This window comes from Pseudoalteromonas holothuriae (assembly GCF_945859825.1).
GTDB classification, from domain to species: domain Bacteria; phylum Pseudomonadota; class Gammaproteobacteria; order Enterobacterales; family Alteromonadaceae; genus Pseudoalteromonas; species Pseudoalteromonas holothuriae.
Map to the genome: position 1 here is coordinate 115,344 of NZ_CAMAPC010000004.1, position 57,671 is coordinate 173,014.

Annotated in this window: 50 protein-coding genes (2 of these 50 cut by a window edge); 26 read left to right on the forward strand and 24 right to left on the reverse strand. The window is 41.2% G+C overall.

The window, feature by feature from the left end; genetic code table 11:
• On the forward strand, positions 1-878 hold the 3' portion of the coding sequence (locus tag OCI93_RS06895; protein WP_261626101.1) for an ABC transporter permease. It extends 454 nt beyond the left edge of the window; the window shows 878 of its 1,332 coding nt (coding positions 455-1,332); the start codon falls outside the window, past its left edge; its stop codon occupies positions 876-878.
• 12 nt (positions 879-890) lie between these two features.
• Positions 891-1,370 (forward strand): DUF3299 domain-containing protein, encoded by a 480-nt coding sequence (locus OCI93_RS06900; protein WP_261593162.1) that lies wholly within the window; start codon positions 891-893, stop codon positions 1,368-1,370.
• A 259-nt stretch (positions 1,371-1,629) separates the two neighbouring features.
• Here OCI93_RS06900 and OCI93_RS06905 read toward each other — a convergent pair whose 3' ends face one another.
• The 3 genes from OCI93_RS06905 to OCI93_RS06915 form a co-directional block, all read right to left on the reverse strand.
• Complete coding sequence (locus OCI93_RS06905) at positions 1,630-4,227, reverse strand: M14 family zinc carboxypeptidase (protein ID WP_261626102.1); 2,598 nt, start codon at positions 4,225-4,227, stop codon at positions 1,630-1,632.
• 107 nt (positions 4,228-4,334) lie between these two features.
• Entirely contained in the window at positions 4,335-5,717 is a 1,383-nt protein-coding gene (locus OCI93_RS06910) for an ATP-grasp domain-containing protein (RefSeq protein WP_261626103.1), read from the reverse strand.
• 4 nt (positions 5,718-5,721) lie between these two features.
• Complete coding sequence (locus OCI93_RS06915) at positions 5,722-6,657, reverse strand: ATP-grasp domain-containing protein (RefSeq protein ID WP_261626104.1); 936 nt, start codon at positions 6,655-6,657, stop codon at positions 5,722-5,724.
• A 178-nt stretch (positions 6,658-6,835) separates the two neighbouring features.
• Between OCI93_RS06915 and OCI93_RS06920 the strand changes: the two genes are divergently transcribed.
• Entirely contained in the window at positions 6,836-7,984 is a 1,149-nt protein-coding gene (locus OCI93_RS06920; RefSeq protein WP_261593166.1) for a M20 family metallopeptidase, read from the forward strand.
• Positions 7,985-7,988: 4 nt separating this feature from the next.
• On the opposite strand, the gene mutM is transcribed toward OCI93_RS06920, so the two are convergent.
• A complete protein-coding gene (gene mutM, locus OCI93_RS06925; protein WP_261593168.1) occupies positions 7,989-8,798 on the reverse strand; it encodes a bifunctional DNA-formamidopyrimidine glycosylase/DNA-(apurinic or apyrimidinic site) lyase in 810 nt (269 codons plus the stop codon).
• Between the two features lie 23 nt (positions 8,799-8,821).
• Positions 8,822-9,301 carry a hypothetical protein gene (locus OCI93_RS06930; RefSeq protein WP_261593169.1) on the reverse strand — a complete coding sequence of 160 codons (480 nt, stop codon included), beginning with the start codon at positions 9,299-9,301 and terminating at the stop codon, positions 8,822-8,824.
• Between the two features lie 186 nt (positions 9,302-9,487).
• Between OCI93_RS06930 and OCI93_RS06935 the strand changes: the two genes are divergently transcribed.
• The 3 genes from OCI93_RS06935 (at position 9,488) to OCI93_RS06945 (ending at position 12,165) form a co-directional block, all read left to right on the forward strand.
• Complete coding sequence (locus tag OCI93_RS06935; protein ID WP_261593170.1) at positions 9,488-10,408, forward strand: manganese-dependent inorganic pyrophosphatase; 921 nt, start codon at positions 9,488-9,490, stop codon at positions 10,406-10,408.
• A 212-nt stretch (positions 10,409-10,620) separates the two neighbouring features.
• Entirely contained in the window at positions 10,621-11,346 is a 726-nt protein-coding gene (locus OCI93_RS06940; protein ID WP_261626105.1) for a helix-turn-helix domain-containing protein, read from the forward strand.
• Between the two features lie 120 nt (positions 11,347-11,466).
• Entirely contained in the window at positions 11,467-12,165 is a 699-nt protein-coding gene (locus tag OCI93_RS06945) for a transglutaminase-like domain-containing protein (RefSeq protein ID WP_261626106.1), read from the forward strand.
• Positions 12,166-12,270: 105 nt separating this feature from the next.
• Here the strand turns inward: OCI93_RS06945 and OCI93_RS06950 are convergent, their stop codons facing one another.
• On the reverse strand, positions 12,271-14,100 hold the full coding sequence (locus tag OCI93_RS06950) for an alpha/beta hydrolase (RefSeq protein WP_261626107.1): 1,830 nt from the start codon (positions 14,098-14,100) through the stop codon (positions 12,271-12,273).
• Between the two features lie 124 nt (positions 14,101-14,224).
• On the opposite strand from OCI93_RS06950, the gene OCI93_RS06955 reads away from it, so the two are divergent.
• Positions 14,225-16,228: a winged helix-turn-helix domain-containing protein gene (locus tag OCI93_RS06955; protein ID WP_261626108.1), complete on the forward strand. Its 2,004-nt coding sequence runs from the start codon at positions 14,225-14,227 to the stop codon at positions 16,226-16,228.
• Between the two features lie 69 nt (positions 16,229-16,297).
• On the opposite strand, the gene OCI93_RS06960 is transcribed toward OCI93_RS06955, so the two are convergent.
• The 4 genes from OCI93_RS06960 to radC all read right to left on the reverse strand — a co-directional run bounded on the left by OCI93_RS06960 (position 16,298) and on the right by radC (position 20,503).
• Positions 16,298-18,628 (reverse strand): immunoglobulin-like domain-containing protein, encoded by a 2,331-nt coding sequence (locus OCI93_RS06960; RefSeq protein ID WP_261626109.1) that lies wholly within the window; start codon positions 18,626-18,628, stop codon positions 16,298-16,300.
• A 210-nt stretch (positions 18,629-18,838) separates the two neighbouring features.
• Positions 18,839-18,994 (reverse strand): 50S ribosomal protein L33, encoded by a 156-nt coding sequence (gene rpmG, locus OCI93_RS06965; protein ID WP_152087164.1) that lies wholly within the window; start codon positions 18,992-18,994, stop codon positions 18,839-18,841.
• Positions 18,995-19,006: 12 nt separating this feature from the next.
• On the reverse strand, positions 19,007-19,243 hold the full coding sequence (gene rpmB, locus OCI93_RS06970; protein WP_261593176.1) for a 50S ribosomal protein L28: 237 nt from the start codon (positions 19,241-19,243) through the stop codon (positions 19,007-19,009).
• A gap of 585 nt (positions 19,244-19,828) precedes the next feature.
• Positions 19,829-20,503, reverse strand: coding sequence for a RadC family protein (gene radC, locus OCI93_RS06975; RefSeq protein WP_261593178.1), 675 nt, complete (start codon positions 20,501-20,503; stop codon positions 19,829-19,831).
• A 138-nt stretch (positions 20,504-20,641) separates the two neighbouring features.
• On the opposite strand from radC, the gene coaBC reads away from it, so the two are divergent.
• The 8 genes from coaBC to OCI93_RS07015 all read left to right on the forward strand — a co-directional run bounded on the left by coaBC (position 20,642) and on the right by OCI93_RS07015 (position 31,672).
• A complete protein-coding gene (coaBC, locus tag OCI93_RS06980; RefSeq protein ID WP_261626110.1) occupies positions 20,642-21,838 on the forward strand; it encodes a bifunctional phosphopantothenoylcysteine decarboxylase/phosphopantothenate--cysteine ligase CoaBC in 1,197 nt (398 codons plus the stop codon).
• Between the two features lie 129 nt (positions 21,839-21,967).
• A complete protein-coding gene (gene slmA / locus OCI93_RS06985; RefSeq protein ID WP_261593181.1) occupies positions 21,968-22,558 on the forward strand; it encodes a nucleoid occlusion factor SlmA in 591 nt (196 codons plus the stop codon).
• A gap of 145 nt (positions 22,559-22,703) precedes the next feature.
• Entirely contained in the window at positions 22,704-25,463 is a 2,760-nt protein-coding gene (locus OCI93_RS06990; RefSeq protein ID WP_261626111.1) for a S9 family peptidase, read from the forward strand.
• 326 nt (positions 25,464-25,789) lie between these two features.
• Complete coding sequence (gene gmk / locus OCI93_RS06995) at positions 25,790-26,413, forward strand: guanylate kinase (protein ID WP_261626112.1); 624 nt, start codon at positions 25,790-25,792, stop codon at positions 26,411-26,413.
• A gap of 90 nt (positions 26,414-26,503) precedes the next feature.
• Positions 26,504-26,779, forward strand: a complete 276-nt coding sequence (gene rpoZ, locus OCI93_RS07000) for a DNA-directed RNA polymerase subunit omega (RefSeq protein WP_152087169.1) — start codon at positions 26,504-26,506, stop codon at positions 26,777-26,779.
• Between the two features lie 343 nt (positions 26,780-27,122).
• Positions 27,123-29,225, forward strand: coding sequence for a bifunctional GTP diphosphokinase/guanosine-3',5'-bis pyrophosphate 3'-pyrophosphohydrolase (gene spoT, locus OCI93_RS07005; RefSeq protein WP_261593184.1), 2,103 nt, complete (start codon positions 27,123-27,125; stop codon positions 29,223-29,225).
• An 8-nt stretch (positions 29,226-29,233) separates the two neighbouring features.
• Positions 29,234-29,626 (forward strand): RidA family protein, encoded by a 393-nt coding sequence (locus OCI93_RS07010; RefSeq protein ID WP_261593185.1) that lies wholly within the window; start codon positions 29,234-29,236, stop codon positions 29,624-29,626.
• A gap of 432 nt (positions 29,627-30,058) precedes the next feature.
• Positions 30,059-31,672 (forward strand): DUF342 domain-containing protein, encoded by a 1,614-nt coding sequence (locus OCI93_RS07015; protein WP_261626113.1) that lies wholly within the window; start codon positions 30,059-30,061, stop codon positions 31,670-31,672.
• Positions 31,673-32,488: 816 nt separating this feature from the next.
• Here OCI93_RS07015 and asnA read toward each other — a convergent pair.
• Positions 32,489-33,487, reverse strand: a complete 999-nt coding sequence (gene asnA / locus OCI93_RS07020) for an aspartate--ammonia ligase (protein WP_261626114.1) — start codon at positions 33,485-33,487, stop codon at positions 32,489-32,491.
• A gap of 184 nt (positions 33,488-33,671) precedes the next feature.
• Here asnA and asnC point away from each other — a divergent pair, with 184 nt between their 5' ends.
• The 3 genes from asnC to recG are packed head-to-tail and all read left to right on the forward strand — an operon-like array spanning position 33,672 to position 36,979.
• Positions 33,672-34,130 carry a transcriptional regulator AsnC gene (gene asnC, locus OCI93_RS07025; protein ID WP_261593188.1) on the forward strand — a complete coding sequence of 153 codons (459 nt, stop codon included), beginning with the start codon at positions 33,672-33,674 and terminating at the stop codon, positions 34,128-34,130.
• Positions 34,131-34,179: 49 nt separating this feature from the next.
• Positions 34,180-34,878 (forward strand): tRNA (guanosine(18)-2'-O)-methyltransferase TrmH, encoded by a 699-nt coding sequence (trmH, locus tag OCI93_RS07030; protein WP_261593239.1) that lies wholly within the window; start codon positions 34,180-34,182, stop codon positions 34,876-34,878.
• 13 nt (positions 34,879-34,891) lie between these two features.
• Complete coding sequence (gene recG / locus OCI93_RS07035; protein WP_261593189.1) at positions 34,892-36,979, forward strand: ATP-dependent DNA helicase RecG; 2,088 nt, start codon at positions 34,892-34,894, stop codon at positions 36,977-36,979.
• Positions 36,980-37,034: 55 nt separating this feature from the next.
• Here the strand turns inward: recG and galE are convergent, their stop codons facing one another.
• Both galE and OCI93_RS07045 read right to left on the reverse strand, forming a co-directional pair.
• A complete protein-coding gene (gene galE, locus OCI93_RS07040) occupies positions 37,035-38,051 on the reverse strand; it encodes a UDP-glucose 4-epimerase GalE (protein ID WP_261593190.1) in 1,017 nt (338 codons plus the stop codon).
• Positions 38,052-38,117: 66 nt separating this feature from the next.
• Positions 38,118-38,981: a TolB-like translocation protein gene (locus OCI93_RS07045; RefSeq protein ID WP_261626115.1), complete on the reverse strand. Its 864-nt coding sequence runs from the start codon at positions 38,979-38,981 to the stop codon at positions 38,118-38,120.
• A 132-nt stretch (positions 38,982-39,113) separates the two neighbouring features.
• Here OCI93_RS07045 and OCI93_RS07050 point away from each other — a divergent pair, with 132 nt between their 5' ends.
• The 3 genes from OCI93_RS07050 (at position 39,114) to yjjG (ending at position 41,312) form a co-directional block, all read left to right on the forward strand.
• Positions 39,114-40,013, forward strand: coding sequence for a phosphoribulokinase (locus OCI93_RS07050; protein ID WP_261593192.1), 900 nt, complete (start codon positions 39,114-39,116; stop codon positions 40,011-40,013).
• Between the two features lie 65 nt (positions 40,014-40,078).
• The gene (gene yjjX, locus OCI93_RS07055; RefSeq protein ID WP_410007619.1) at positions 40,079-40,642 is read left to right on the forward strand and encodes an inosine/xanthosine triphosphatase; all 564 of its coding nucleotides are present in this window, start codon (positions 40,079-40,081) and stop codon (positions 40,640-40,642) included.
• On the forward strand, positions 40,632-41,312 hold the full coding sequence (gene yjjG / locus OCI93_RS07060) for a pyrimidine 5'-nucleotidase (RefSeq protein WP_261626116.1): 681 nt from the start codon (positions 40,632-40,634) through the stop codon (positions 41,310-41,312). The genes yjjX and yjjG overlap by 11 nt, the downstream gene beginning before the upstream one ends.
• A gap of 256 nt (positions 41,313-41,568) precedes the next feature.
• On the opposite strand, the gene OCI93_RS07065 is transcribed toward yjjG, so the two are convergent.
• The 6 genes from OCI93_RS07065 to OCI93_RS07090 form a co-directional block, all read right to left on the reverse strand.
• Complete coding sequence (locus tag OCI93_RS07065; RefSeq protein ID WP_261593194.1) at positions 41,569-41,805, reverse strand: hypothetical protein; 237 nt, start codon at positions 41,803-41,805, stop codon at positions 41,569-41,571.
• Between the two features lie 304 nt (positions 41,806-42,109).
• Positions 42,110-42,376: a hypothetical protein gene (locus tag OCI93_RS07070; protein WP_261593195.1), complete on the reverse strand. Its 267-nt coding sequence runs from the start codon at positions 42,374-42,376 to the stop codon at positions 42,110-42,112.
• 453 nt (positions 42,377-42,829) lie between these two features.
• Positions 42,830-43,570: a 23S rRNA (guanosine(2251)-2'-O)-methyltransferase RlmB gene (rlmB, locus tag OCI93_RS07075; protein WP_261593196.1), complete on the reverse strand. Its 741-nt coding sequence runs from the start codon at positions 43,568-43,570 to the stop codon at positions 42,830-42,832.
• A 5-nt stretch (positions 43,571-43,575) separates the two neighbouring features.
• On the reverse strand, positions 43,576-46,062 hold the full coding sequence (rnr, locus tag OCI93_RS07080) for a ribonuclease R (protein ID WP_261593197.1): 2,487 nt from the start codon (positions 46,060-46,062) through the stop codon (positions 43,576-43,578).
• Between the two features lie 95 nt (positions 46,063-46,157).
• Positions 46,158-46,757 (reverse strand): response regulator transcription factor, encoded by a 600-nt coding sequence (locus OCI93_RS07085; protein WP_261626117.1) that lies wholly within the window; start codon positions 46,755-46,757, stop codon positions 46,158-46,160.
• Positions 46,738-47,856 (reverse strand): sensor histidine kinase, encoded by a 1,119-nt coding sequence (locus tag OCI93_RS07090; RefSeq protein WP_261626118.1) that lies wholly within the window; start codon positions 47,854-47,856, stop codon positions 46,738-46,740. Before OCI93_RS07090 ends, OCI93_RS07085 begins: the two co-directional genes overlap by 20 nt.
• A gap of 114 nt (positions 47,857-47,970) precedes the next feature.
• Between OCI93_RS07090 and OCI93_RS07095 the strand changes: the two genes are divergently transcribed.
• From OCI93_RS07095 to OCI93_RS07105, 3 genes are all read left to right on the forward strand, one after another.
• Positions 47,971-48,867: a DMT family transporter gene (locus tag OCI93_RS07095; protein WP_261626119.1), complete on the forward strand. Its 897-nt coding sequence runs from the start codon at positions 47,971-47,973 to the stop codon at positions 48,865-48,867.
• Positions 48,833-49,528, forward strand: a complete 696-nt coding sequence (locus OCI93_RS07100; RefSeq protein ID WP_261593201.1) for a glycerophosphodiester phosphodiesterase — start codon at positions 48,833-48,835, stop codon at positions 49,526-49,528. Before OCI93_RS07095 ends, OCI93_RS07100 begins: the two co-directional genes overlap by 35 nt.
• Before the next feature lie 114 nt (positions 49,529-49,642).
• Entirely contained in the window at positions 49,643-50,860 is a 1,218-nt protein-coding gene (locus tag OCI93_RS07105) for a methyl-accepting chemotaxis protein (protein WP_261593241.1), read from the forward strand.
• 18 nt (positions 50,861-50,878) lie between these two features.
• On the opposite strand, the gene epmA is transcribed toward OCI93_RS07105, so the two are convergent.
• Together epmA and efp are read right to left on the reverse strand one after the other, a co-directional pair.
• Positions 50,879-51,853: an elongation factor P--(R)-beta-lysine ligase gene (gene epmA, locus OCI93_RS07110; RefSeq protein WP_261593202.1), complete on the reverse strand. Its 975-nt coding sequence runs from the start codon at positions 51,851-51,853 to the stop codon at positions 50,879-50,881.
• A 98-nt stretch (positions 51,854-51,951) separates the two neighbouring features.
• Positions 51,952-52,518, reverse strand: coding sequence for an elongation factor P (gene efp, locus OCI93_RS07115; protein WP_261593203.1), 567 nt, complete (start codon positions 52,516-52,518; stop codon positions 51,952-51,954).
• A gap of 41 nt (positions 52,519-52,559) precedes the next feature.
• On the opposite strand from efp, the gene epmB reads away from it, so the two are divergent.
• Entirely contained in the window at positions 52,560-53,573 is a 1,014-nt protein-coding gene (gene epmB / locus OCI93_RS07120; protein ID WP_261593205.1) for an EF-P beta-lysylation protein EpmB, read from the forward strand.
• A gap of 13 nt (positions 53,574-53,586) precedes the next feature.
• Here the strand turns inward: epmB and OCI93_RS07125 are convergent, their stop codons facing one another.
• Positions 53,587-53,796, reverse strand: a complete 210-nt coding sequence (locus OCI93_RS07125; RefSeq protein WP_152087188.1) for a hypothetical protein — start codon at positions 53,794-53,796, stop codon at positions 53,587-53,589.
• Between the two features lie 71 nt (positions 53,797-53,867).
• Between OCI93_RS07125 and OCI93_RS07130 the strand changes: the two genes are divergently transcribed.
• Positions 53,868-54,161: a prephenate dehydrogenase gene (locus OCI93_RS07130; RefSeq protein ID WP_261593206.1), complete on the forward strand. Its 294-nt coding sequence runs from the start codon at positions 53,868-53,870 to the stop codon at positions 54,159-54,161.
• Between the two features lie 49 nt (positions 54,162-54,210).
• On the opposite strand, the gene OCI93_RS07135 is transcribed toward OCI93_RS07130, so the two are convergent.
• Together OCI93_RS07135 and OCI93_RS07140 are read right to left on the reverse strand one after the other, a co-directional pair.
• On the reverse strand, positions 54,211-54,696 hold the full coding sequence (locus tag OCI93_RS07135) for a DUF3016 domain-containing protein (RefSeq protein WP_261593207.1): 486 nt from the start codon (positions 54,694-54,696) through the stop codon (positions 54,211-54,213).
• A 108-nt stretch (positions 54,697-54,804) separates the two neighbouring features.
• Positions 54,805-57,671 carry the 3' portion of an efflux RND transporter permease subunit gene (locus tag OCI93_RS07140; RefSeq protein ID WP_261593208.1) on the reverse strand. 214 nt of this gene lie beyond the right edge of the window, so the window shows 2,867 of its 3,081 coding nt (coding positions 215-3,081); the start codon falls outside the window, past its right edge; it ends in the stop codon at positions 54,805-54,807.

A 57,671-nucleotide genomic window follows, 5' to 3' on the forward strand; every position in this document is an offset into this window, starting at 1 on the left:
CAAAAAAAATGCACTATCACCTTGGTCAAAAAATTGTAATTTCTCATGGTATGGGTAATACAAGCTTCCACCATCATGACGATAACCCGATGACCATTGTAGGTATCTTAGCACCCACTGGCACACCTGTAGATAAAACTGTACATATACCTTTAATTGCCATTGACGCGATGCATGCAAACTCAAGGGCACCGCGTTCTATTAGCGCCAAGCCTGTTGCCAAAAATCCACAACACGACCATGACCATGACCATGACCATGACCATGACCATGACCATCAGCACGTTAATATCCAAAGCAGTCCTTCAGATTTAATTGGTGAACCACAACAAATTACAGCGTTTTTAATGGGTTTTGAATCCCCCCTGTACACTCTTCAAGTAAGACGAAACATAAACCAATATCAACAAGAGCCTTTACTTGCCATTATGCCTACTGTCACCTTAAAAGAGCTTTGGAATATGTTGGATATTGTCGAGAAAATATTACTGCTGTTTTCAATGGTGGTTGTGGTTATTAGCCTGTTAGGCATGCTGACAACATTATTAGCAACACTAAACCAACGTCGCAGAGAACTGGCTATTTTACGCTCTGTAGGTGCAAGACCATGGCATATTTTTAGTTTAATGAGCTTTGAAGCCATCATTATCACATTATTTGGTTGTTTACTTGGCACCATTGCATTTTACAGCATGTTATTTATTGTTGAACCAATGTTGCAAAGCCAATTTGGTATCAGCATTAGCGTTGGTGCCTTATCCCACTATGAACTGACCTTGTTAGGCGTTATCATGACCGCTGGCACCTTAATGGGTCTCATTCCAGCAGCTCGTGCCTACTTTTATTCGTTGGCCGATGGCATGAGTATTAAAATATAAGAGAGTAGTTATATGCGATTTATTACCCTGTTCCTGATATGTATGCTAAGCGGCACGGTACATAGTGCGCCCCCCAAAGAGATTTTTTGGGAAGACCTAATTCCAAAAGGCCATGTGCAAATTGATACCCAAGATGCTGCGTCACATGACGGAGCAGATCAAAACTGGGTGCAACCTAGCTTAGATGCGCCAGTAGTAAAAAGTTTAGATGGTAAATCGGTGAGCTTACCCGGCTTTGTTGTGCCACTTGAAGGCGATAACCAATTAATCAGAGAATTTTTATTAGTTCCTTATTTTGGCGCCTGTATTCATGTACCGCCGCCGCCGCCAAACCAAATTGTACATGTTAAAATTAAAGGTGGTGTACCTATTGATAGCTTATATGACGCCATTACAGTAACAGGTGTGATCAAAGTAGAAACTTGGCAAGGTGAGCTGGCACAAACGGGCTACACCATGCAAGCAGTGGGCGTTGCCCCATTCGAGCTTTAGTACCTTAAACTAAAGAGTATGCACTATATTTGCATACTCTTGTTCCTCTGCTAATCTACTATTTTTCACCTAAACGGCCAATAAAAACTAACCCATGCTAAAATAAAAATTAAGCTTAAAAAAGCTATTTAGGTGTTGCAAAAACGGACAAAAGAATACACTCTGTTAACAGTTTAGAGGTTTCTTTACATTTTGAATCTGAACTTTACAGAACATTCTCCACACTATTAAGGCCGCATGTGCGGCCTTAATTTTGTCTTCATTCGAGCGACTTGCGCCTTCCTGGATAATGAACAACCACTGGCTCAGAGTAATTAGGTACGTGATCATAGCTAAATACTGCGTAGTACTTATCTATGTCTGCATTACCAAAATTATCTAACGTGTATTGATCAGGGCCACCATATAGTTTAACACCATCAAATGGAGAACGCGGCGGATGAAAGCGGTTTCTGACCACAAAGCTGCCAACAAGATCAGAGCTATCTGGATTGAGCCAAGTCAGCTTAACAACACCATTTTCCACTTGAGTTTGGAAATGTGTCGGTGCAGGTAATGCTTCAACACGCCGTTCAATATACTCTACATGCAATTTCGCAGGCTGTGTATCATTACTATTTCGCCAATTAACCAGCACATCTTGTGCTTGTGATTCTGCCGTAGCGCGAATAATAAAATATAAAGGCGTTTGTGCTCGATGTAACCGAGCAAGTTCTTTTAAACTGTAACTATCAAAAATAAAGTTATGTGCTGTGCGTTCCTTCAATTGTTCGTTACTCACTTCATAACCAATATATTCAATTTTCTGCCTTTGCTTCACATGCTTAAAATCGACATCTTTGAGCTCTACTAGTTCCACGGTAAAGCGCACATCCTTAGCTGACACCAAGCTATTTATACTATATAAAGTTAAACAAGCCTGAGTAAATACCGTTTTATCTGGTTCTAAGCATTCATTAAGCTCAAACGCCAATTGTCCGTATACGATTTCCCCCTCTGCATCAAATCCTGAGGCTAGCTTATCCGCCACCACTTTATCTTGATATATGGTGTTACAGCTACTAGCGTTCACCGAGGTTGATAGCTCTGGTAATTGGTAAATAAGCTCTAAATTAGGCCTGTAGTGTAATCCACCACCGAATGAACCATATCCAATGTCAAACTGCATAACTTGCGAGTCATTACCAACAGGTAAACTTTGCGGTCCTTGAATACGCAGTAACAATGTTTGTTGCGCTATTAAGGTTTCTAGCAAAGTGCGTTCAACCCCATTAAATGACCAGCGAAGCCAAATGCCTTGCGTCATTTTATCTGACTCAATCGTTTGCCCTAAAGTGTGCAATGGCTTAGCTTCTTGGATTTGAGCAAAGTCATAAATATCGTCCACTAAAGTGGCATCTAAAATTGAAATTGACCACTCACCATATTTTTCAATTTTTGCTGCAACGCGATTCATGGGGTACAAAAACAGTTGCGCGGTTGCAATATGCGAGCCTTCAGGAATAGTACTTAAATCAAAAGCAACCACGCCAACACTCACACCACGATTTTTATCAACGCCAATAAACATGGAGTTATAACCAAAGTGCTCTTTATTTTTATGTAAATAATTCTGTGATAAATAACCAACCTGCTCGCGGGCAGGAAAAAGCGTTCGACCGCATTGATTATCTGCTAGGGTTGTTTTTAAACGCAGCTCAGGACTAAATGGAGATTTTATTTTAGTCACCTTATCTACCGCACGAATGTTATAAAAGTAAAAGTGACCACTTTTTAACTGAGTGTCTAAAAACGACAATGACTTAGTGATAGCGACTAAATTATCCTCAGTGCATGGGCTTTTGTTATGCTCACTTCGATACACTTCAAAATAAATATCATCACGCTCTTCAAATTGCCACTCTAGCTCAACACTGTCGTGGCCCACCTCTTTAATTGTAAACTCTGCTACTCGAGATGGAGCCAAAGGCGAATAGTTAATCGCTTCGCTTAGGGCGTGTGCAACCGCAGGGATATTTTCTGCAACACTTTGCGCCATATTTTTCATGTAATCAGGAATATTACGCGTACCCACCTCAACCACGGCGGCAATAATACCTCTGCGATAATAGTACTCTCGACCACTGCCGTTAATAAGTTGCGCAGGAGGCTTACCGCGATGAATACCGTACTGGCGGCCAGTAACCTTACGAATCTCATTGTTCATATTGGCACATAGTACATTCAAGTCAGTGCCTTCAATTTCTACTTCATGATTGAACTTATGGGCGGGGAAAAATACATTACCTTGTGAGTGGTAATCAAGCGCGATGCGAATATTTTCATGGCTTTCAACAAAGTCACGAATTGCCGCTGTTTCTGGCTCGGAAAAAGCGTGAGGCCCACCATATGTATTAGTATGCGTGTTTTGATTACGCATAAATTTGGCATCAAAGTTTCTGTTTAAATCAACACCAAAGGTGCCATCGCCATTGTTACGTCGATTTTTACGCCAAAACGAAAAGTGATTTCGAGAGTACTCAAAACCATCAGGGTTCAAACACGGCACCATGTACAAGGTATTACGCGTTAGCGCTGTTTGTAGTTTGGGATTAAAGCGGTAATTGTCTATCACATATTGAATAAATTTAATTGCTAATTCATTACCTATCCACTCTCTTGCGTGAATAGAGCCAGTATATAGCAGCGCAGGTTTATCATCTGCGTAAGTCACATCTAACGATACGGTAACCAACATAATAGGGCGACCTTCCCATGTTTCACCTATGCTTTTTAGGCGAATTAAATGCGGGTGTTCGCTCATGCTTTGTTGCAAAAAATCAATGGTATCTTGATACGATGCATATTGGATTTTCATAGTATTCCCATACGGCTCATGTTTACTCACTCCCTCAAAAAACACTGCTACATAAAGTAACAGTGCATACTAAGACAGTAACAACTAAGGCGTTTACAAAACCTAGCTTAATGACAGGGCTTTGCAACTTGCTGCCAGTGATTAACAATTTTTTCTAACTTTTTGTCTTTGAGATTTTTTACTACGCACAATTGCTCAGGTTTCGTATTGAGTGCTTCAACCACACCAATAGCACCAAAAGTGGCCATGATCTCCTCAACCATTTTACTGCCAACGCCTTTTACCTGAGACAAAATCTCGCGAATTTGCGCTTCATCAAACTGTACATCCTGATAGCTATTTAACTCTGTGCTCACTTCATCATTACTCGGTATCAAACTCTGCGCTTTAGCAGGTACAACGATTCCATGTAATTTAAAGTTATCTTGAAAATTCCACATCTCACTGGGCCACTCTTCGTCTGGGCGATATGTGGTATCTAAAATTGGATAATTATATTCATCTAACCTAGAGAATTGCTCACCACAATCTTGACTCGGTTTATATCGAGAAAAGCCAATATGACGCATAGTTCTTAGTAAACGAGTATCAATTTTGCCTAGCTCTTCCCAGTTATAAAGCGGAATATTCGGTTTTGCAAAACGTCCATCACTGAGTAACCACATCAAATACTGCCCAATCCAATCGCGAATATATGGAAATGCAGCAAAGGCCGTCGCACATTCTAAAATACGGAGCTTGCCATCTTTGCCCAGTGCTATATCACAAGCCCAATATTCTGCATTTGCCGCTTTAGAGGCGCGCGCAGCTAACTCCAAAACACCTTTGGGTACATCCTGATAATCCATGCTGCCGCCTTGGCTGGTATTGGTGAGCCACTCACCTTCTGGAGGACGTCGCCAAAATGCACATACGGGTTTATGACCTATCAACATCACTCGAATATCCGCTTCCATTGGTACAAAATCTTGTACATACGCAGGGTAATAACGCTTTTGTGACAATAAGCTGGCAGCCTCTTCATAACTATCTACTTTATGAACAAAATAACCGCCATAGTTCGATGGGCCATAAGATCGCTTTATAATTTTAGGGTATTGCGTATTTGCTAAATATTGCTTAGCTTTTTCCGGAATATAAAAAATCTCAGTGTGTGGCGTAGGTAAATTATATTTACGACAAAAGTGAGTAACATTCTCTTTAGACTTATTTGAAAATTGACTGTCTAAAGAAGGCAAAAAGCGCACATTGGGCAAAGCTTTGGCAATTTCACGAAACGCTTCGTACGCTGTCGCTGGTATATTACCTATCAATACATCAATATTTTTACGTTTTACCTCTGCAATAAAACGCGCTTTATCATTGCCCCAATGGTAAGTGACCTGCTCAATTTTATCTGGCCATCCTTTGAAGTTCGATTTGTCAAAAAAGCGCAGCACATAGTCTAAGTATAAAAGTCCAATTTTTGGTAAAGAGTCTTTTTTTGTCATTGCCTTAGGCCACCTTTATTGAATGAAGTGCTTGCTTTTTTTGTACCGTTTTATCAATGAGATCGACCATGGCATCGAGTTTTACCTGATTAAAATTGATACCCAATTGCTCTTGCTCTGGTGTGGCAAACGCAGGGATAGTATTGACCTCCAAAACCACAAACTGCTTGTGCTGCCTGTCATAAATTAAATCCACCCCTGCGATTTCTAATCCCAGTACTTTTGTCGCTTTAATTGCTAAATCAATGGCTTCTTGATCCGGTTCACGTACAAATACAGAGCCGCCACTGGTAATATTAGTTTTCCAATCATCTTTTGGCGCTTTACGGCCATAACAGCCTACACACTGTCCATCCACTACGTCGATGCGATAATCCGTATTGTCATAATCAATGAAGCGCTCCACGTAGAAATAGCGTAAATCAGTACGGCTTAAAAATGGCAGCAACATGTCTAGCGCATGTTCACCATCTATTTTTACAACACCCACCCCACCCCACCCATCGGTTGGCTTGTAAACCAGCTTGCCACCAAAATCACGTATCGCTGCTTTTAAACCTGCAATATCGTTTTTATGACATAATCGGTAATCCGCAGTAGCAATACCATGGCTATTGAGCAAATGGGAGGTACGAAATTTATCTTCAGCTAACGAAAATGCATGGAAATTATTTAGTGTAGGTATCGACTCACTAAGTGCCTGATATAAATACAGCTGATACTGAGTCTGCTGGCCTGCGTTGTAACTTAAAAAAGCATCAAGATGCTCCATTACAATACCATTACACAATATTTGCCCGTCTTGCGCTCGAGCATCTCGAAGGTTTAATCCTGTAGTGGTCTCAATGCCACGTTCAGCCAACGCGTGCACGAGCTTTTGCTCAATGGCTTTACCGCCACCGTTTTCGTACATCCAAATGCCAACATGAGGTGCTGTCACTGTATTCTCCTTGGTCCTAAAAAAGTAGGGGGTGCAACTACATTACCGTCTATTGTAAAAGGATCTGTGTGACATATTTTTGACCAAATCAAGCGGACAAAATTTGTTCATAAAAGCTTCACTGAATTGCAACCCAGCCCCGCCACGATGAGCGCCAATACAACCAAGGGAAACAGTGATGGCTAAATTAAATTTTGACGAATTAGCAGCGCTAATCGAGTGCAATTCTCACAGTAAAAATAAACAAGGTGTTGACCAACATGGCGAGCAGATGATTGAACTACTCGCACCTCTTGGGTTTTCATTAACACGCTATCAAAGAGAGCATATTGGCGATCATTTACTATTTCATACGCCAACCCAAGCTGGTAAAAAAATACTCTTGCTTGGTCATTTAGACACCGTTTTTCCTGCGCAAACGTTCACTGACTTTCATCAAGATGAGCAATGGGTGTACGGGCCTGGAGTGTGTGATATGAAAGGCGGCAACTTTGTTGCATTGAATGCACTTCGCCAATTACGCACACAATTTGGCCCAATACATAATATCGACCTTTTATTGGTCAGTGATGAAGAAATTGGCAGTGACGATAGTAAACACTTAACTGCAGATTTAGCTAAAAATTATGATGCGTGTTTAGTATTTGAGGCTGCGGGTAAAAACCATGAAGTGGTAATTGGCCGAAAAGGCATTGCCACCTTTGAAATAGCAATAACAGGAAAAGCTGCTCACGCTGGCAACCATTATAGTGAAGGTATTGATGCAAACTTTGCCTTGGCTAATATGTTATTGGAAATGACCAGCTTGACTAACTTGCAAAAAGGAAGCACGGTTAATGTTGGCAAAATTCAAGGTGGCATTGGTGCAAATACCATTTCACCTCACTCAAGTATGATAGTCGAAGCTCGATTCTCTTGCGTTAAAGAGCAGGAACGCTTGTTACAAGGGGTTGAGAATATTTGTTTTGCTATAGAAATTACGGGCGTTGATATTACTATTAACGGCGGGTTACAGCGAGGCGTGATGGCACCTAGTCCACAGCAACAAGCTTTACTTGATGACATCACCCATATACTTGGCAGCCAGCTCCCTGTTGAACAACGCGGTGGCGTCTCGGATGCTAACGTGGCGGCCTCTGTGGGTACGCCCACACTAGATGGTTTCGGTCCATTCGGTGATGGGGATCATACTCGCCACGAAAGAGCCCTCAAATCGAGCTTTGAACTACGCGTTGAGCAAGTATCTAAAATCCTAACAGCATGGTGCTTTAACAACCTCGATAGTGAGCAAACCTCTAAACTAGAAAGTAGTGCGCTTGCTCAGTAGTACACTATTTTTGACACTGTGCGCAGTACACCGTACTGCGCTGTCCTAAGCGAATTTCTTTCAGTAACTCATCACACTTCACACAAGGCTCTCCCTTACGACCATATACCAATAATTGCTGTGCAAAATATCCCGGTTTACCATCACTTTGCGCAAAGTCTTTTAAGGTTGTTCCCCCTTGCTCGATGGCTGCTGCAAGCGTATCTTTAATAATGGGTGTGAGAGCTTGATAACGTTTAAGTGATACTTTTCCAGCTTCGCGCTTAGGATGAATACCCGCTTTGAATAATGATTCATTAGCATAAATATTACCCACTCCAACCACCACGTGGTTATCCATAATAAATTGCTTAATTGGTACTTTTTTATTGCGAGAGCGCTCAAATAAAAGCTGCGCGGTAAATTCATCCGTTAATGGCTCAGGGCCAAGCTTGTTAAACAGCGCATGACTTTGTTTAGGCTCTTGCCATAAACATGCCCCAAAACGCCGAGCATCATTTAAGCGCAGCGCCTTACCATTGCCAAAATGTATTTCTACATGGTCGTGCTTTTTCAACAGTTCTGATTGCGGCACAATACGCAAATGCCCCGACATTCCCAAATGTAAAATAACGCTGCCTTTATCAGTATCGAGTAATAGGTATTTAGCTCGCCGCCTGACTGAGCGGATCACCATACCTTCAATACTGCGCACTTCATCAGGTATTGGCCAACGCAAACTAGCATGGTGAATGAGCACCTTAGTAACAACTTGTTGCTCTATGTGGGGAGTAATGCCTAAACGGCTTACTTCAACTTCGGGTAATTCGGGCATACTTCACTCAAAAATAGATTAATTTAAGGGTTAATCAATGACACAGGAGCAAACAGCTTTTTTGCCATCACTGTCGGTAGCTCAAGCCAATACTGTTGCTGCTTATCAAATAAGTAATATTGCTGATTGTCAAAATATAATTGGTAACTAAGCGGTAACTCTGTAGACGCCAACCAAAAACGCGCGACAGTGATAGCTTTATCACTACTTAGCGACACAGAGGCTACATCAAGCTCGGTGCTTTGCCAAAGCCCAACAAGCGCTTTTAGCTGTTCTGCATCTGCTTGCCATGGCCCATCAATACGCCAAGATGTACCAATACGTTCAATTTTATAACCTGGAAATGCTAAAGTCAGCACAAAGCTGTGCTCTGGCAACAAACGTTGTGGACCCACCACCTCATCATCAGGGTTTAACTTATGGTGTATACCGTTTAGGAAAAAAATCATCAATAACATGGAAAAAATAACCACATTATTCCAAGCCTTGCGCGTTAAGCCCATTACACACTCCTAATTCTAGTATTATGAGTGTAACGGAAAATCTCTTACAGCAGAATATGCGTTAAATTTTGCTACAAATATTTTTTCTCAGCAATCTAACACTTATGCATTAAAACTATGCAATTAATGTTTTAATCATCATTTTCTTTGTTAAAATAGCCAGCAAAATTTAAGGAGTTCCGTCTAATGGCAATGTACGTAGTGGGTCACAAGATCCCAGATTCAGATTCTATTTGTGGTGCAATTGCAATTGCATACCTAAAAAACAAAATTGGTGAAGCGGCTATCCCAACTCGTTTAGGCGAAGTATCGCCAGAGACCCAGTTTATTCTAGACCGTTTTGGTTTTGAAGCGCCAGAGCTTAAAATGAGCTATGCAGGCGAAGAAGTTTATATTGTTGATCACACTGAAAAAACTCAGGCACCTGATGACATTGACCAAGCAACCGTTGTGGGTGTGGTTGATCACCACAAACTTGGTGATTTAACAACCTCTACCCCGCTAGAGTGTTGGATCCGTCCAGTTGGCTGTAGCAACACCATCGTAAAAATGATGTATGACTTTTATCAGGTAGAAATTCCAAAAGACATTGCAGGCTTAATGCTGTGTGCAATTTTAAGTGATACCGTTATCTTTAAATCTCCAACTTGTACAACGGCTGATATTAAATGTGTTGAAGCACTTGCTGAAATTGCAGGCGTTGAAGACTACAAAGAGCTTGGCATGGACATGTTCAAGGTGAAATCAGCGGTTGAAGATACACCGGCTCGTGACCTCGTTATGCGTGATTTTAAAGACTTTAACATGAACGGTAAACTAGTGGGTATAGGTCAGCTAGAAGTGATTGATTTATCAGTCTTTGATGACATAAAAACCGACCTTGAAGCTGATATTGCCAAACTAAAAGAAGAAGGCGGTCGCCATTCTGTATTGTTATTGCTTACAGATATTATGCAAGAAGGCTCACAAATGCTGATTGCCTCTGATGACGAAGGCATTATAGAAACCGCTTACGGTATTAAGCCTGAGCAAAGTCGCGTATGGCTTGATGGCGTGCTAAGCCGTAAAAAGCAAGTTGTACCGCCACTACAAAACGCGTTTGCTTAATATATTAAAATAAAAAGCCGAAGCACATGCTAAATGCACTCGTTTCAAGTAATGAGATCCTCAAACACGTTCACAATGACGAGTAGGTTCATGAGGCTAATCTGGAAGACGGCACTGCCCAACTGACGTTTGCAGTCTTCCTGACGAAGGTCAGGATCTCTTACACGATTTGCATTAAAGCACATGCTTTGGTTTTTTGTTATGCTCAATGCATGAAAAAGCTATTTATTGAACCCGGTATTTTTGCTATCCAAACCCAAGTGCTGGATACGCAAATGCACCAGCATACACTTATTCAACTAACCATCCCTGTCGAGCGCGCTACCCTCACATTAGAAAACCAGCAAACCACTCATAATCTCATTAGCCTATTAAAAGCAAGTGCTCCACACCAGCTTAGTATGCAACAAGGCTGGGTGATACTAATAGAGCCGAGCAGCCAATTAGGCCTTCAGGCAAATGCCATACTCAATAATAATAATTATAAAACGTGGCCACCAGCTGACATTTCAAACATAGCTAACCTCAGTGAGTTACTCAAAACTGTCGGACTTCATTACCAGCCACTCACAAGTGAAGAAAACCATCATTTAGACCCTCGTATTGCCGCTTTGCTTGCAAAGCTTAATCAGTGCTTTAATCAAGCGTGTATCAAACCCGAACATTGGCTAGCCAAAGATATTGCTCACTCGCTAAACGTATCCGAAAGCCGTTTCTTGCACTTATTTAAAGAAAATATGCAGCTACCATGGCGCCCATATTTACTCTGGCGGCGCTTAATTTGTGCAATACAAGCCATCAATAAAGGGCATAACGCAACACAGGCAGCATATATTGCTGGTTTTTCCGACAGCGCCCACCTTAGCCGCACGTTTAAAAAGCAGTTTGGGATTACTTTACGGGATGCGTTAGTGGCGGTGCCAAAAAATAATATATAACCTCAAGTTTAGATAAGCGAATTTGCCTAATATTCAACGTTACTTTGGTAATAGCCAGTTTATTCAATTTATTCCTTCAGCGCATTGGCATACTCCAAATAACAGCGAAGGAGTATAACCATGAAAGAATATCTATCCCCAACCCCATTATTAAACTTTACACACCCCGCAATACAGAAATTACTTAAAACACAGCAATGGCAGCACCTCAATACCTTTGATGCGTTCAAAAGCATCTACGACTTTGTAAAAGATGAGGTTAAGTTTGGCTACAGTAGCGACGACACACTCAGTGCTTCACACGTGTTAAAAGTGGGGTATGGGCAATGCAATACCAAAGGCACTTTACTTATGGCCTTACTAAGAGCCGTTAATATCCCCTGCCGTTTACAAGGATTTACCATCAGCAATAATCTCAAAGCGGGGGTCATACCAAATTGGCTATTGTGGTTTGCCCCTAAAGTAATCATTCATAGCTGGGTGGAGGTTTATATTAATGAACAATGGCTAGAACTAGAGGGCTATATTATTGATAAAAATTACTTAACTGCAATTCAAACTCGTTTTAAAAACCACACTGGACCTTTTGTTGGCTACGGTATTGCGACACCTTGTTTACAAATTCCAGATAACGAATTTAACGGTGGTAATACTTATATTCAACGAGATAGCATTATAAAATCGCTTGGATATTTTAACGACCCTGACTCATTTCACCCACTCTTTAGTAATTTAACAGGGATAAAAAAGTGCCTATACAAATACCTGCTACGTCATATTATTAACCTGAATATAAAGCGATTAAGGCGCCCAGTTTAGCGAACAAAAAGCGCCACCCAGTAAAAAGCCGCAAAATGCGGCTGATTGCTAGAGTATAATTGCAAACATTAAACTCACTATTTTTCCTTTGTTTTGAGCCGTACTTTACTTCCGCTCAAGCACCTTTTTAAGTGCTGTTACCACTATTTCAGGGTGCTCAAAAAGTACTTGATGGCTGGCATTCTCTAACGCATAGTAATCACCTTGCGTTTGCAGCGCGATATCCTTACTCCACTGAGTGCCTTGTGTTTGCCATTGTAGGAGACCCGCTTTAGTTTCTTCATCTTCAGCATTGCCAATGTCTATACGTTCAAAGTCACTGTCAATTATGCTCACAGGTACATTTAAGTTATCTGCTAAATAACGCGAAGTTTCTAAGTCATCATAATAGTTCATCATCTCTTTAATACGTGTCACTTGTTTGCTAATTTGAACGCGCTGTGAGGTTACTGCATCGTAATAGTTCCAATCCATATCGGGCTTATTTTCAGCCGATATCAATGCTGTTATCTCTTCGCGTTCTTGCGCTACCCGCTCAACCGTTCTCTCGGTCCAAGACCCTGCAGACACATGTTCAATAAACTCATTTTTATATTCTCGCATGTAAGATACATGCCCTGATTGATACTGGTTAATTGAATGAGGCAGCAAAATATCCGGGTCAATCCAGATCATGCCTTTGGTGATAACTGACTCATTGGCCTGATTTTGATACATCAGTGTTGCCAAATTACTGTTAGCAAAAGCAATAAATATTACTGACTCAACCTTTAATACATTTAACAATTCAGGTAAGTCTTGTGCAAACAGTGAGAATGAAGGCGCATCAACTTCGCTACTCCATGCGTTATTCAGTCTATCAATAACATGTACTTTGCCATGCTCAGCCAGCATAGGTTGAATCAATGAGGCCCACGCTGAATCGCTATGAAAAAACTTATTAGCACCTGAGAGCAACACAATATCACTTTTCCCATTATGCTCACCCATAGACCTAACATGGTAATCGCCCTTATTAAGACGATACAATGCTGAGTGAGCAGGCAGCTTAACATCACTGCTGTCATTAAAAAATCTAAGTACTTGCTCACTAGTATTAAAGTTATTAAATGACCAAGTATGGTACCCCTGTTCAATCGTAATTAATTTATTCGTCAGCGACAGGTCGCTATTATAAACTCTCGCTTTAACATTAGATGCCAATGCTTGCTCAATATACTCGCTGTTTATTTGATTTTGCTTAGCAATTAACTCAATGGCGCTTGGCGCTGATAGCAAGCCAAAATTAATATGGACTAAACCATCATAAGGCAAAGTACCATCACGTTTACCCATTACCATCATATAATTAGTGGGCTCTTCAATCGTGCAACTTGCAGCTAATTGCTCAGACATCGGTGAAGCTACACTTACCACTGCCTTGAATAGTTCACTATGTTTACACATCATATTTTGGCTAAATAAGCCACCTTGAGAAAATCCAACTGCATAATTTTCTCCCTCTAATAAGTTATATTCGTTATGCATTTGACTAACAATATCGACAACAAACTCAACATCCATAGCATTGAGCCTATGTGCAACATTGCAGCCACATCCATCATCCCATTCAACCTCTTTTGATTTTGGATACACCACAATATAATCGTCACTCAGCTTTTCAAATTGAGCCATTCTTTGCATGCTTTTAGCACTTCCCCCTGAGCCATGAAATGCTAACAGCAGTTTGTATGTTTTGTGTTCATCAAATCCAGTCTCTGGAAAGGCAATGCGATAACTTCTGCCATTGGTTGATATCACTTTAGTACTATCCACTGGTTGATTTACATTGCCTTGGCCCGAACTGGCATTTTTATTTTTATCTTGAACCACCTCACTTCCACCGCAAGCTGTTAAGCAAATAGCAAAAATGGTACTGGGTAATAGTCTGAGCATGTTATTCTCCTTATGTTTTGCCATTACCCTAATTAGCTTGATACATTAATACATAACCATTTTTCGATTTTATCGTTACCTTTTCATTACCAAAAATAAAAACAACATAATCAAAAGCTTAAAAATGAAATATATAATCAATGGTATCGAATTCGACACAGAGCAACGCACACTAAGCTATCAAAACCAAACGGTTCTGTTAGAAGCTAAGTCATTTGAGCTATTGCGTGAATTTGTAAACCACCCACAACAAGTACTCTCTAGAGACAAATTAATACAACGGGTATGGCAGGGCCATGTTGTGTCGGATGGGGCTGTTAACAAAGCGATTTCTAAACTGAGGCAGCATTTTGAGCAGTTACAACCAAACATTGAGTTTATTGTTACTAAGCCAAAGTTTGGTTATCAACTTAATTTTACTGCTCAGCTATATGAACAAAGCACAGCTCAATGTACCCATACAAAGTCACTGCCAATCAAAAAAGTATTTATTATTTGTGCGCTGCTCAGTGCCTTCAGCTTGGCCATATACATATTTTTCACTGCTCAAAAAAAACCAAACCAAAACTATACTGTCAATATTGAACGCATTAGTGCACATGATGGCTTAGAGACCAATCTCAGTACCAGTAATAACGGACAGCTCCTGTTTTTATCATCGCCGACAACCAATACGCCACGCCAACTTATTTTAAAATCACTAGATAATAACTCAGAGCAAAACATCCCACTTGATATTCAGCGGTTAAGGTTTGCCAGTTTAAGTCCTTCAGGGGCTTTCATTCTTTGGGTAAGCAAAGACGCACAGCGTTGCGACATCTTTAGATATGACATTGCTTCTAAAATACAGCAATCAGTATTTAATTGTGACGGTATGCAAAATATTAGATTAAGTTGGCAAGCAAATGAACAAGCAGCCTTTATTCGAGCACGGGAAAATAATGCATCTCCATACATAATTTACCAACTATCACTGACAACCAAAGTTCTACAACAGCTATCTTTGCCATTACAATATGCACAAATGAAAGGCGATTTTTTACTAGCTGCGCATCCAAGTAAAAATCAACTTGCCTATGTACGCTACATTGAGTCAAATCTCAGTGACATCCATATTATTGATACCCAAAACTTAGATACGCTTAGCGTACACTCTGTTGATTTTATGATTGATGCGCTCAATTGGAGTGTCACTGATGATGCACTTTATATTGCTGATAAAAAATCCCTAAAGCGCTTAGATACTAATACTGGCCAAACTACAAATATTAAACAATTCAGCTACCCTATAGAATCCATTGCTGTCAGCACTAAAGCTGCGCAAGAGCGCATCTTAGTGAGTCAGTATCACGCCAGTTCCTCTATCAATCAACACCAAATTGCTACAGGCAAATCGGTGTCTATTTTTAGTAATGCAGCACTTAATAGATTACCCAGAAACTATCAAGAAGGTATGCTATTCATCTCTGACATGGGTAAAGAGCATGCCTTATGGCGCTTTGAACATGAACAGTTAACACGCCTAAATATACCCTTTGAGTTTGGTTTTGCACGTTATGATATTACTCACTCAGGAGAATCTCTCATATTTGAAAAACTCGGCGCAGTATATGAATATAACATCGTAAATAAACAACTTAATAAGCTCATCAATTCCAATCATCAAACCTATGCTGTCAATTATGGCAATAACAACAAAGAGATACTCTACAGCAGCAATAAAACAGGCCAATGGCAATTGTGGCTATACAACCGCAATACAAAAATACACCAACAACTCACTCAGCTAGGTGGTTATAGCGGTTACTTTCATCAGGGCCAATTATATTTTAGCAAACGCCATCAATCAGGCCTGTATGCCCTAACAAAAGATAAAGAGTTATTAGTCATTAAAGATTTCAGTAATATTAACTGGTTAAATTGGCAGTTAATAAACGGTAATATATATTTTTATCGTCGCGGCGCTGGTATCTGGCGGTACAATATTAGCACTAAAATAGAGCAGCAAATAATGCCAGAGCATGCACGTTTTATTCACCAATATCACGTTAGTGCTGACGAGCAAACTATCATCTATGTACAATTGCAGCCTATGCAAGGGGATATACAGGCTATAACTCTCAGATAAGCTCAGATAAAAATGTGAAAAAACTCAACATCAATAATATTGAGATTGAGTTTTTTGATAATTTGCAATTTACGGGCAAGTAGAGCCAATACATACAACGGATGGGTCTAACTCAACATAAGAAAGAATCTTATTATTACTTAAATCGATCTCTGTTATGTCATTTCCAGTAGCCCAAAATCTAACTAAGGTCGTATTTTTTGTCAAATCTATATAAGATAATTGATTATTAGCCAAATTTAATACTTGTAATTTGTAATTTTCGCTTAAATCTAACTGTATCAATTCGCCATCAAAGGCCGATAATATGACCAGTTGCTTGTTTTTTGTAAGATCTACTTCAGGGAACCTATTGTTACCGAGCCAAAGTTTTAGAAGTTCGGTATTTTCACTAACATCAACTTCAGTGAGATAGTTATAAGCTAGACTCAACTCTTTAAGTTGCTTGTTTTTAGACACATCCACATCAAAAAACATGTTTTTAGCTAAACGGAGATTCAATAGTGCAAGGTTTTGACTTAAGTCAATCTGGGAAAGCTGATTATCTATAAGGCTAAGACTCGACAGGTTTGGGGTTTTTGACAGATCAATCTCCGTTAAACGGTTTTGTTCTGCGTGAATATATTTCAATGCGTTATTGTTAGTTATATCAAGATGAGAGATATTATTCGAATTAAGTTCAAGTCCTAATAGTCCGGTTAAAGTGCTAATATCAATTTCACTTATTTGATTGCCCCCTAAGTTGAGATCTTTGAGCAGTATATTGTTAGTTACATCTATCTCTGACAACTTATTATTCTTCAAACTAAGGCTGTTTAGCTTGGTATTTTGACTTAAATCAATCTGCGAAAGTTGGTTATATCCTAAATTTAAAGACTCTAAGTGTATATTTCTGCGAATATCAATTGTTGTTAGATTATTGCCGTACAAATTTAGCACCTTTAGATTCACCATATGCTCAAGTCCAACAACCGAGTTGATATTTTTATCGTAGCAATCTAGTTCAACAACTTGCAATACCCTATTAACCTCACCGTTATTGGCACATGCTAATAGTTGTTGATCTAAAATCACAGTTGCTAATAATGGGTTTGGCAATACCTCTACAGTTCTATTAACTGATGCTTGATTACCTGACTTGTCAGTTGCTGTATAAGTAAGCTTATAAAGACCTCTCACAGATGTATCGACATTTCCACTAACTACAACTGCTACTTTACCATCTATAAAATCTGTTGCGATAAAACCTGGCTCTTGATATTCCTCACCCTGTGCAGCTCGTATCTCAGCTTCGCCAATAAGCGTAATCACAGGTGCTGTTGTATCAATGACATTCACTATACGACGCTCCAAAGCATTATTACCTGACTTATCAGTCGCACTAAATACGACAGAGTATTGGCCTAGCTTAGAGTTATCTACCTTATGTACAGTCGATATGGCAATAGCACCATCAACTTCATCTTCAGCCAATGCGCCTTCATCAACATACCGAGTGCCATATTCAATATTCACAGGGTTTTCACCCACAATAGTAATAATAGGTGCTGTTGTATCAACGACATTAACTATTCGAGTTATAGAAGCCGTATTACCTAATTTGTCCGTTGCACTATACACAATGGAATGTTGACCTAGCTTGAATTTATCTATACTCATTGCTGCTAAGACTGCAACCGCACCATCAACATTATCTTCAGCTGATGCACCTTCATCAACATACTGAGTGCCATATTCGATATTCACCGGGTTTTCACCCGCAATAGTAATAATAGGTGCTGTTGTATCAACGACATTAACTATTCGAGTTATTGAAGCCGTATTACCAGATTTGTCCGTTGCACTATATACAATGGAATGTTGGCCTAGCTTGAATTTATCTATACTCATTGCTGCTGAGACTGCAACCGCACCTTCAACATTATCTTCAGCTAATGCGCCTTCATCAACATACTGAGTACCATATTCGATAGTCACAGGGTTTTCACCCGCAATAGAGATAATAGGTGCTGTTCTATCAACCACATTAACTATTCGAGTTACCATCGCTTGGTTACCCGCCTTATCCATCGCTTTGTATTCTACAAAATACTGCCCTAACTTTTTTGTATCAAGGTTACTTGATGCAGAAACTGTAACCTCACCATCCACAATGTCTATTGCTGTCGCCCCATCGTCAGAGTAACTCACCCCATATTCTATAGTAACGGGGTTCTCTCCCAAGATGTTGATCTCTGGCGCAATCGTATCTTTTTGTTGGTTAGTCTGAGTAATGTCACCTGATCCATCAGTCTGGTTTGGGTTAGAAGTACTTTCTGTGTCAGAGCCACCACAACCGGATAATGTAATACTCACGACAAATATACTAACGATTCCAAACATATTTAAAAATTTACTCATAAACTACCTTCACTCTTGAAAGAAAAATCACACAACAGAAAACATGACATGCATCTAAAAAGGACATACTACTGACTTGTACCTACTTTTTTACAAAAAGAACTATCCAATACTTCAAATTAAGATGAAGAACCTTCCCTGAGTGAAAAGTACTATTAAAAACAAAAAACCCAGCCTAAGCTGGGTTTTTAGTATTCTGAAAAAGCAAAATTACTTGATTTTTGCTTCTTTGAAAACCACGTGTTTACGAACCTTAGGATCGTATTTTTTGATTTCCATTTTTTCAGGCATGTTACGCTTGTTTTTGTCGGTAGTGTAGAAATAACCAGTACCAGCAGTTGAAACTAAACGGATCTTATCACGCATGACTCAAGCTCCTTAAACTTTTTCGCCGCGAGCACGGATATCAATCAATACCGCGTCGATGCCTTTCTTATCGATAATACGCATACCTTTAGTAGTAGTACGTAATGTAACGAAACGTTTTTCGCTTTCAACCCAGAAACGGTGTGTTTGTAGGTTAGGTAGGAAGCGACGCTTAGTAGCGTTGCGCGCGTGTGAACGGTGGTTACCTACCACTGGGCGCTTACCTGTAACTTGACAGACTTTAGACATGTCTATGTATCTCCAATAACTTCGCTCGAGCTTAATTTTCCCTTGGACCTTAACTGCGTAGCCCCGGGGTAAATAGAGGGCGCTCTTTATACAGCATCTACAGGCAGAGATCAAGGATCTGATCCTATCTAATCAGCTCATGTGTAATTTTGATAGCGGCCAATTATAATGATCGAATGCCCCTTAGGAAAGCAAAAACTGCATTTAAATTAAACTAATTTGCAAAAAACACCGCAAAGTGATGTTTTTTGCAACTTTATTCTCTAAAACTCACTAGCGTCTGTTTATCTTTCGAGATTAATTTTGCAGCAGCGCGTTTGGTTTTTAGGTAAGGCAGAGCCTATGTCGTGTGGTATTCTCCATAAATAGGCGATAACGCAGCATAAATACCAAACGCGCGCTGCCCAAAGGGTTCTGCCTAGGGGCGATTAACTCTTTGTTGCCTACATGGATGTAGGTAAGGGGCGTGAGCAGGACGAGGTAGCTTTGCTCGATTTTTACTTAGCCCACTAGGTTACAAACCTCGCACCGCGATTAAATCGCCCCTAGATTGAACAAATTTTAATCCTCAAAGGAAAACAGACCCTAAATTAAGCCACGTTGTGCAAACGAAATACATTGATTACCCGCCACAATAAGGTGATCAAGTACATTAATGTCAACAAGGGCCAATGCATTTTGTAACTTTTTGGTGATTAATTTATCGGCTTGACTGGGCTCTGCAACGCCAGATGGGTGGTTGTGCGCAAAAATTAATGATGCGGCATTATGTTTTAATGCTGCTTTAACAACTTCTCGTGGATACACACTTGCTGCATTAATGGTCCCTCTAAATAGTATTTCATCTTTTATAAGGCGATTTTGATTATCAACATACAGCGCCATAAAGACCTCATGATCCAACCCTCTTAACTGAATCGTTAAATAATCCGTCACAGCCTCAGGCGAGCCGAACAATATATCTCGTTCACAACGCTCTTTTAAATAACGCTTGCTTAATTCTAACACCGCCTGTAACTGTACATATTTTGCTTCTCCAAGCCCTTTAAAAGCACAAAAATCACTGAGACTGGCATTAAATAAATTACTCAGCGTATTGTTTTGTATCAATAAAGACTGCGCTAACTCGACGGCATTCATACCCTTAACCCCAGTGCGTAAAAAAATAGCCAAAAGCTCGGCATCGGTTAATGCGTTAGGACCTTGATTAAGTAGTTTCTCACGGGGGCGTGTATGTACAGGTATTGCATGTATTTGCATCTCTTATCCTTAGAGTTGATTATCCATTTGCCATTAAGTGTAGTGAGCAAATCAAATTATTCAAAACCGCCCTAGTGCCATCAATATAGTGCCTGTGTTATCTTTAACACTTAAACTAATAACTCTTGGATTTAGGGCATGAGCCAACAACATAAAAATATTGTGCTAGGAATAAGCGGCGGTATTGCAGCCTATAAATGTGCTGAACTTGTCAGGCGATTAAAAGAACAAGACTGTACAGTTAAAGTCGTCATGACCGACTCAGCAAAGCACTTTATTACAGCGCTCACTATGCAAGCCGTTTCAGGTGAGCCTGTTGCAGACTCACTCCTAGACCCCAGCGCAGAGGCCGCAATGGGCCATATCGAATTAGCAAAATGGGCCGACCTGATTCTAGTCGCACCAGCTAGCTGCAATATCATTGCAAAAATGGCACAAGGCATTGCCGATGACTTGCTCACCACATTATTGTTAGCAACTCCTGCGCAAGTTGCAATCGCACCAGCAATGAACCAACAAATGTATGCCCATGCAGCAACCCAAGAAAACCTTAAAACTTTGCAAGCGAGAGGCGTGTTAATTTGGGGGCCAGGCAAAGGTGAACAAGCGTGCGGTGATGTTGGCGCTGGTCGAATGTTAGAGCCTAATAAGTTGGTAGACTTGAGCTTAGCAGCAGAGCCTGCCACATTACTTGCCGATGTTACCATTACCGTTACAGCGGGCCCAACACGAGAACCACTCGACCCAGTACGGTTTATTAGTAATCACAGTTCTGGAAAAATGGGCTATGCATTGGCTCACGCAGCTCTAATGTTAGGCGCTAAAGTTAATTTAATTTCCGGGCCAGTCAACATTGAGCCCCCACAAGGCGTCAATCTAGTTTCAGTAGAAAGTGCTATACAAATGCGTGATGCAGCACTAAAGCTGGCAGGCAGTTCAGATATTTTTATTGGTTGCGCAGCTGTTGCAGATTACCGCGTTGCACAAGTTGCTGAACAAAAAATAAAAAAGCAAGGTGATGAAATGACCATCACTATGATCAAAAATCCTGACATCATTGCTGAAGTTGCCGGATTAACCAAAAACCGACCCTACACTGTTGGGTTTGCGGCTGAAACACAAAATGTTGAGCAATATGCGAAAGGTAAATTAAAAAACAAAAACTTAGATATGATTTGCGCCAACGACGTATCTAACCAAGCGCTTGGATTTAATTCTAATAATAATGCACTCACCTTGTTTTGGCACGACGACAGTGTAGAACTCGGCATCGCTGACAAACAGGCCTTAGCGATGAACGTGCTATTAGAAATAGCAAAAAGGCTTGATTTTTAGCCACTTCCCAGTGGCCTTTTAAAACACTGGCACCAAGCTGAATAAAGCATTAACATAACTCCCTGAGCAATAGGTGTGAGCTGCTTGGGGTTTGCACTGACCATAATAACGATAACTAAAGGAAAGTTCATGCCAGCGACTAAACGCAGTAATCGCAAAGAGCAAATACTACAATCTCTCGCACAAATGCTTGAAACTAGCCCAGGTCAACGCATTACTACCGCTAAATTGGCAGCTGAAGTTGGCGTATCTGAAGCTGCTTTATATCGCCATTTCCCCAGTAAAGCGCGTATGTTTGAAGGACTCATCGAGTTTATCGAAGATACTTTACTCTCACGCATCAACATTATTTTAGAAAACGAAAAAGAGACTCAAGGTCGCATTTACAATATTTTAATGTTGCTATTAGCATTTGCAGAAAAAAACCCAGGTATCACTCGAATTTTAACGGGCGATGCACTCCAAGGTGAGCAAGAAAGGCTAAGAGAGCGCGTGCAAAGTTTATTTGAAAAACTAGAAACACAGTTCAAACAGGTATTACGGGAGCGTAAACTCAGAGAAGGTAAAACATTTGCAACTGAAGAAGGCGCACTGGCAAACCTATTTCTTGCATATGTGGAAGGTAAAATGAATCAATTTGTGCGCAGCGACTTTAAAGCACTGCCTAGCAGCCAATTTGAAAAGCAATGGCTAGAACTACAAAAAATCTGGCTTGCTTAATACCAGTTTTATTAATAAATTCGGATACGATAAAAAGGTATTATCGCCTTTTTATCTCCCTCATCCCTATTTTTACCGCAAGCCTCTTTAGAGAGCAAACTAACTTGTGATAAAACAAGTTATCGTCAACTACCAGTACAAAAAGATGAAACCCATTCACTCCCTTATTAGCGCCGGTATATTAATTGCCAGCACCGCAAGTACAGCTTCTACATCAGACTTAGCGCTACAGTTTAAAGATGTTTTTGATTTTCGTTATGCACAAAACACGGTGTTATCCGATGATGGTCAGTTTTTAACGTTTTCCGCCCAACCTTATAGAGGAGATAGCGAAGGACATGTTTATAATTTAACAACCAATCAATTAATAGCGAAGGTGCCTAATGGCAAAAAGCCTCAGATCAACAAATCAGCTACTTGGGTAGCATTTACGCAAACTCCTTCTTTACTTAATAATGAAACCGCCAGTAAAAAAGAAAAGAAGAAACTGCCAAAAAATCTGGTTTTAATAAATACCCAAACAAAGCAACAGCACACGTTTCACAATCTTGCTGATTACCAATTGTCTGATGACGGACAGTGGCTTGCATATCGAGAGAAAGAAACCGCAGAAGACAAGTCAAAAGTTAAAGCTGACCAACCTAGCATCAAAACTGACAAAAAAGACAAAGCTTATCAACTAGTCATCATTAATTTAAACAATGACAGCACAGTGCGAATTGAGCAAGTAGGCAAGTATGAGATCAGCCCAAGCAGTCAAGGTGTACTGTTTAATCAACTGAGCAAAGATGGCAGTAAAAATCGTATTAACTTTATTGATTTAAGTGACCTTAAACAACATAGTTTATTTGATGAACCCGGGATCACAATAAGTCAAATTGCTTGGCACCCGCAAGGTAACACGGTGGCATTTTATCAAGGTAATTACGTCAATGAGGATACACGTCGCCGCCATTACCAATTAACTTTGTGGAATGCACCAAACAACACCACCCAAAATATCACTAACCCAGATACTTGGCTTAGTGGTAAAACAGCTAAAATTCAGTGGTCTGAAGATGGTAAGCGACTATATTTTGAAAACCGCCCAGCACTAGAGGCAAAAAGCACGCCTCTGAAATACCACGATCAAGCCTCTTTAACCGATATTGATACCATCCGCGCGCACAAAGGGTTACAAATTTGGCACAACGAAGACCCAGAAATAAAACCTCGAGAAATCAAGACTTGGGAAAAAACCAACAAACACCGTCATTACCAAGCGGTTTATCATTTAAATGGTCAACGTATAGTACAACTGACTGACGAAAAAACCCCCCATGTTAAACTCAATACAAACGCGCAATATCTTTTGGCTAGCAACGACCAGCCTCATTTAAAACAGATTATGTATAAGGGGTTTTATGATGATTACTATGCTGTAAAAGTAGCCAATGGCAATAAGCGCCTCATCATAAAAGAAGCGCCTTTTAGACCTAGTTTATCACCCACAGGTAAGCATGCTGTTTACTTTAAAAATAAACAAGTGTGGTTAAAAGAATTACACACTCAAAAAGAGTCACCTTTAACCCATGCCATACACAATGCGATTTTTGCCAACGATAAGCATGACTACCCTCAACCACAACCGGGTTACGGCTTTGCTGGCTGGCAACAAGATGGCAGTATCGTTTATGTGTATTCAAAATATGATATATGGGCATTCAACGTTAACTCACAACAAGCCAAACGCCTAACACAAGGCAAAGAAACACAGACACAATATCGTGTTAAAGTGCTCGATAAAAATAAAGTCGGCTTTACCAACAATGATACGCTGATACTTTCCGCCCATAACCTTGAAAATAAGCAAACTCACATTGCAAAGCTTGCGCTGGGTAATAATCAAGTAACAACAGTCCTTGCCGAGAAAGCACGCTTCGACGTGGTGAAAAAGGCAAAAAATGCAGATAAATTCCTATTTACTAAACAAACTTATCATCAATTCCCTGATTATTGGCAAACTGATACCCACTTTAAAACGCCACAAAAAGTCACCACACTGAACCCACAAATTAGCAATTTTGCATGGGGCCAAAAACCAGAGTTAGTGCAATACAAAGGGTATAACGGGGAAGACTTACAAGGTGTACTCATCAAGCCCGCGGGCTACAAGAAGGGTGACAAACTACCAGTTGTTATCTACTTCTATCGCTATATGAGTCAGCGTATGTATCACTTTCCAAAAATGGAGTTAAATCATAGGCCTAACTTCCCTATGTTTACCTCTAATGGTTACGCGTTGTTCCTACCTGACATTCGCTTTGAGATAGGAAAGCCAGGCCCATCATCCACACAAACCATGATCAATGCAGCGCAAAAACTAATTGATATGGGTATTGCTCACCCAGATAAAATTGGCTTACAAGGCCACTCTTGGGCAGGCTATCAAAGCGCTTTTATGGTCACACAAACAGATATGTTTAAGGCTGTTGTCTCAGGCGCTCCGGTATCAAATATGACCTCAGCATATAGCGGCATTCGTTTAAAGTCTGGTCTTGCACGTCAATTTCAATATGAAACAGGGCAAAGTCGAATTGGCAAAACATTGGTCGAAGCACCAGAGTTATACATTGAAAATTCACCTGTATTTTTTGCTGACAAAGTGAATACACCTATTCTAATCATGTTTGGCGACGAAGACGGTGCAGTACCATGGCAAGAAGGCATTCAATATTATCTTGCATTACGTCGCCATGACAAGAATGCTATTTTCTTACAATATGAAGGCGAACCGCATCATTTAAAGCAGTTCCCTAATCAGCTCGATTTTTCTATTCGCATGATGGAATACTTTGATCACCATTTAAAAGGTATGCCTGCAGCTAAGTGGATAAATCACGGCGAAGCTTATAAAGCAGAGTAAAGTACAGATAGGTCCAGGCAAATAGGTCTGGACCTATACCTGCCACATGGCGCCTGCTGTTATATCTTGACTAGCTTATGAAGAGCGCAACGTTTAAAATACACGTTTAATACCAATTTTATTGATAAATTGATTATTTTAGCGAGCTAAATGACACATTAACTGCGTTAAAAATTACTCATGTAAAATAACGATATACTGAAATTTTGCTTGGTTACCAAGCCATTAATCTGTCGTAATATTTGGTCATTTATTTAATGCAATTGGTATAACTTGGTTTTTAGCTGTGGCAATGCTTGGCCACTTCATTTTAAGAGCAGCATCCTATGACAACAGCAACGCATGGTAACCTTTTTATTCTTTCTTCACCATCAGGAGCAGGAAAATCAAGCCTAATCAAAGCTTTACTAACAAAACACCAAGACATAAAAATGTCAGTATCACACACTACTCGCGGCCCACGTCCGGGTGAAAACAATGGTGAACATTATCACTTTGTGAGCGAGGCTGATTTTAATGCCTTGATCCTAGCAGATGACTTTTTTGAATGGGCTAAGGTATTTGATAACTATTACGGTACATCAAAAGCAGCTGTTGCAAGTCAATTAGATGCTGGGCTTGATGTATTTTTAGATATTGATTGGCAAGGGGCTCAACAAGTGCGTAAGTTAGTGCCAGACGTTAAAACTATTTTCATCTTACCGCCATCACAACAAGAGCTTGAAAACCGACTTAATGGCCGGGGCCAAGATTCACAGGAAGTGATTGCCAAGCGTATGGCGCAAGCAAAATCAGAAAGCTCTCACTACAACGAATTTGATTACGTGCTAGTAAATGATGACTTCGATACGACACTTAGCCAATTAGAACACATTGTGATCGCTGCTCGTATGGAGTTAAAAGCGCAACAAACACGCCATGGTGCATTAATAACAGACCTTTTACGCTAATTTTTGATAAATTTTAACCACCCTATTGGCGAATTGGCTCCCTTGCAGTAAACTAGCCTTTTGGAAATAAATTAACTTTGGAGTGCTTCGATGGCTCGCGTAACTGTAGAAGATGCAGTAGATGCAATTGGTAACCGTTTTGATTTAATCTTGGTAGCAGCGCGTCGCGCTCGTCAAATCGCTGTAGGTGGTAAAGACCCTATGGTTGATGCTGAAAACGATAAACCAACGGTTATCGCTTTGCGTGAAATTGAAAAAGGTCTGGTGAACAATTCTTCACTAGATGTAATTGACCGTGAAGAACAGCAAAACCAAGAAGCTGCAGAACTTGCAGCGGTTGCAGCTATTGTAGGCGGCAACAACTAAAACTAATTTAGTTTTGATGATGATGCCAGCATTATTGCTGGCATTATTGTTTTACAGCCCAATTATACTAATTGCATTAAGTGAGTGATCAGATATTGCGGCAGATAAATGGCTTAGTAACAAGGCAAATATTTCGCTATGTAGTTATTCTACATGAGAAATGTTTAACGCAGTTAATGAGTTATTTAGCTCGCTAGAATGATCAATAATTTAATAAAATTGGTATTAAATATCAATAACAGTTAGCGCTCGCAAATAAAGTCTAGACTAGTCGTTGGTTTCTCTGTCAATTCATCGTATATTCGTTACATATCGATAACTTCACCGAAATATTGGAGTGTGAATGTATCTTTTTGAAGGCCTAAAAAAGAAAGTTTCTGAGTATTTATCACCTGCAGACGTTGAGCTTGTGCAAAAGGCGTATGTTGTTGCGCGTGAAGCTCATGAGGGGCAAACCCGCTCAAGCGGTGAGCCATATATCACCCACCCTGTTGAGGTAACACAAATACTCGCAGGCATGAGATTGGACCATGAGACTTTGATGGCTGCGCTGATGCACGATGTCATTGAAGATACTGACTTTAGCCAACAAGATTTAGCCGAAATTTTTGGTGCAACAGTGGCAGAGCTAGTTGAAGGCGTTAGTAAGCTAGATAAGCTCAGTTTTAAAGATAAAAAACAATTTCAAGCTGAAAACTACCGAAAAATGATCATGGCAATGACACAAGATATCCGTGTCATTCTTATTAAGCTTGCCGATAGAACACATAACATGCGCACGCTCGGTGCACTGCGCCCTGATAAACGTCGTCGTATTGCCCGAGAAACATTAGAGATCTTTGCCCCAATTGCTAATCGCCTTGGTATTCACGACATAAAAAATGAGCTTGAAGATTTGGGTTTTCAAGCACTCTACCCGATGCGCCACCGAGCACTCAAATCGGAAGTGGCCAAAGCTCGTGGTAATCGCAAAGAAGTGATAAGCAATATTCAAACTGAAATTGAATCGCGCTTGCAAGAATCAGGCATACAACCGGCTGTCAGTGGCCGCGAAAAACATTTATATAGTATTTATAAGAAAATGCTCAATAAAGAGCTGATGTTCAATGAAGTAATGGATATTTACGCCTTTAGGATCAACGTTGATAACCTTGATACCTGCTACCGAGTACTTGGCGTGGTTCACAACCTATATAAACCCATTGAAACTCGCTTTAAAGATTATATTGCCGTACCTAAAACTAATGGCTATCAATCTCTACATACCTCATTGGTTGGTCCTCATGGTATTCCTGTTGAAATACAAATTCGTACCCACGATATGGATCAAATGGCTGACAAAGGGGTTGCTGCTCACTGGATGTATAAAAAATCAGGTGATAGCTCAGGAAATACAGCGCAGCAACGTGCGCGTCAGTGGATGCAAAGCTTACTCGAGTTACAACAAAGTGCAGGCTCATCCTTTGAATTTGTTGAAAATGTTAAGACTGAATTGTTTCCAGAAGAGATCTACGTATTTACGCCCGATGGCCGAATAGTAGAACTGCCAATGGGAGCAACAGCGGTTGATTTTGCCTATGCAGTACACACTGACGTAGGTAACACCTGTGTTGGCGCACGCGTTAATCGTAAACCATACCCACTTAGTAAAGCACTAGATACGGGGCAAACAGTCGAAGTAATTACCAGTTCAGGTGCACACCCGAATGCAACGTGGCTAAACTTTATTGTTACTGGTAAAGCACGCTTAGGTGTGCGCAACTACTTAAAGAGCCAACATCAAGAAGAAGCAATTCAGCTTGGCCGCCGTTTACTTGACTCAGCCTTGGGTGAGAGCAAGTTAGATGATATTCCTCAAGAAACAATTGACCGCGTTTTAGATGAACATAAACTGGCCACTTTACTCGCTCTATTGGTAGAAATTGGTACTGGCAATATTATGAGCATATTAATTGCCAAGCGTTTGTTGCAAACCGATGATGGCATTGAGAGCGTTGCTAAAAAGGCCAAAGCAGCCATTATCGGAACAGAAGGTATGCTGGTCAATTACTCTAAATGCTGTCGACCTGTTCCAGGTGATGCAATTACCGCTTATGTTAGTCAAGGCAAAGGCCTAAACGTACATCGCCAAGAATGTAAGAACATCAAAGGATGGGAGAATGAACGCTCCAAGTACTTTGTTGTTAAGTGGGAAGATAACCCAGAAAAAGAATATATTGCAGCACTGAGGGTCGATATCATCAATCATCAAGGTGCCTTAGCAAAACTCACTAATGTGGTAGCAAGTACACAATCAAATATCGTTGAAATCGCTACCGACGAAAAAGAAAGTAACTTATACGTTATAGATTTAGGCATTACGGTTAAAGACCGTATTCACGTCGCTAATATTATGCGCCGTATTCGCGTAATGCCAGATGTGCAACGCGTATATCGTAAGAAATAGGATTAATAATGAACAAAGCAATTATCTCAACTGATCAAGCACCAGCAGCGATTGGCACATACAATCAAGCCGTAAAAGTTGGTACAGCGGTTTACTTATCGGGTCAAATTCCACTTGTACCACAGACCATGGAAATGGTTTCTGATGATTTTGCTGAACAAGCTCAACAGGTTTTTAAAAACTTAACCGCAGTGTGTGAAGCTGCAGGCGGCAAACTGCAAGATATGGTTAAAGTTAATATTTTCTTAACTGACCTAAGTAATTTTGCGACCGTTAACGACGTTATGAGTCAGCATTTTAAAACGCCTTACCCAGCTCGTGCTGCCATTGGTGTAAAAGAGCTCCCTAAAGGGTCTCAAATTGAAATTGACGGCATTATGGAGCTACCTTCAACAAATTGATGCAACTAGGGCATGTTGTTCTTTGAGGTATGAATTTTATTCAAAATAAAGGCTTTCAATACTAAGAATGGGCTATGTTGTATAGTAATCTATGTTAATAGCACATGAGAGTGCAGTATAAGCCTTTGATTGAGCCCTTTGGGCAGTGCGGGTAATTTTCTACGCTTTCACCTGACTTACATAAAATAACTATGGATACAGGCTCTACCGTAGGGAAATACCCGAATGATTACCGCAATACACACAGCAAAAATCAACACGCTCTAATGTATCTAATGTATTAGTATTAAAAAATCGCGTTAATACGGTTTTTTAATCTCAGCACTTTGATCTTAAGCACTTGACTCTATACTATTTATTAAGCACTCTGTAACTAATACTTTTTTTAATGTGGTTTAATACATTTGGCCTAAAGGGTAAAGGGTGATAAACGTGTTCAAATTAGCGCACAACGGCAATATTTTATTAGAAGTTGCTAAACTTAATCCACCTAACGCAGCCTTCATTGTTGAAGCGCTGGAGCAATCCCCCTATGCCGACTGTGAAGTAGACAATGACTCTATCAATGCTTTTTTCAAAAGTGACCATCCTGAAAAAAACCTAGTCGTTGCTAGAAAAGTAGATGCTCAACTATCTGTTGAAATCTCTGAAGATAAAATGGCTGCCACCGCTCATTTAGTTACCGCCAAAGGCGGCGCTAAAATAAGCATAGAACAAGCAAAAAAAGTCATCATAAAGGCAGGCGTTAGTCGCGGTTACAAACAATCATTTTTAGAACAAGTATTGCAAAAACAATTTGAGCTGCCTTCAGGGACCAATGCAAATGGCGTGATAGCCCGAGGCCGCCCCCCTAAAGATGGAAAAACGGCTAAACTCATCCCTCATGTAACAACATTAAGAGAGCGATTAAAACAGCCTAAATTGCGTGAGGATGGTTCGGTTGATATGCGCGATTTTGGTAAGTTAGCAAGCGTAGCACCAGGCACCTTGTTAATGTCAAAACAACCTGCCACAGAAGGTGCGCAAGGATTTACCGTCACCGGAGATGCTATTGAAGCCAAAGATGGTGATAGCTTTGAACTCAATGCCGGTGATGGCACGGAAATTTCAGCAAGTAACCCATTAGAGCTAGTTGCTACCATCGCAGGTTGCCCTTCTGATATTCAAAATGGCATGCGTGTAGATGATGTTTTTACGATTGGAGATGTTGATGTACGTAGCGGTCATGTAGATTTCAATGGCAGTGTTATTGTGACTCATAACGTTTCCCCCGGCATGAAAATAAAAGCACAAGGCGACATTACTGTGATGGGCTCTGTAGAATCAGGTGAGCTTATCAGTGGTGGCCACATCGACATAAAGCAAGCTGCTATTGGCCATTTAGATCATCAAAACAACGACGAAGGCCTTACATGCCGCTTAGTCGCACAAGGCGATATTCATTTAGCACATGGTCAATATAGTTACATTGAAGGTAACAATATTTTTATCGCCAGACAGAGTAACCACTGCCACATTAAGGCAAAAAGCTTGTTTCAAGTAGGCGCGGATGATGCGCCAAAAGGCAAACTAATTGGTGGCGAAATACTTGATGCACAAATGGTCATTGCCGGTGAAATTGGCAGTGATTCTGGGGCTAAAATGACGATACGATTAGCTCATCGCGGTGTTGAGATAACCGCTGAAACCGATGAATGTTTAAAAGCACTCACGCAAACCAGCGAGCAATTAAATACCCTGCAACAGGCCATTGAAAAAGCAGATAACGTAAAAGATGCACAGAAGAAACAGCAGCTGATGACCAAAATTGGCGCTACCCAAATGCACTACTGCGAAGAAGCCGAAGCACTTGAAAATAAACTGTCAGCACTTGAGCTAAACCTCAATGGTTTGCTAGAAAACACCAAACTTGTTGCAAATCAAGCATTGCATCAAGGTGTCGAGATTCATATTTTTGACAGAAAATACAAAACCACTCGCAGTTACCCTCCATGCAGCGCAAGCCTCGTTGACAATAAAATAGAAATAGCATTTAAAACCAACTAAGGCACACTGTCTTACCTAAAAGCAATAATTTATAGATTATTTAAGCGTTGCGCTTAGTCATCCTAAAGAGCCTCCCCACATTTACCTAAAGCAGGTAAATGTGTATAATTTTTACAAATTTACATGGAAGTAAATCATAGTGTTATTTATATGCTTTCCGTGTTCATGCCTAACCTATAGACCTATAAATGGACTCAAACTTAACTGACTAATTTAACAGCGCACTAACTTGCTTAGCGCTTGCAACGAAGCGGTATCAAAAGCCCGTTGAGATCGCACTGCGCAAAAAATTTACTACATCGTTTGGAGATGTTGCGGGAACGATATTAGGGGTGTGCTGATAGGTAATATTTTTACACTTTAAAAAACTAAAAAACCTCCAGAGCAGTAGCTTGTGCATTATTTGGAGCCGCTCTAGGGGTAACTTTAGGTACGTCATTTATCTTTATCGATGTAGGTGCCAGCGATAGTTTTTGCAGGAGTAAGGAGTAACTAGTGGTGGAGTTACAAAACAACCTATTGGCAAATCAGCAGGGCTTACTTTTAAAAGGTAAGCCCTGCTAGCTCGCTTCTCAATTAAGTACGTGTAAACCTGCAACCCAGCATGTCGGTTTTTACATCGCACTTACTTGATGAAGGTGGGTGACTCGTTACAAGCTTAGTCCCTGTTAAGATGTACTTAGTGTTAATCACGCTTTAGCGTATAAAAAAACGGCACCAGGGAGTGATGCCGCTTTGCACTACTAAACACTCATCTAGAGTTCTTTACTTCCAAGGTTAGGTGGTGCCTGTAACTTAACCGCCCTGCACTCGTTTTTATCTTAAAACATCACCTACTTGCGCTTTTAGCTCATCACTCCAAACCCCCACTTGTACTTGCGCAATATGCTGCTTTTGCAGTAATAACATGGCTAAACGAGATTGGCCAATGCCACCGCCAATGGTTTGGGGCATGTCACCCGCTAATAGCTGTTGATGCCAATCATGCGCTAAACGAGTTTCGTCTTGGGTTATTGTTAACTGTCTTGCTAAAGCGTCAGGACACACACGAATACCCATGGATGAAATTTCAAAGGCATCTTCAAGCATTGGGTTCCATACTAAAATATCACCGTTTAGGCCTTGGTATTTATCACATGTCGCGGTTGACCAATCATCGTAGTCAGGTGCGCGGACATCATGAATTTTTCCATCTCCAAGCTCACCGCCTATGCCAATTAAAAATACCGCACCGTACTCTTGGGCTATGGCTTTTTCACGTTGCTTAGCACTAAAATCTGGATACATTTGACGCAGCTCTTCACTGTGCACAAACGTGATCTTCTCTGGCAAAAAAGGTGTTAAAGCAAATTCATCGGCTACCACTTGTTCTGTGGCTTTTATACTGCGATATAATGTCTCTACCGTTTGCTTTAATGTTGCAAGTGAACGCTCAGACTCGCTGCAAATAATCTTTTCCCAATCCCACTGATCAACATAAACAGAGTGAATTGGCGACAGTTTGTCTTCATCAGGGCGCAGCGCTTTCATGTGTGTATACAAGCCCTCACCGACTGCAAAGCCATAATCTCCTAAGGTTTTACGCTTCCATTTAGCCAATGAGTGAACTACCTCAAATTGCGCATCGGGCAGTGCTTTAACTTTAACCGATACCGCTTTTTCAGTACCACTTAAGTTATCTTGGATACCATCACCCACTTTTGCCAGAATGGGGGCCTGAACTTCAATCAAGCCTAGTTCGCTTTCTAATTGCTGTGAAAATACCTGCTTAACGCGGCTAATTTGCTGCTGTGTTTGACGATATGTGCTTGTCATAATTAGGACCTCATTCCCAGTAAATACTTAAATTCGTTTGCCTGCTTGTTCTTGGCTTGAATTTATCTTCAACAAAAAACAACGAAAACACAATAACCCATAATAAAAATAGCAATAAGCACTACCAATCATTAAAAAATTGCGGTAAATTTTATCGATACAATAAAAACCCAACAAAATAACCATGGAAAATTATCAGATCGATAATCTCGATAAATCAATTTTGCACGCCTTAATGGACAATGCCCGTACTCCTTATGCAGAATTAGCAAAAAGATTTGCCGTCAGTGCTGGGACGATTCATGTGCGAGTTGAAAAAATGAAACAAGCAGGCATCATTCAAGGCACTAAAGTCACTATCAGTGCCAAACGTTTAGGGTATGACGTATGCTGTTTTATCGGCGTAAACTTAAAGCATGCCCGAGATTACCCCAGCACCATCGCACAACTGCAAAGCTTTGAAGAAGTGGTCGAGGCATACTACACCACTGGTAACTACAGCATTTTTATCAAAGTTATGGCGCGCACCATCGACCACCTACAGGATGTTTTAATCAATAAAATTCAAACAATTGAGGAGATTCAGTCCACCGAAACCCTGATCTCACTACAAAACCCCATTGCCCGTGAGGTGATCCCCTAACGATTAGCGGGTATAATCGGCGCAATTTTGATTGAAAGAGCAGTAATTGATGAAAGAAACGCGTTTTCATCGCGTCAAACGAGTGTTAGATAGACGCCAAACCGACCTAACCGTATGTTTAGATGAAGTACACAAGCACCATAATTTATCCGCTATTGTACGTACAGCTGACGCGGTAGGATGTCATCATGTTCATGCTGTGTGGCCCCAAGAAGAGCGCCGCTTGACCAACAACACCTCTGGTGGCAGCAAAAATTGGGTAGAAACCCATATGCATGATGATATTGATGAGGCGGTAGCGACCATTCGCGAGCAAAACCCTGGCATTCAATTACTGGCGACTAATTTAAGTGATGAAGCAGTTGATTATCGCGACATTGATTACACCCAACCTACCGCCATTATTGTAGGACAAGAGCGCTTGGGTATATCTGATAAAGCACTCGCTCATGCTGATAAGCACATTGTGATCCCCATGCAAGGCATGGTGCAATCGCTTAATGTCTCTGTGGCCGCTGCACTGATTTTATACGAAGCACAACGCCAAAGAGATGCAGCGGGATTGTACAATCGTAATGATATGCTAGACGCCGACACCAAACATACTTTATTGTTTGAAGGCTGCCACCCAATTATTGCTAATCGCTGTATTGAAAAGGGTTTACCCTACCCTGCATTAGATGATGATGGCGAAATAGTAGCTAATGAAGCTTTTTGGAATGCTCTAAAATTTAATAACGCGACTTAAACTAAGGATTAGCATGTCAACGCCAAACCTCTCTCACTACCCTATTACCGAGCTTAAAGGCGTAGGACCTAAGGTAGCAGAACGCTTGGCGAAACTGAGCATTTTTACCGTACAAGATATGCTATTTCACCTGCCACTTCGCTACGAAGATAGAGCCCGTACCTACGCGATTGCCGAGCTTACCCCGCATAGCCATGTCAGTATTGAAGCGCAAATAGAACATAGCCAAATTACTGTTGGTAAAAGGCGCATGCTAATTTGTCATGTCAACGACGGCACAGGCAGGCTGGCACTGCGGTTTTTTAACTTTAATGCAGCGCAAAAAAATGCCATGGCAACAGGTAAGGTGATCCGCTGTTTTGGTGAGGTACGCAGGGGCCAAGCGGGCTTGGAAATGGCCCATCCTGAATACAGTATTCGCGATTGTCACAGTGAGCCTAAAGATCCATCACTGGCGACACTCACCGCGGTCTATCCAACCACCGAAGGCCTAAAACAGCTCAGTATTCGCGCCATTGCTGATAAGGCCATTGCACTTTTGCAAAAGTATCAGCTTGATGAGTATTTGCCACAACCATATCGCCCTGCAGATTTAAGTTTAAAAGATGCTGTATTAGCGCTGCACAAGCCGCCACAAGATACTGACCTATCCGCTCTTGAACTAGGGCAACACCCAGCACAACAGCGGCTAGCCTTTGAGGAGCTGCTTGCGCAAAATCTCAGTTTGTTGCAGTTACGTCAGCGCGCTCAAACAGTGAAGGCGGTGTCTTTACCACCCAATAACACCTTAGAGCCTGAGTTTTTAGCTCACTTACCATTTGCTCCAACGAACGCACAGAGCCGTGTTGTGGCAGAAATTAAGCAGGATCTACAACATCCCTACCCAATGATGCGATTAGTGCAAGGGGATGTGGGGTCAGGTAAAACCTTAGTCGCTGCACTGGCTGCGCTCGGTGCCATTGCTAAAGGCTATCAAGTTGCACTGATGGCTCCCACTGAAATTCTTGCAGAGCAGCATGGCATCAACTTTGGTAACTGGTTTAGCAAGTTAGGCGTTGAAGTGGCTTGGTTTGGTGGTAAAACTAAAGGTAAAGAACGTGAGCGTACATTAGAGAGCATTGCCAGCGGTAAAGCACAAATGATTGTTGGCACTCATGCGCTATTTCAACAACAAGTCAGCTTTTTTAACCTTGCTTTAATCATTATCGATGAGCAACATCGTTTTGGTGTACACCAGCGCCTTGCACTGCGTGAAAAGGGTCAGTTTAATAACTGCTACCCGCACCAGCTAGTTATGACCGCAACGCCAATCCCGCGTACCTTAGCGATGACTGCATATGCCGACTTAGAAACGTCTGTGATTGATGAACTACCACCGGGCCGTACCCCAATTACCACCGTGGCTGTGCCTGATAGTCGCCGTGAGCAAGTAGTCGATAGAGTAAAAAGTGCCTGTTTAGACGATAAACGACAAGTTTACTGGGTGTGCACCTTAATTGATGAATCTGAAGTATTGCAATGCCAAGCCGCTGAAGACGCCGCCGCACAACTTACTGAGCAATTACCAGAGCTCGAAATTGGTTTGGTGCATGGCCGTATGAAGGCACAAGAAAAACAACAGATCATGAGTGATTTCAAAAACGGCGACATTAATGTATTGGTCGCTACCACCGTAATTGAGGTGGGTGTTGATGTGCCTAATGCCAGTTTAATCATTATTGAAAACCCTGAGCGATTAGGGCTTGCTCAGCTCCACCAGTTACGTGGACGTGTGGGTCGAGGTGCTATCGCATCACATTGCTTATTGCTCTATCACGCACCTTTATCACACACAGCGCAAAAACGCTTGGGCGTGTTACGTGATAGTAATGATGGCTTTGTCATCGCAGAAAAAGATTTAGAGATTCGCGGCCCAGGTGAAGTACTAGGCACCAAGCAAACTGGGCTTGCAGAGTTTAAAGTGGCTGACTTAAACCGCGATAAAGCACTGTTAAATCAAGTTAGGCCTTTAGCATTTAAGCTTATGAAAGCTCACCCTGAAGTGGTTGAACCATTAGTCTTACGTTGGTTAGGGGCTAAAAGCGAATTGGCCATGGCCTAAGCACATAAAAGTGCAGATAAATAGTAGGCTACTTATCTACACTTTTTGATATAAATTAGGCCTTGTAACCATTGGGGTTATTGCTTTGCCAGCGCCATGTGTCTTGCATCATATCATCAAGGCCACGTTGTGCCTGCCAACCAAGTTCTTGCTCAGCCTTTTGTGGTGCCGCATAACATGCTGCAATATCACCACCACGACGAGGTTTAATTTGATAAGGAACGGACTTACCCGAGGCTTTTTCAAATGCACTCACCATTTGCAACACCGAGTAACCATTACCTGTTCCCAAGTTATAAATATGCGTACCCGTATGAGTTGCCAACTTATCTAGCGCTTTTAAGTGACCCACCGCCAAATCAACAACATGAATATAATCTCGCACGCCGGTGCCATCAACAGTATCATAGTCATCCCCAAAGACACCTAATTGTTCAAGCTTGCCAACAGCAACTTGTGCAATATAAGGGAGTAAGTTATTTGGAATGCCATTTGGGTCTTCGCCTATTAAGCCCGACTCATGCGCGCCAACCGGATTAAAGTAACGTAGAATCGCAAATGCCCAGCGCTCGTCTGATTTAGCAACGTCTTGCAACAGCATTTCAACCATTAACTTAGATGTGCCGTAAGGGTTTGTAGTACCCCCGACTAAAAAGTGCTCTGTGATAGGTAAACTTTGCGGGTCGCCATATACCGTCGCTGACGAACTAAAAACCAGCTTAAACACTCCAGCATCGCGCATTGCATCTAACAATGTAAGCGTGCCCTGTACATTCGCTTGATAATATTCAATTGGCTTAACAACCGATTCGCCTACCGCTTTTAAACCAGCAAAATGAATAACTTGGCTAATATCATAACGGGCAAATACGCCATCCAAAAAGGCTTTATCCAAAATATCACCTTGATGAAAGCTCACTGTTTTACCCGTGATCTGTGCGACACGTGTTAGTGACTCTTGTGATGCATTACTTAAATTGTCTACTACTATCACGTCTTCACCTTGCTGTAGTAGTTCAACTAAGGTGTGTGAGCCTATATAGCCAGCTCCGCCAGTCACTAATATACTCATATCGCTTCTCTTTTATAAAAACCTACTGGCTATTTTAAATAATTTTTTATACCTGTGCAGCGTTAATTAAGATTTATCACACACAAATGCTAAATTACCTTGGTGATAACTTAATCTTGAGATATGTGTATCACAATATGGACTTAAATTATGCCACTGCGATATCGCTTTAGGGTTTTCAAAATCACGCATATAAATACGATTACCAATCGCATAAGCCACATGACTCTCATTTAACCATGTGTAGTCTTGTACACCTTCTGGCATCACAAAATGGTCGCTCACTTGCTGTGTGTTTGCCGAAAAGCTGGCAAACCAGTGTTGGCCATTTTTATTATAGGTAAATGAGTAAATTTGCTTTTTATTATTAAAGGCCAGTGTTCGGCCAATATCTTTAGCGACCTTTGTAGGTAAGTGACCTGTCAAGTCGGCGTATTGCAGCGTATGTGGCTGGCCTAAAATAAACATCACCAAATCACCTTTATTACCCCATGCGTGGTAACCCACCGGCTCGATATGCTCAAAGATACGCTGTGCACTTTGGGTTTTATCAAATGGGTAAAACCACAACTTTTGCTTACCATCGGGCTCTACCACCACACTCGATAGCCCATCACCATCGGGGTATAAAGTAGGTGAAAACTCTGACACAGGAGTATTGGTTAAATTATGGCTTGTTTTATCTGCAAAATCATAAAAAAACAAATCAGTTTGAGCTTGCTCTTTAGTGGTCACTCCTTGTGTAAAATACACTCCTTTTTTAGTCACAACAGGCTGATTATGGTAGTTATCATCCGAGGTTATAGATACAACTTTAATTGAATCATCAACTTCACTAGCAAGCAAAATTTGGCTTTGTGGCATCGCTGCCTGCGCCGTCACTATATACATCGAAAATAAATATACAGCCAGTGGGATTAAAGCTTTCATGAATGGTCCTTATTATTTTTCTTTTATCATACCCAGTTGTGCGTTAAACCACAAAACTTGCTATTCAAGCCGCTTCGAGTAACAATCGAATTCACCTATTTTGTTCATGTTTTGAGATTATCGAGGCTTATTATGTCCCAAAAGCACCCAATCATAGCCATAACTGGTAGCTCAGGGGCAGGCACCACCACCACTACCAACGCAATTAAACATATATTTCGTAGTGTGAGTGCTAATGCAGCCTTTATTGAAGGAGATAGCTTTCATCGCTATACCCGACCTGAAATGGATAAGCTCAAACGAGATGCTCTGCAAGAAGGTAAGCACATAAGCTACTTTGGCCAAGAAGCGAATGATTTTGCCGCCTTAGAAGCACTATTTAGTCGCTACGGCGAGTATGGCGATGGCAAAATAAGGCGTTATCTGCACACTTTTGATGATGCTGTTCCTTACAACCAACTCCCCGGTACTTTTACACCTTATCAAGATTTAGAACCCAATACCGATGTACTTTTTTACGAAGGACTACACGGTGGTGTGGTAACACCCGAGCATGATGTTGCCAAGCACGTTGACTTGCTCATCGGTATGGTGCCAATAATTAACCTAGAGTGGATCCAAAAACTAATTCGCGATACCAATGAGCGCGGCCACTCTAGAGAAGCGGTAATGACCTCAATCGTACGCAGTATGGACGACTATATTAATCATATTACACCGCAATTTTCTCGCACTCATATCAACTTTCAACGGGTTCCTACCGTCGATACCTCTAACCCTTTTAGTGCCAAAGACATCCCTTCATTAGATGAAAGCTTTGTGGTGATCCGTTTTCGCGGCATTGATGATGTAAACTTTCCCTATTACTTACATATGATCGATGGCAGCTTTATGTCACGTATGAATACTCTGGTAGTCCCTGGCGGTAAAATGGGGTTAGCCATGGAGTTGGTGCTTACCCCTCTTATCAAAGATTTATTAGTAAAAAAACGCGCGATAGAAAATATGGCCCCCGTAGAACTGCCGATTTAACTTGCAGGCTCAATCATCGCAAATTAAACTTGTGACCCTCTTTTTGCCGCAGTTGGAAGCGATTCATGGCATCAATAAAGACCATTAAAGTATTAGTTGGTTCTCAAAATCCAGTCAAAATTAGTGCAGCTAAAAGCGTGATTGCACGCTATTTCCCTGAATATCAAATAGATTGCCAAGGATTACATGCTCCAAGTGGTGTGCCAGAACAACCCCTAGGCGAAGAGCAAACCCGGTTAGGCGCGCAAAACCGAGTGAGCTACCTACAGCAACATCATGACGCTGACTTTTTCTGCGCAATGGAAGGTGGTGCCCACCAATTTAGCTATGGCCCTGCTACGTTTGCTTATGTAGTAGTTGCCAATGCTCATTACACTAGTGTAAATCGCAGTAGTAATTTACCATTACCGCAGCCTATTTATAATGCACTCATGGCGGGAGAAGAGTTAGGCCCAGTTATGGACCGTGTGTTTAATACTACCAATATTAAACAGCAGGGAGGGGCAATTGGTTTGCTCACCAATCATGTTGCGACGCGTGAAAGCACTTATACACAAGCACTCACCTTAGCCATGGCCCCCTTTTTACATCCACATTTATATATCGAAAAGGCCAGTGATGAAGTATAGCCATATTCTATTTGACGCCGATGAAACCCTGTTCAGCTTTAACGCATTTTTAGGCTTAAAGAAACTATTTTCTAACTATGGCGTAGACTTTACAGAGCACGATCACAAAGAGTATCAAGCGGTAAATGCCCCACTTTGGCTTGACTATCAAGCAGGTCATATTGATGCCACAACATTGCAAATTACGCGCTTTGCAAAATGGGCACAACAACTGAACGTACCAGCCAAAGAGTTAAACGCTGGCTTTTTAGAGTCAATGGCTAGCATTTGCGAACCCTTACCCGGTGCTCGTAGCCTTTTAACTCACCTCAAAGGCAAAGCCAGCCTTGGTATAATTACCAACGGTTTCGCCGCGCTACAAGAAAAGCGACTAGCACATACTGGCTTAAGCAATTGTTTTGATTGCTTAGTTATTTCTGAATTGGTGGGTACAGCTAAACCTGACCCATATATTTTTGCACATACACTGTCTTTATTAGGCAACCCTGATAAAGATAAGGTGCTCATGGTGGGAGACACACCCAGCAGCGATATTTTAGGTGCCAATAACTTTGGTATTGATAGCTGTTGGTTACGCCATCCAGAAAAAACTTGCCCCAACGACATCATACCCACCTACACAGTACAATCACTGCAAGAGCTTGAAGCCATTTTAGGTACAGATCATTAAGTGTTTATAAAATAGCCACTAAACCTGTTTAACTCGCATCAATTAAGTGGCTATTTTAGATAATTTGAATACCCATCTTTTTACTCAATGCTCACACCATGAGCATTGGCGTATGCCTATAACATTACGTTGCTGAAGACACCTTTGAACATAGATAGCGCAGCGCTTATCCGTCAGCTTAGAATAGCATCGCTCACTGCTTGTAATAATAAAAAGTGGCCGTCTATAAATACCTTTTATAAGTATTCGTTATGCTTTAGTTGATTAAATACGCTACCAACAAAATTAATGTGACGTAAAAAGTCATGCCTAACAGAAAGACTAAATCGACCTTTTTAGATTTACTACTTTTAAAAGAGGTAAAGTCTTTAAACTCAATTTTATACTGACCAAAAGTAACTACTTTTAGAATTAAACAACCTGTAGAATAAACAATAAAACCCAAAAAAGTTTCGATGAACAGCCACACAAATATATCAACAACAACGCTCATATCGATTTACTCCTAACAGATAATTAAGCTCCATCCTAAACTTAACAAATTGATTAACTTTTAAGCTATACATATAGTTTCAGAGTCAAGGTACGCACACTGTGTTAATAGCAGAAGCTCCGCTTTAAAATCATCATCAAACCTAGCAGTAACCAGCTTGCTGCGAATTGAGGCTTTGCTTTTTGTGTACTATTTACCTAAACACCGCACTCAGTATCCAGTGTTATCGAATTACTCTTAAGGTGATTGAACTCTCTGTCGATGAGCCGTATACTCCCGCTCTGCTCCTTGCTTACTTGGTTTGTTATATTTTTGCCTGATAGAGAGTAAAAGTAACTTGCCCTTGTGTTTTTATCATCAGCTGGGCTTCCTCAGGTTTATCCCACGACACTTGATAAAATAATGCAACAAACTCATCAACATTCAAGTAATCTATTGCAGCAATAAATACATCACAACTCATAGATTTTCTTCCTCCTGAATGCCTGTTAACACTACTAAACCGAGAACCTTGATAATGTTTATATAAATAATCATTTAATATATCAACACTTCCGTAATCGCTATTCATCCAAGCGCCATCATGTATAGAGGTAGTTAATATTAAATTAGAGATGCAAGTCATGATATTACCAAGTTAAAATACAACGAGCCTGTAGCATTGCCCGTTTCTATTCGTTTTAATCAACCTACCCACCATAGCGAAATTCCTGTTTTGGTTCAATCCTTCAATGGTTTTCTACTTTGCTAGCCATTGTAATCACCACCAAAAAAATCATCTATATTTTCAATGCGTTGAATTGACATTTTTAAAACTATTTTCTTTTGAGTGACCCCTACTTTCAGCTTTTATGAACAAAGTGATTAAGCGGCTAAATATTAAAATTTATATCAAAGACCTTATTATTGGGCTGTAGTTCGATCACATGCTGATATTCATTAACTGCTTTAGCATCATCACTATCATGTACAAAAAAACGCCGCACTGAACATCTCAATGCGGCGTTTTTAAAATATGGATGATTTAAAGTGCGTTACGTTGCCTAAGCACTTCAAATAAACAAATGCCCGTTGCCACCGACACATTTAAACTTGAAACTGTGCCCACCATCGGGATTTTAACTAAAATATCGCAATGCTCTCGGGTTAAACGACGCATACCGTCACCCTCTGCGCCCATCACAATTGCAATTGGACCAGTTAAACTAGCATCAAATACGTGCGTATCCGTTTCACCCGCAGTACCTGCTACCCAAACACCTGCTTCTTTAATATCTCGCAGTGTACGTGCCAAGTTTGTCACTTGAATAAGCGGCACCGTTTCTGCCGCACCGCAGGCTACTTTTCGGGCTGTGCCGTTAAGCTTTGCTGACTTGTCTTTTGGCACAATCACCGCATGAGCCCCTGCTGCATCGGCACTGCGTAAACAAGCTCCGAGGTTATGCGGGTCAGTCACGCCATCTAATACCAAAAAGAATGGGCTAGATTCGCGCTCTAAAATCTCATCTAGATCTCGCTCGCTGTAGGTCCGAGCGGCTTTGACATTAGCAATGATCCCTTGGTGCTGTTCACCTTTGGCCTTGTTATCCAGTGCTTTTCTTTGCATAAATTGCACAGAAATACCAAATTTTCTAGCTTCATTGATCACTGGGTTTAAACGTTTATCTTCGCGTCCTTTTAACGCATAAATCTCCAAAAAACGCTCCGGTTCTTTGCTCAAAATGGCTTCAATTGAATGAAAACCAAAAATTAATTCGTTACTCACTTATATTATGCTCCAGAGCTATTCTTGCTGCTTTTTCGCGCATTTTTACCAGGGCGTTTTGCTTTCACTTTTTTGCCTTTCGCCTTGGTTTTTGATTTGCTTTTTACTGTGTCAGCGCCCGCTTTTTTGGCTTTTTTCAACTGACCTTTAGGGGTAGTTTTTTTCCCTTTCTGCGGTTTACGATCGGTTTTACTCTCAGTGTCACCTTCGCGCTTATTAGGAATTTTACCCGCCTTTAATTGCGCACGAACGCTACTTAATGCCGGTTTTTCATCCACTTTAGTCGGCTTGTTCCGACGCCTAGCGTAGCGATCTGGCACCTGCTCACCTGCTATAGCTAAATGAATGCGTCGCTCATCAAGGCTCACTGAAGCAACCGTAACGCTGAGTTTATCGCCCAAACGATACACTTGGCGACTGTGCTCCCCTATCAAACAATGCTTAGCACCGTCAAAGTGAAAATACTCTTGCCCTAAACTAGAAATGTGGATCATGCCATCAATTTGTAAATCATCTAAGCGCACAAATAACCCAAACGTGGTAACCGATGACACCACACCGCTAAATTCCATACCAACATGGTCTTGCATAAATTCGCACTTGAGCCAATCGGCAACTTCTCGAGTCGCGTCATCCGCTCTTCGCTCTGTGGTTGAGCATTGCTCACCGAGTTGGTCTACTTCATCGGTATCATAAACATACGCACCAGAGGTATTTTGCCCTTGTTTACTCAGCACCCCTTTAATAGCTCTGTGTACCACTAAATCAGGGTAACGACGAATAGGGGATGTAAAATGCGCATAGGCATCTAGCGCTAAACCATAGTGACCAATATTATCTGGTTGATATACAGCTTGCTTCATCGAGCGCAGCAACATGGTTTGAATCAGTTCTTTTTCTGGTCGCTCGCCCAACTGATTTAATGCAGCTGTTAACTCTAAAGGTGATGGGTCGTTAGGGAGTAAACTCTCAATACCTAAATCATTTAAAAACTGCCTAAAATGACTAAGCTTTTCTTGATCAGGCTCATCATGCACACGATATAGCGCGCTGGCTTCATGCTTAGCTAATAACTTAGCTGCCGACACATTAGCCAAGATCATGCATTCTTCAATGAGTTTATGCGCATCATTGCGCACCAGCGGCACAATAGATTCAATTTTACGATGCGCGTTAAATACAAATCGTGTTTCTAGCGTTTCAAATTCAATGGCACCGCGCGTTTGTCGAGCCGCTTTCAATGCCATATACATTTGTTGTAAATCGCTTAGGTGCGGCACTAAGGGTGAATATTGTTCACGTAGCTTCTCATCACCTTGCAAGATGGCATGTACTTTGGTGTAGGTAAGACGCGCATGAGAGTTCATTATCGCTTCATAAAAACGATAACCAGACAAGCGCCCTGCTTCTGATATGGTCATCTCAGCAACCATACATAAGCGGTCAACTTGTGGGTTCAGCGAACACAAGCCATTGGACAGTACTTTGGGTAACATGGGGATCACTTGCTCAGGAAAGTACACTGAGTTACCACGTTCTATGGCTTCTGTATCTAACGCGCTGCCTTTGGGCACATAATGAGATACATCGGCAATGGCAACCCATAAACGCCAGCCACCCGATTTTTTGCGCTCACAATACACCGCGTCATCAAAATCCCGAGCATCTTCACCATCAATAGTGACCAAAGGTAAGTCTCTTAAATCAACCCGGGCGAGTTTGTCTGCTTCCTCGACCTCTTCACCGTGGCAAGAGACTTGTTCAAGCACTGCTTGGGGCCAAACATGCGGAATATCATGATTACGCAGCGCCACTTCAATTTCCATACCCGGTGCCATATGCTCACCAAGTACTTCAACCACTTTACCCACCGCATTCATTTGCCGAGTTGGGCTTTGGGTAATTTGCACTTGCACCATTTGGTTATGTCGAGCGCCTTTTTCACTACCCGGTAAAATAATTATATCTTGGGTAATTCGTGGGTCTTCTGGCACCACCACAGCACTGCCATATTCAACAAAGTAACGACCAACAATCGGCGCTCGTTCAGCTTCAAGTACACGTACAATACGCGCTTCAACTTTGCCACCTGAGCCTCTACTGGCCGCTTTAGCCAATACAATATCGCCATGCATAACGGTATTCATTTGATGCTTAGCAATAAACCAATCTTTAGGTTCGCCCTCTACAGCCAAAAAGCCAAAACCATCACGGTGCCCTATCACGCGACCTTTCACCAACCCATCATCGGTCGGTATAACATAGCGCTTAAATTTATTAAAATGCAGCTGACCGTCACGCTCCATAGCGCGTAAACGACGTTTAAACGCGATTTGGCGCTCATCGTCTAACACATTGAGACTATTGCAAAGTTGGCTGAAGGTGGTCGCTTTATCGGCTGCTTTAATGTGCTCTAATATAAATTCGCGACTAGGTACTGGGTTTTCGTATTTGTCTTGCTCTCGACTGAGATAAGGATCCTGTTTTGACATTCACTAGCTTGTTAATTGAGTTATGTTGTTATTTTAACCCAAAATCTGCTAATGAGACAGCTCCAGTGAGTGAAAGTTTTATTTACATGCGCGCACTATAACCACCCTTTTTGTTTTGCAATTCTAGCAGCATCAATTCGATTGCTTGCATACAGCTTCGCAATTGCCTCCGATAGGTAGTTTCTGACCGTACCATCACTTAAATACAACCTTACAGCAATCTCTTTGGTGGTCATGCCTTCTCCTGCTAAACGCAGTGCAGTACGCTCTTTATCCGTAAGTGGATCGCGCTCCCCAGCCCCCAACGCCAACAGTTCGGGTTCAATCACCTTTTTGCCTCGCATTACCTCTTCAAGGGCATTGACCAAATAGCTAACTGGTGCCTCTTTTAAAATAAACCCTTTAACATTCAAGTCCATTGCCCGCTGAATATAACCCGCTTTTGAAAACGTCGTCATTATAACGCTCAGTACAGTTGGCAGCTGCTCATTAATATATTGTGCAAGTTCTAACCCTGTTTTATTCGGCATTTCGATATCAGTAAGTACAATATCGACTTGATATTTTGATAGCTTCTCAATTGCATCAACGCCATCTACCGCCTGTGCAACCACTTCAATATTTGGCTCTAAACCAAGTAATGCTGAAATAGCGCCTCGCACTAGGGCTTGATCTTCAACCACCATGACTTTCATTAACGCTTTGCTCCATTGTTAGTTGCAGTTTTAAGCCATGCGAAATATCAACGTGCAACTTTGCACCTAACTGCAAGGCGCGTTCTTTGATACCCTCTAAGCCATTACCATGCGTTAAATTTTTAATATCACCATCATCTTCAATTCTAAAGAGCACAACATTATCTTGCTGCATTAACGCTACTTTGACGTTCTTAGCCTTGCTGTGACGTAAAATATTCGTCACAGCCTCTTTAGCGATGTAACATAACGCGCTTTCTTGTTGCGCACTTAATGACGGCGCTTGATTTTCAATAAACACATTAAAACCAGCTTGTGCAAGGCGCTGCTGTAGTGCCTTTAATTGAGCATCTAAGCCTATTTGTTTCAATCCTGAAACGGCTTCTCGAACCTCACTCAACAAACTACGAGCAATGCTCGCCACCTCTAATGATTCTTGTATTGCTTGGCCATGTTGCCCTAACTGCTGTAATTTAGTTGCTAGTTCCGCTTTTAAAGCAATGGACGACAAAGAATGTCCAAGTAAATCATGCAAGTCTCGCGCAATACGCTCTCGCTCAGCAATCGCTGCCAATTGTTGTATTTGTTGCTGGCTTTGCCTATGCTGCAGTCGATGGATTTGATCTTTACGCCCAATAACGCCCAGCGCAAATAACCCACCACCCACCACAAAAGCAGGCAAGCAAAAGTACCAAAGCGACTCATTCGCAAACAAAAAGCCAGTCAACAATAGCGCCGACATAAGCATAGCCATCATAATTAAGCCTTGTGCTAGTCGGTAACATAACCCACAAAAAAATCCCACATAGCCAAATATCGACTGTGTCCCATAAGTTAGCATGGTACCCAACCCACAGGTCAGCATCATTAACAATAATATACCCGTAAGGCGCGGACCTTTTTGATAAAGTGCAGTCAGGTAAAACGCGATAAATAGCATGTACACAGCAACTTGTGCTATTACATCAACAACACTAACAGGCGCTTTTTGAGCTAATAACGGAAAAAAGTAAAAGCTAGAAAATATCAGCGCCCACATACCCATTTTTTGTTCTTTATGTAGCGGCAGTTCAACACCTAATTTACTCATCACATGCATAATTACTCATCTCATTTGAGTTGTTCAAATATATTATCTGTTTAATAACGCTAGTTTCAGTGACAATTGTCAACATGCTACACTGCATGCCTCACAAATCTACAAGAAAAAGTAATGCGTCCTGAACAAACCTCTCTTTTATACCTACACATCGCTGTACTTCTATTTGGAGGTACTGCACTATTTTCAAAATTAATTGATTTATCCGCATTAGATATAACCGTTTATCGAACAGCCGTAGCGTTTGTCGTCTTGGCATTACTGCTAAAACTGACTGGAAAACGACTACGTCTAGAGCAAAATAAAGACTATTTTATAGCCGTCATGCTGGGTGTCGTAGTTGGGCTACATTGGGTTACTTATTTTGCTGGGATGCAAATGGCCGGCATTGCAACTGGCATAATCGCGTTTTTTACATACCCAGTGATCACAGTTTTTTTAGAGCCTTTTTTCACAAAACAACGTATTAAAAATAAGGATATAGTCAGCGCTTGCGTGGTATTGTTTGGTATTTATTTGTTAATACCAGAAGCGAGTTTAGGTAACCAAGTAACCCTTGGGATCATCACAGGAATCATCTCTGGTGCTTTATTTGCGCTGCGCAACTTATTACAAAAGCGCTTTTTTGCCAGCTACAGTGGTCCGCATACCATGTTTTACCAAACACTCACAGCCTGCATGATGCTAGCTGCATTTGTACAAATACCGCCCACACAGCTACCAAGCCAAGACATTTACTATATTTTGCTTGCTGGTGTTGTATTTACTGCCATTCCCCATGCTTTATTTGCCAGTAGCCTAAAACATTTGTCGGCGACCACTGCTGGATTAATTTCTTGTTTACAACCCTTGTATGGGACGCTATTGGCATTTATGCTGTTGGCAGAAGAACCAACAATTATGACTTTAGTTGGCGGTTTGCTGGTGATCAGCGCTGCTTGTTTTGAAACTTGGTCTATCACAAGGAAAAAGCCCAATGCGAGTATTCGCCCATCGAGGTGCCAGCGGTAATTACCCCGAAAATACGCTCAGTGCTATTCGAGCAGCATTACAGGCTGATGTAGATGGCATTGAATTAGATGTACAAAGCTGTGCCGATGACTACGCTATTGTACATGACACTTGGCTTGATAGAACTACCAATGGCACGGGCAAAGTCAACCAAACGTCCTTGCAAGAAATACAAACGTTGGATGCGGGTAATGGTGAATTTATCCCAAATTTGCAGCAAGTATTTGATGAAATAGGCCACAAAAGCATGATAAATCTAGAGCTAAAACATACTTTTAGCCTAGATAAGTTTGTTGCCTGTATCGAACAAAACATACGCCAAGACACCTTTGCGCGCGAGCAATTGATCGTGTCATCATTTGACCATCATCAATTAGTTTGGCTAAAACAACATATGCCGTGGATAAAAATAGGTGCTCTGACCGCATCTATTCCCTTGCACTACGCAGAATTTGCCCAGCGTTTGCATGCCTACAGCATTCATATTGATAAGAACTTTATTAATCATCAGTTCGTTGATGATGCCAAACAACGTGGGTTAAAGGTATTTACCTATACAGTCGATAAACAACAAGACATAGAAGATATGCGCGCATTAGGAGTCGATGGCATTTTTAGTAACTTTCCATGTTATGCAAAAATGATCTTATCGCGTTCTTAGCATATATTATTGATAAGAGAAGTATTTATGTTTTTATCAGCTGTAGCCTAATGCCCTGTTTAATCAGGTTGCAGAATCTTGGGAAAGACAATAATGGATAATCAAAAGCCAACAATGAGTCTATACATGCGCTTATATAATCAAATTGAACAAAGCTTTTTTTATACGCTTTCACGCAAAATATTTGGCAACCTTAGCTTTGTATTTGCCTTTCAAGTGTTTACCTTAGTATGGTTGTATCGTGAATTAGATGCTAACAACGGTAGTTTTGGCTTATTCTGGTTAATGACGTTAGGTGCTGTAGGCGGGTTTATATTCACCCTGTTTTATATGCGCTTTTTAATTGTACGTCCGGTACGAGCAATGCGCGACAGCCTGCAACAGGCAAACCGCCAAGACGGTAATTTAAATGCCACACTACCCAAATTTTCTTATGATGAATTTAGAGAGCTGAGCGAGCAATATAATGCCTTTACCCTGCACTTACGAGAATTACTAGAAAAAACCTATGAAGGTGCACAAACAGCGGCAACCAGCAATGAACAAGTCACTCACTCCATGCAACAAACCGCCGATTTTGGCGGGCAGCAAATTAATATGAGTGACTCTATTATTGCCGCCAGCGACCAAGTTACCCATAGCTTGCAAAGTATTGTGACTAATACCGACCAAGTATATCAAGCCAATACACAAAGCCTACAATTCGTTCAAGAATCATCACAATCTTTGACCACATTGGTTGATGAAGTAAAGCAGATCACCGTGTTGCTTGGTAACTTTTCAACAACTGTTTCAGGCTTAAAAGAAAACAGTGAAAATATCCGTAGTATCTTAAAGATGGTTGAAGAATTTTCAGATCAAACCAACTTACTGGCTCTCAATGCGGCCATTGAAGCAGCACGTGCAGGTGAAGCTGGACGAGGGTTTGCAGTGGTTGCCGACGAAGTACGTAGTCTATCGGTTAAGGTCAATGATGCAACTCGTCAAATAAGTGACTTCATTAATCAAATGAATAGCTTAGTAGGTGAAACTCATCGTGAATCTGAACTACTCATAAGCCACTCCGAATCAGCAGAGCAAGCAATTAGTAAAACCTCCTTCGGGTTTACTGACATGAGCCATGACTTTGAGCGCAATCAGGCCCAGCTTGAGCAAATTGCCAGTGCAGTACACCAATTAGAGTCAACTCAAGCTAATACGCATGAATCAGTACAGCAAATTGTAGCACTTGCGCAACAAGCAAAAACACAAATTGATACTGCACTTGCAGATTGTAAGCATGCGCAACAGCTCACCCAAACTACCCAGCAAGCGCTCAAGCGCTTTGTATAAATTGCTATATTGCGGGCATTATGCCCGCTCTATGCCAAACGCAATCACATCACTAATATGACCTTTGTTAAGCGCTAGCATAATCAACCTATCAATACCTAACGCAACACCTGAGCACGGTGGCAAGCCATGCTCTAACGCGTTAATAAATTGCTGATCTATTGCAACGGCCGACAACCCCTTCTGCGTGCGCTGCAGGTTATCTTCATTAAAACGCTGAACTTGCTCCTTAGCATCGGTTAACTCATTAAACCCATTGGCCAGCTCCATTCCCTGATAATACAATTCAAAACGCCCAGCTACGCGAGAGTCTTGCTCATTAAGCTGTGCAAGTGCCGCTTGTGATGCAGGGAAATGATACACGAAACAAGGGGCATCAATACCAATTTTAGGCTCAACTTGCATACAAAATAGTAACTGTAACAAAGTATCGGGATTCGTTTCTTGTTGTGCGATATCGCAATAACCATGTTCGTTGGCACATTGCTTTAATTCATCAAAACTAATCGTTAGTGGGTCAATACCTAAAACATCTAGAAAAGCCTGCTGATAGGTGATACGAGTACAGGGTTGGCAAGCCAAGATCAGTTGTATTAACTGTTCAATTTCATCCATCAATGCAAACTCATCAAAACCCGGACGATACCATTCCAACATCGTGAATTCTGGGTTGTGATGCCGCCCCGACTCTTCATTTCGAAATGCTTTAGCCAATTGATATATTGGGCCACTGCCTGCTGCCAATAATCTTTTCATCGCAAATTCAGGAGAGGTCTGCAAATAAAGGTCTAAACCACCTTCGGAGCCTGGCCCAACAAAATGCGTTTTAAAGCTTGCAAGGTGTACATCGGTAACGCTTGCGCGACATAGACTTGGCGTTTCAACTTCTATTACACCTTTGCTTGCAAAAAAACCTCTAATTTTAGCTAATATAGCAGCCCGTTTTTTCAACGTGGTAATGTCAGCACTGGGTGCCCAAAATGGCTGTGGCATTGTTTTTCTCTTAAATTTTATTCTGCTAAAACAAAAAGCCCAGCACATAGCTGGGGCTTTTTAATCATGCGCCCAGTAAAATTGGGCTACATTGGATGTTATTTAACGCGACTCACATATTCGCCAGTGCGTGTATCAACACGGATCACTTCTTCGATTTGCACGAACAATGGTACACGTACCACCGCACCGGTGCTCAATGTTGCAGGCTTTCCACCAGTGCCTGCAGTATCCCCTTTAAGGCCTGGATCAGTTTCTGTGATCTCAAGCTCTACAAAGTTAGGCGGCGTCACCGCAATTGGGCTGCCGTTCCACAAAGTAATCGTACATACGTCGTTTTCAACTAACCACTTTACGTTTTCACCCACTGCTTTTTCATCTGCAGCGATTTGCTCGAACGTCTCATTATTCATGAAATGCCAAAACTCGCCGTCGGTGTACAGATAAGCAAGATCGGTATCCATTACATCAGCACCCTCAACTGAGTCGCCTGACTTAAAGGTCTTTTCCAATACTTTACCTGAGATCAACTTACGGATCCTAACACGGTTAAACGCTTGGCCTTTGCCCGGTTTTACCATTTCATTTTCTAAGATGGCACAAGGTTCGCCATCTAACATAATTTTTAAGCCGCCCTTGAACTCGTTGGTGCTATAATTCGCCATCATATCCTCTAATCATTTTTTTTCGAGTAATAAACCTGCTAATGATACAAACAAATGAAGTAAATTTGCATAGTAACTGGCAAAAAGAATTGGCAAATGTCGTAACTTGCCCTCAAACCTTACTCAATATGTTGGGTTTAGAGTCGCATTTTGACACAAAAGATGTCCAAGCGAGACGTTTATTTCCTCTTCGTGTACCACAAGCGTTCATAAAGAAAATGCGCTACGGCGATGCCAACGATCCATTACTGCTACAAGTGCTACCAGTTCACCAAGAATTTTTAACTAAAGCAGGCTTTAATAAAGACCCGTTGCAAGAACAACAAAGTACACAACCTGGAGTGTTGCACAAATACCGTTCGCGCATTTTAGTGATGTTAAAAACAGGGTGTGCTGTAAATTGCCGCTATTGTTTTCGTCGTCATTTCCCATATCAAGACAATCAGATCAACAAGCGCGCTCTGCTTGATATAGTAGATTACGTAAAAAAACATCCGCAAATAAACGAAGTGATCTTAAGTGGAGGTGATCCATTAATGGCAAAAGATGACGCCATTGCTTGGCTGATGGACCAACTCGAGCCATTAATGCAACTAAAGCGTATCAGAGTTCATAGCCGTTTACCTGTTGTTATGCCAAGCCGTATTACCGATACTTTGTGCGAACGATTTGCTTATAGCCGCTTAAAAGTAATTTTGGTTAATCACATTAATCATGCTAATGAAATTGACGATATATTTATTAGCGCTATGCGCAAACTCAAACAAGCTAACGTTACCTTATTAAATCAAGCAGTGTTGCTAAAAAGTATTAATGACTCATCACAAGCACAAATTACTTTAAGTGAAGCATTATTTGACGCGGATATATTACCTTATTACTTACATTTGCTTGATAAAGTAGAAGGTGCAAGCCACTTTGATGTAGAACAGGCGCAAGCACAAAAAATCATGGCTGATATGCTAGAAGCACTGCCTGGGTTTTTGGTACCCAAATTGGTCAGAGAAATCGGTGGCAAAACAAGTAAGACACCGATTGATTTACAGCTGGAATAACAATAACGATACGTTAAACGTATACGTTAATGTTATTACCTAAACTTGCTGTGGTTGATTGTGCAGGACTTTGCGCTGCTGCGCTGCTGCCTGCGGCTTCAATCAAAGCAAGTGCCGCTTTCCCTTCTGCTTGCTGCTGCTTTTTGGCTAAATTGGCACTATATACTTCGCCACTTTGCCCCGCACCAGACATGACAGGCAGGTTATTTCCGGAAATATTCATAAGCGTTACCTGACTTTTTAAATGAATCCGAGTAGACTATCGGCCGTTTCAACAATAACTTTAGGAAGAAAATGCAGGCCATTATTGAAAAATTAAATGAAAACCTAAAAGTTGTTTATCGTCAGTCACTTGATGCTGATAAAAAATTAGACGAATTACAGCAACAAGGACATGGAAAATTTACAGCGCTATTTACCGAAGAGGCTGGATTTTCTTTTGAAGCAAAACGCTTTAAGCCCTACGTATTAGATGTTGCTGGCGATGTTAAAGCATTGAGCGAGCAAGAAACTATAGATGAAGCAAAATTAAAAACGACAGTACTGAAGCTACAAAGCTTATTACAGCTACTTGCAACATTTAAATAGCAACAACGCACCGAGCTAATTTAAGCTACTCGGTGCGCATTTAGCTATTTTAGATTTTAGCGGTGGCTAGCACATCTTTATCGAACCATTCATTAAGCAAACGCTTTTCGTAATATAACGCTTCGTTTCGGCCTACTTTTATTCTATCCATAAAACTCATATCTTTAAGCTCTCGCTCTTGCGTTTTCAGTACTTGTTCACCTTTTTCATTCACTAACCGATAGCGAATATTTAGGCGTGGAAAATAAATAGGTTTAACGATGCGAACATCGTTCATGCTAAAACGCGCATCTCCAGCAAGGTCTATGTCATTAAAGGTCACATCAAGTTTATAGCCTTGTGGTAATTGCTCAGCTAACTTTACAATGTGCCTTTCAAATTGCTTAGCTAGTCGTTTGTGATAAGCCCCTTTCACTTCATTTGATGGATACACATCTCGGTATTCATTAAAATCTTTAAAATTTACTTTGGCTTCACCAGCATACACACTACATGCTGCACATAAGCCCATTATCAATACAATAACGTTTTTCATATCTCGCCTCCTCATGCCGCTTTCACTTTGCACTAAATACTGTAACGGAATGGTCATCCATTTGTCTGTCGCATTTACGCTCTTTAACACTCATTAGCAAATGATTACTTATACCACCTTTTCACTTTCATTATGAGCGCTTATTTTAAACAATAATGCATAAAGCACAGGCACGACCCCAAGTGTGAGTAGCGTTGAGAACAACAACCCACCCATGATACTCAGTGCCATGGGTTCCCACATTTCCCCCCCACCCAAATAGAGCGGTAATAAGCCCAACACGGTTGTGGCCGTGGTTAATAATATCGGCCGCATTCTGGCTTGAGCCGCCATTATAATGGCATTAATGGGCGCTTGTGGTGACGCGTCCAATTCAATTTTGATCCGTTCCAGCAAAACAATCGCATTATTGATAACAATACCAGCCAATGAAATCACACCTAATAATGTCATAAAGCCAAAAAATGATTGCCCGACTAATAGCCCGACAACAACGCCAATAAATCCCAAAGGTATCGTTACCAGCACCAATAATGACTTACGTATTGAATTAAACTGTGCCACCAGCAGCAATACAATAATCAGAACCGCAATTGGCAGTTTTTCTGCGATTGATTCATTCGCTTTACCAGAGGATTCCGCTTCACCGCCTAACTCATAACTATATCCAAAGGGCCAATCTTTTTGTTGCTGTTCAAGCCACGGGGTGAGTGAAGCAAACCCCTCGCTCGCAGTGATACCGTCAATTTGCGCTCCAATAACCACTGATTTAACACGATCGCGGCGAAATATTTGCGCGCTTTCCCATACCACCTCTACGTCTGCAACTTGTTGCAATGGCACCGAATTACCAGAGGCTTGTGAATACACCGCCATCGCTTTTAGTTTGGCGATATCTTGCCTATCAGCAGCAACAGAGCGAAGAATTACCGGTATGGTATCTTCTTTTTCACGGTACTGTGTAAGCTCTAGTCCACTTAAACCCGTTTGCAATGAAGTGGCTATATCTTCACTTGAAACACCGGCCCGCCTTGCTCTTGCTTGATTGATGTTGATCTCAAGTTTTTTTATTGGCAAACCCCAATCATCACTAATTGATTTTAACCCCGGTGTTTGCCGCATTTGCTGCTTTATCTGCTCAGCGATTGCCATTAACTTTGCCTTATCCTCACCCAGAAGGCGTATTTCTACAGGGTTATTTATTGCCGCACCATTTTCAATCTTTCGTTGTTTAAGTAATAAATCCGGATGGCGAGTAAGTGCATAACCTTCAATTTTAGCCATCATGTCATCAATTAAGGTATATGACGTTACCGACACTATCATCAAGGCATAGTTCGCACTGCTTGGTTCTGGGTTGTGGCTAAGCAAAAAACGCGGTCCTCCATTGCCTATATAACTCACCCATTGCGTTACCCCCTCAGAACGTTGCTCATTGACTAACAATTGGCTGTGCAGGTATTGTTCAAAATCTTTAACTAAGTGCTCAGTGCTTTCTAAACGCGTTCCCACTGGCAGCTCTAATTCTACCTTAAAGTAAGTTCTATCTGAGGGTGGAAAAAATAACTTTGGCACCAGCTGTAATGCTTGAATTGCTATAAAGAACATCAATATGCACGCCCCCACAGTGAGCCACCGATAACGCAGCAAACACCCTAAAATTGCACGATAGTTTCTATAAATTGGGCCACTAAATGCCTGCTGTTGGGTTGTATTTACTTTTACAAAGTAAACACAAAGCATGGGGATCATCGTTAAAGCCAATATCCAAGAGCACAATAAGGTAATCGTTACCACTTTAAACAGTGATGCGGTATATTCACCTGTCGATGATTCTGCCAAGAAAATGGGTAAAAATGCCGCCCCTGTTGTTAGCGATGATACCAACAGAGGCACTTTCAACTCTTGAGCCGAGTCCACAGCAGCATCAACCGCGCGCCTACCTTGCTCCATTTGCACCATGATATTTTCTGACATCACAATGCCGTTATCCACCAACATACCCAATGCAATGATCAGGGCAGCAAGCGAAATTTGATCAATGCTAATATCAAAAAATGACATCACCAAAATACCAAACACCATACTCATGGGTATTAAACTGGCAACCACGAGCCCTGTGCGTAACCCCAAAGTAAATAGCATTACCACTGTCACAACCAACACCGCTTGAACTAAATTAGAAACAAAATCATTGACCTTTTTTTCAACTTCCTGAGGTAAAAAGGATAATAATTTAAACTCCACACCAATAGGGTAAACACTCTCTAGATGCTGGATAGTCTGCTTAACTTGCTTACCAAGGTCTAAATTATTTCCTCCTGTTCGCATCGAAATACCAATGGTTAAACCCTGATGTGTACCGACTCGAACTTTCGCTTTTGCAGGTTCAATGTGGTCGCGATAAACCTTGGCAATATCGGATAACAGTATAACTTGTTCACTGCCAGGCACATTAATAATAGTATTAGCGATTTCAGACACCGATTCGAAGTTTCCACTGGGCTCTACCACTAAGGTTTCGTCGCCAACATAAAGCGTACCACCAGGGTTTACAATGTTACGTGCAGCCAATTGTTGTTGTAATATGCCTGCCGAAAGCTCTAATGCAGCTAGGCGGCTATTCTCAAATTCAATAAACACCCGTTGTTCTTGAGTGCCGTATATTTCTACTTTTGCCGCATCTGGTAAACGTAAAAAGGTATCACGAACTTGCTCAGCAACCTCTTCCATGTCGCGATGATTATAGCCTTCAGCAGTCAAGCCAATAACAATACCAAATACATCTCCAAATTCGTCATTAACAATAGGCGGTTGCGCTCCTTTGGGCAACTCGGCTTCTATACTCTGCACTTTACGCCGCAAATTATCCCAAATAGGCCGCATATTTTTATAACTTTCTTTAATATTAACGCTCACGATCGACACACCGGTTTTAGATGTACTACTTACAAAATCTAATTCTGGAATTTGTT

Excerpts from the sequence above, each read along its gene's own strand:
- recG (WP_261593189.1), top strand. The coding sequence starts at position 34,892 with ATGTCAACGCCAAACCTCTCTCACTACCCTATTACCGAGCTTAAAGGC.
- OCI93_RS06945 (WP_261626106.1), top strand. The coding sequence starts at position 11,467 with ATGAAAGAATATCTATCCCCAACCCCATTATTAAACTTTACACACCCC.
- rpmG (WP_152087164.1), bottom strand. The coding sequence starts at position 18,994 with ATGCGTGATAAGATCCGTTTAGTTTCAACTGCTGGTACTGGTTATTTC.
- OCI93_RS07070 (WP_261593195.1), bottom strand. The coding sequence starts at position 42,376 with ATGAATAGCGATTACGGAAGTGTTGATATATTAAATGATTATTTATAT.
- gmk (WP_261626112.1), top strand. The coding sequence starts at position 25,790 with ATGACAACAGCAACGCATGGTAACCTTTTTATTCTTTCTTCACCATCA.
- spoT (WP_261593184.1), top strand. The coding sequence starts at position 27,123 with ATGTATCTTTTTGAAGGCCTAAAAAAGAAAGTTTCTGAGTATTTATCA.
- OCI93_RS07065 (WP_261593194.1), bottom strand. The coding sequence starts at position 41,805 with ATGAGCGTTGTTGTTGATATATTTGTGTGGCTGTTCATCGAAACTTTT.
- OCI93_RS07045 (WP_261626115.1), bottom strand. The coding sequence starts at position 38,981 with ATGAAAGCTTTAATCCCACTGGCTGTATATTTATTTTCGATGTATATA.
- OCI93_RS07135 (WP_261593207.1), bottom strand. The coding sequence starts at position 54,696 with ATGAAAAACGTTATTGTATTGATAATGGGCTTATGTGCAGCATGTAGT.
- rnr (WP_261593197.1), bottom strand. The coding sequence starts at position 46,062 with ATGTCAAAACAGGATCCTTATCTCAGTCGAGAGCAAGACAAATACGAA.
- yjjX (WP_410007619.1), top strand. The coding sequence starts at position 40,079 with ATGGCATCAATAAAGACCATTAAAGTATTAGTTGGTTCTCAAAATCCA.
- mutM (WP_261593168.1), bottom strand. The coding sequence starts at position 8,798 with ATGCCCGAATTACCCGAAGTTGAAGTAAGCCGTTTAGGCATTACTCCC.
- rpmB (WP_261593176.1), bottom strand. The coding sequence starts at position 19,243 with ATGTCTAAAGTCTGTCAAGTTACAGGTAAGCGCCCAGTGGTAGGTAAC.
- OCI93_RS06960 (WP_261626109.1), bottom strand. The coding sequence starts at position 18,628 with ATGAGTAAATTTTTAAATATGTTTGGAATCGTTAGTATATTTGTCGTG.
- efp (WP_261593203.1), bottom strand. The coding sequence starts at position 52,518 with ATGGCGAATTATAGCACCAACGAGTTCAAGGGCGGCTTAAAAATTATG.
- asnC (WP_261593188.1), top strand. The coding sequence starts at position 33,672 with ATGGAAAATTATCAGATCGATAATCTCGATAAATCAATTTTGCACGCC.
- OCI93_RS07095 (WP_261626119.1), top strand. The coding sequence starts at position 47,971 with ATGCGTCCTGAACAAACCTCTCTTTTATACCTACACATCGCTGTACTT.
- OCI93_RS06950 (WP_261626107.1), bottom strand. The coding sequence starts at position 14,100 with ATGCTCAGACTATTACCCAGTACCATTTTTGCTATTTGCTTAACAGCT.
- epmA (WP_261593202.1), bottom strand. The coding sequence starts at position 51,853 with ATGCCACAGCCATTTTGGGCACCCAGTGCTGACATTACCACGTTGAAA.
- OCI93_RS07130 (WP_261593206.1), top strand. The coding sequence starts at position 53,868 with ATGCAGGCCATTATTGAAAAATTAAATGAAAACCTAAAAGTTGTTTAT.
- trmH (WP_261593239.1), top strand. The coding sequence starts at position 34,180 with ATGAAAGAAACGCGTTTTCATCGCGTCAAACGAGTGTTAGATAGACGC.
- OCI93_RS07050 (WP_261593192.1), top strand. The coding sequence starts at position 39,114 with ATGTCCCAAAAGCACCCAATCATAGCCATAACTGGTAGCTCAGGGGCA.
- OCI93_RS06935 (WP_261593170.1), top strand. The coding sequence starts at position 9,488 with ATGGCAATGTACGTAGTGGGTCACAAGATCCCAGATTCAGATTCTATT.
- OCI93_RS07090 (WP_261626118.1), bottom strand. The coding sequence starts at position 47,856 with ATGCATGTGATGAGTAAATTAGGTGTTGAACTGCCGCTACATAAAGAA.
- OCI93_RS06900 (WP_261593162.1), top strand. The coding sequence starts at position 891 with ATGCGATTTATTACCCTGTTCCTGATATGTATGCTAAGCGGCACGGTA.
- OCI93_RS06940 (WP_261626105.1), top strand. The coding sequence starts at position 10,621 with ATGAAAAAGCTATTTATTGAACCCGGTATTTTTGCTATCCAAACCCAA.
- OCI93_RS07010 (WP_261593185.1), top strand. The coding sequence starts at position 29,234 with ATGAACAAAGCAATTATCTCAACTGATCAAGCACCAGCAGCGATTGGC.
- OCI93_RS06910 (WP_261626103.1), bottom strand. The coding sequence starts at position 5,717 with ATGACAAAAAAAGACTCTTTACCAAAAATTGGACTTTTATACTTAGAC.
- OCI93_RS06930 (WP_261593169.1), bottom strand. The coding sequence starts at position 9,301 with ATGGGCTTAACGCGCAAGGCTTGGAATAATGTGGTTATTTTTTCCATG.
- OCI93_RS07100 (WP_261593201.1), top strand. The coding sequence starts at position 48,833 with ATGCGAGTATTCGCCCATCGAGGTGCCAGCGGTAATTACCCCGAAAAT.
- OCI93_RS06955 (WP_261626108.1), top strand. The coding sequence starts at position 14,225 with ATGAAATATATAATCAATGGTATCGAATTCGACACAGAGCAACGCACA.
- radC (WP_261593178.1), bottom strand. The coding sequence starts at position 20,503 with ATGCAAATACATGCAATACCTGTACATACACGCCCCCGTGAGAAACTA.
- OCI93_RS06905 (WP_261626102.1), bottom strand. The coding sequence starts at position 4,227 with ATGAAAATCCAATATGCATCGTATCAAGATACCATTGATTTTTTGCAA.
- OCI93_RS07125 (WP_152087188.1), bottom strand. The coding sequence starts at position 53,796 with ATGAATATTTCCGGAAATAACCTGCCTGTCATGTCTGGTGCGGGGCAA.
- OCI93_RS06990 (WP_261626111.1), top strand. The coding sequence starts at position 22,704 with ATGAAACCCATTCACTCCCTTATTAGCGCCGGTATATTAATTGCCAGC.
- OCI93_RS07105 (WP_261593241.1), top strand. The coding sequence starts at position 49,643 with ATGAGTCTATACATGCGCTTATATAATCAAATTGAACAAAGCTTTTTT.
- slmA (WP_261593181.1), top strand. The coding sequence starts at position 21,968 with ATGCCAGCGACTAAACGCAGTAATCGCAAAGAGCAAATACTACAATCT.
- rpoZ (WP_152087169.1), top strand. The coding sequence starts at position 26,504 with ATGGCTCGCGTAACTGTAGAAGATGCAGTAGATGCAATTGGTAACCGT.
- OCI93_RS07085 (WP_261626117.1), bottom strand. The coding sequence starts at position 46,757 with ATGAAAGTCATGGTGGTTGAAGATCAAGCCCTAGTGCGAGGCGCTATT.
- galE (WP_261593190.1), bottom strand. The coding sequence starts at position 38,051 with ATGAGTATATTAGTGACTGGCGGAGCTGGCTATATAGGCTCACACACC.
- coaBC (WP_261626110.1), top strand. The coding sequence starts at position 20,642 with ATGAGCCAACAACATAAAAATATTGTGCTAGGAATAAGCGGCGGTATT.
- yjjG (WP_261626116.1), top strand. The coding sequence starts at position 40,632 with ATGAAGTATAGCCATATTCTATTTGACGCCGATGAAACCCTGTTCAGC.
- epmB (WP_261593205.1), top strand. The coding sequence starts at position 52,560 with ATGATACAAACAAATGAAGTAAATTTGCATAGTAACTGGCAAAAAGAA.
- OCI93_RS06920 (WP_261593166.1), top strand. The coding sequence starts at position 6,836 with ATGGCTAAATTAAATTTTGACGAATTAGCAGCGCTAATCGAGTGCAAT.
- asnA (WP_261626114.1), bottom strand. The coding sequence starts at position 33,487 with ATGACAAGCACATATCGTCAAACACAGCAGCAAATTAGCCGCGTTAAG.